We start from the raw sequence: 55,495 nt of genomic DNA on the forward strand, positions 1-55,495 counted from the left end.
CTGATTCATGGCACGAGCGTGTCGCTTATCATCGGGAGCTGCACCGTCCTTTTCGCCGGACTGATCGGGACGATTCTCGGGGTCGTTGCCGGATACTTTCGCGGCTGGGCAGACATCATCATCATGCGCATTGTCGACGTCAAGCTGAGCTTCCCGTTCATTTTGCTTGTACTGGTCATCAATGCCGTGATCGGAGCGGGACTGCAAAATATCATCATCTCGCTCGTGTTCGCAGGCTGGATCGTCTATGCGCGTGTCGTGCGCAGCGAAGTGCTGGCGTTGCGCGAAAAGGAATTTATTTTGTCCTGTGTGGCGACAGGCGTCCCGCGCTGGGAAATTATCGTCAAGCATATCGTCCCGAACTTGTTTACGCCGATCATCGTCCTGTCGTCGTTGCAGATCGCTACCTACATCATTGCCGAGGCGTCGATCAGCTTTCTCGGCTTTGGCGTCCAGCCGCCGCAGCCAGCCTGGGGCAATATGCTCAGCGAAGGCAAAGACTACATTTTCAGCGCGTGGTGGCTGATTACGTTTCCTGGCGTCGCGATTGTCATGACGGCTTTGGGTGTCAATCTGTTCGGGGATTGGCTGCGCGATGTGCTCGATCCGGAACTGAAAGGACATTGAAGGAGGTGAGCAGCATGGGCAATCGTTCCCCGATTTTGGAGGTGCGACAGCTTCAAACCCATTTTCGCAGCGGCCATGGCGTCGTCAAAGCGGTGAACGGCGTGGATTTGACCGTATATGCAGGGGAAACGGTGGGGCTTGTCGGCGAATCAGGCTGCGGCAAGAGCGTTACATCGCTGTCGGTGATGGGGCTGCTCCCCAAGCCGGCCGCGGCGATTGTGGGGGGCACGATCCATTTTGCCGGGCGCGATATTACCCATCTTCCCGAAAAGCAGATGCGCAAGCTGCGCGGAAATGAGATGTCGATGATTTTTCAGGAGCCGATGACTTCGCTCAATCCGGTGTTTACGATCGGACAGCAGATGGCGGAACCGCTCAGGCAGCACACGAGTCTGACGAAGCGGCAAATCCGCGAAAAAATGGTGGAAATGCTGCAATCGGTAGGGATTCCCCGCGCTGGGCAAATCATCGACGAGTATCCGCATCAGTTGTCGGGCGGGATGCGTCAGCGTGTCATGATTTCGCTGGCGATGCTGTGCCAGCCCAAGCTTTTGATCGCCGACGAGCCGACGACTGCTCTGGATGTGACGATTCAGGCGCAAATTTTGCAGCTGATGAAGGAGATCAAGCAAAAGCAGCAAATGGCGATGCTGCTCATCACGCATGACCTCGGCGTCGTCGCGGAGATGTGCGACCGGGTTGTCGTCATGTACGGCGGGCAGGTGGTAGAGAGTGCGGAGGTGCGGACGATTTTTGACCAGCCGCGCCACCCGTACACACAAGGCTTGCTGGCCTCGATGCCAAATGCCAACGAGCGCAAGGGGGAGCTGAAAGCGATCCCGGGAAGCGTCCCGCGCCCGGATGAGGTCGGGCAAGGCTGCACCTTCGCGCCGCGCTGCTCGCAGGCGATGGAACGGTGCCGTCATGACAGGCCGCCACTTGTGGCTTTGCCGAGGCAGTCATGTCGCTGCTGGCTGTATGCGGGCGAGGAGGAGACTGCATTGGAGGAGGTGGCCCATGCGACCTGAGCCGCTTTTGGAAGTCAAGCATCTGAAAAAATATTATGAGTTGAAAAAGGGCTGGTTTTCGCCCAAGCAGCAGGTGAAAGCGGTCGATGACGTCTCGTTCACAGTGTATCGCGGCGAGACGTACGGGCTGGTAGGGGAGAGCGGATGCGGCAAATCGACGACGGGCCGGGCGATTTTGCGGCTGCAAGAGGCGAATGCGGGCGAAATCTGGTTTGCCGGGGAAAATGTCGCGCGATTGCCGTATGAAAGGATGCGCCGCCTCCGCCGGAGGATGCAGATGGTCTTCCAGGACCCGTACGCTTCGCTCAACCCGAAGAAAACGATCTTGCAAATTTTAACCGAGCCGCTGCGGGTGCACGGCCTGTACAGCCCGGACGAACGCGTGAAAAAGGCGAGCGAGATTTTAAAAATTGTCGGCTTGTCTGACTATCATCTGCATTCGTATCCGCACGAATTTTCCGGCGGACAGCGCCAGCGAATCGGGATCGCCAAGGCCGTCATCCTCCAGCCTGACCTGATTGTGGCGGATGAGCCAGTATCTGCGCTGGATGTATCGATCCAGTCGCAGGTGATCAATCTGCTGCTGCAATTGCAGCGCGAGTTTCATTTGACCTACATTTTTATTTCCCACGATCTGGGTGTGGTTCGCCACATCACGGACCGGGTCGGAGTCATGTACCTTGGCAAGCTGGTAGAACAGGCGCAGACGGAAAAGCTGTTCCAAGAACCGAAGCATCCGTACACACAGGCGCTTTTGTCTGCCGTTCCGATCACGCATCCAGACGATACGAGAGAGCGGATCATCCTCAGCGGCGATGTGCCAAGCCCGCTCGATCCGCCGCAAGGCTGCACGTTTCATCCGCGCTGTCCCGCGTGCATGGAGGTTTGCCGGACGGAAAAGCCGCCCGTCGTCGATCTGGGCGAGCACATCGTCGCCTGCCACCTGTACGTGTAAATCCCATTTTGCCAGAAAAGAGGAGATGTTCATGTTACTCGCGATTTCCAAAGCCGAAATTTTGCAGCGCCAGCAAATGTTTTTTGCCAAAGTCCAGGAGAAGCAGCTCGACTGCGCGATCTTGTTTGGGGTCACCGATATTTTTTATTTGACGGGCTTTCATTTCCACCCGACAGAGCGGCCGATCGGCTTTTTCATCGCACCGAATCAGGAAACCCATCTGTTCGTTCCTGCCCTGGAGCATGAGCACGCAGAAGAGTTTGCCTGCGTCGACAAGGTGCACTCGTATCCGGAATACCCCGGACTGCGCCACCCGATGGAGTATTTCAAGGACGCGCTCGTAGAAGCTGGATTTGCGGGAAAACGCGTAGGGTTTGACGCAGATGGTTACGGCTCTTCGATGGGGTATCGCGGGCCGAAGGTGAGTCAGTTTTTGGAAGCAGAGTCGTTTGCGTCGATATACGGTGTCGTGGAAGAAATGCGCGTGGTCAAATCGCCAGCGGAAATCGAGCTGATCAAGGAATCGTGCCGCTGGGGCAATCTCGCCCACCGCTTGCTGCAAAAGTATTCGAAGCCGGGATTAAGCGAGATCGAGATTACGACTCGCGCCAGCTCCGAGGCGACGATGGCGATGATCGAGACGTTGGGACCGGATTACAAGCCGCACGGCAACACGGCTTACGCGATTTTCCGCGGACAGGTAGGCGCGATGTCGGCTTTCCCGCACGCCGTGACGCAAAATCTCGTTCTGAAAAAAGGCGATACGCTCGTCACGGGAGCGGCAGGAGAAGTGTGGGGCTACCACAGCGAGCTGGAGCGGACGATGTTTGTCCAGGAAGCGAGCAAAGAGCAGGAAACGTATTTTCAATACATGCTGGAAGCCCAGGACGTCGCTTTTCAACACATCAAGCCGGGTATCCCGATGTCGCAGGTGGAAGAAGCTGTGCAAGCCTATTTTAAAGAAAAAAATATTCAGCATCTGACCGCACACCATACAGGACATGCGATCGGGCTGCTCGGTCATGAAGCGCCGTTTTTTGACCTGGGCGACCATACGATTATTCAGCCAGGCATGGTGTTGACCGTAGAGCCGGGAATATACGTGCGCGGCCTGGGCGGGTTCCGCCATTCGGACACGGTGGCTGTTACGGCAGATGGCATCGAGATGCTGACGTACTATCCGCGCGACCTGGCCTCGCTGATTTGCGTGTAGACGCCAGCCACTCGGCAAACGCATCATGTATGCACGAGAGGCATTTACAAAAGAACACCTTCGCTCCTGCTTTGGGCGAGGTGTTCTTTTGATGTTTGGCTGCGCTCTTTCTGAGGCCATTGCTTTTGGTTCCAAGGACAGTGCCAGATCATGTTTTCCTTTGACGTAGCCTGCGGGGTGCAGCATGTCGATAATCGGTTTGGCTTTCAGACCAGGAACAGCTGTGCTGCCGATATGGTGGATGGTGACGAGATTGTCTTGAAACACATTCCGCAGCAGCTCGGCCTCCTTGGCAAATTGTTCAGCCCAACGCTGGTCATAAGGATGTACTTCGATTTTTCGCACGACAGACTCATTCGTTTCGGCGGCGAGGTTATTTTCGTTCGTGACAGAAAAAGGCCCGGACTTTCTGGATGTGCCAAAGGTCCGGACCTTTTTGTTCGTTTATCGCGTTTATTTCCGATTAGGCGACCATTCGCTAGGCGCCGATCCGGACGCTTGGTTCAGCGGTGCGGCTACTTGCACACGCGGCGGGTTGGTCACTTCCAGCGTAATCATCGATGTGACGACCGCTTGCATGGTCACGATCAGGTACGTTCAAAAAAAGATGGCTTTCCAATTGGGTAATTCCAACGAAAATCGTTTCTCCTTCTTGTTCTCGATGGCTCTATTATACGATTCGCGCAGAACGGCAGGCAAAGTCGCCATTTCCGCATTTTGGGCGATTTTCCGGCGGGAAAGGGCATGGCGGGCAAGCCACTTTTCGCGCTCGTGTTGTATGTAGCTCGCACTCGCTGGCAATCCCCCGCACGTTATGTTCGAAAAATCTCTGGAAAAAAACCGCACTGCGCGAGGCTTTTATGGTTTAATCTACGGTATCAGATTGCGTATGGCATGCCGTGTCCCGCGGCAGCGAAAGGAAGTCGTTAGCATGAGTCAGGCCAACATTTTGCTGATTGAAGATGAAAAGAAAATCGCCCGCCTGCTGAAGCTGGAGCTGGAATACGAAGGATATGAAGTGACGGTCGCAGAGGATGGAGCAGCCGGATTGGACTGTTTCAAAAGCGCAGCGTGGGATTTGGTCCTTTTGGACGTGATGATCCCGCGACTGAGCGGGATGGAGGTGCTGCGGCGGATTCGCACGTCAGACACCTTGACTCCGGTCATTTTGGTGACCGCCAGAGACTCGCTGCCCGACAAAGTCAGCGGACTGGATTTGGGGGCGAATGATTACATCACGAAGCCGTTTGCCATCGAGGAGCTGCTTGCCCGGATTCGCGCGTGCTTGCGCATGGCTGGGGCGCGAAAAAAAGAAGAGGAAGAGGCGCCGCTGCGCGTGGGCGATTTGTTTGTCGACGAGAAGAAACGGCTCGTCATGCGCGGCGAATCGCCAGTGGAGCTGACGCCGCGAGAGTTCGATCTGCTCGTCTATCTGGTGCGGCATGTCAACCAGGTACTCGGCCGGGAGCAAATTTTGAACGAAGTGTGGGGCTATGACTACTACGGCGATACGAATATCGTCGATGTGTACATCCGTTATTTGCGCAAAAAGCTGGACGATCCTGCTCATCCTCCGCTCATCTCGACGGTGCGGGGAATCGGGTATTCGCTGAAGGAGTAGAAGGGATGACGATTCGCAGCAAAATTCATCTGTTTTCAACCGTGTGGCTCGTGCTCGTGCTGTGTATTATCAACACCTCGATCTACTGGCTTTTTTACAAGCAAATGACCGGGCTGGAATTGGAGCGGCTTCAACTGCAGAGCGAAAAAATCGCGCAGCGGCTGCATGAAGCAGGCAGTCAGGCAGATGCGACTGAGCTTTTGCAAGCGTATTTGGCGCCGATTGAGATGATCCGTATCGTGAATCAACAGTCGCATCCGGTAGTGACAGCGACGAAAGATGTGGACTATGCCAGCTGGCGACCTGTATACAGTGCGCAAGAAACGTACCAGGTTGTGGAAAAGGCTGGCGTGCTGCATGCTGTCGGCCAGGTGCCGATGATTGCGGGTGACGGCAGCGTCATGTCTCTGGAAGTAACCACGGGCTTGTCGCACGTACAAGAAACGATGCAAACATTGCTCATCGTGCTACTGGTCGCTTCGCTCGTCGTCTTGCTGCCGTCGTTTCTTGCCGGCCGGATGCTCGCAAAACTCATCGTGGAGCCGATCCGCTCCCTGATTCGCACGATGGAAGAAATCCAGAAAAAAGGTCAGTTCAAAAAGCTGGAACTGCAAGCGAAATCCAACGACGAGCTGTACCAGATGGGGGATACGTTCAACAAAATGATGGACATTCTCCAGCTGCACTTTGCGAAGCAGCAGCAGTTCGTCCTCGATGCGTCCCACGAGTTGAAGACCCCGCTCACCGTGATCGAAGGATATGCGACCATGCTGAAACGATGGGGGATGAACAAGCCGGAGCTGTTGGAAGAGTCTGTCGAGGCGATCTATTCCGAAGCGGTGCGGATGAAAAAGCTGACGCGGCAAATGCTGATGCTGGCGAACCCGGACGAGGAAGCCAATCTGGATATGCGGGCAGTAGACGTGGTCGAGCTATGCGAAGAGACGAGCAAATGGATGAGGCGCACCTACGAGCAGGAAATCCGCGTCGAGGCGCAAAGCGCAGCGGTGTACGCGCTCGCTGACGAGTCAAGGCTCAAGCAGCTGCTGGTGATTTTGCTCGACAATGCGCTGACCTACAGCCAAAAGGCTATTCGAATCGAGATCGCCGAACAGCGGGACACGGTGAGCTTGTCTGTGATCGACCAGGGAGTGGGCATACCGGAAGAAGACCTTGTCCATATTTTCGACCGCTTTTACCGCGTGGACAAAGCGCGGGCAAGAGATACAGGCGGCACAGGACTGGGTCTGTCCATTGCCAAGCGCATTATCGATGTGCACAACGGCGGGCTGGATGTCCAAAGTGAAGTCGGGGCAGGCAGCCGTTTTACGGTGACGTTGCCCAAAGCAGCCCGAGAGAAAGCGGGGGAGAACGCTTGAAACAAAGACGTGTGTGGTGGCTCTTGGCCCTGCTCTTCGCAGCGGCAGCTGTTTTCGCCCTCTCCCGGATTGCTGGAGGAGAGCCGGAAGCAGGGCGCACGATCGGGGAAGTGGAGGAGTCTCTATCCGCTCGCTACGGCAAAGTCATTTCCGCTTTGGAGAAGACCGGGGAGGCAGGCAGAGAGGTATATGTCGGGACAGTGGAAAATGAAACGGGAACGTACCAGGTTGTCGCGGACGCCGAGACGGGACGGGTGATACGGATTACCCCTCTGGCGAAAAAGCAGACACCCCCGGACAAGACCGTGCAGCCCGTGGACGAAAGCAAGGAAACCCCTCCTGCACCACCTGCGAACAACGAGCTTGCCAAAAGCGGAATCTCACTCGATCGGGCCAAACAAATCGCGCTGCAACAAGTGGCCGGGACGTTTGACAGCATCGAAGTAGAGCATAAAAACGGCGCAACCGTCTACGAGGTAGAGATCAAAACCGCCGAAAGCCGGGAAGTGAAAGTAAGCATCGATCCGCTGACGGGACAGGTTTTGTCAATCATGTGGGAGGATTAAGTCCGTTCTCAGCAAATTTTAATCTTCTTCTCTCTGTTCGCTCATCTGCGTCTTGTAGCATGAAGACAGCAGAGAAAAAGGAGAGAATTTCCATGAAAAAAATCGTCATGTTAGCAGCAGGTATCATGCTCGTAGGAAGTTTTAGCGTCACAGCCTTGGCGAAGACGCATCAGCACGTTCCTCAGCCGAATCAGCAGGCTATGCCCGTCTTTTTGGAAGTAGATGAAGATGTCCCGGCAGACTGGGCGAAGCAAGTACGCCTTACTTCCGAGCAGGCACAAAAAATCGCGCTCGGCGTCCAACCCGGAGTGATCAAGGAGTGGAAGCTGGATCGCGCGGGAACGGCGCTCGTGTACAAAGCGGAAGTCGTCCAAAACTGGAAGGAGACCGATGTGTACGTCGATGCCGTAACCGGGCAGGCGTGGCGCGAGCATGATCCGGCCCGCAAGCAGCAGATGGTGAAGATCACCGCAGAGACAGCTCAAAAGATCGCCTTGTCCAAAGTGAACGGAAGCATCAAGAAAATCAAGCTGGATGAAGACGATGGACAGTACGTGTACGAGGTGGAAGTCCGTACCTCTAACCGCCAGGAAGCGGAGCTGGAAATATCGGCTACCACAGGCGACATATTGAGCATGGAGTGGGACGACTAAGTTTGTTGCGGCGCCGGAAGCCGATCTTTGTTTGCAAACAAAGGTCGGCTTCTGGAATTTTCCTTGGGAATATCCGCTATTCCATGGTATAATTTTGACGCCAATATACGACTAAGGAGTATGGATGATGGAAAAAAAGCTAATCTTCGGTCATAAAAATCCAGATACGGATTCCATTTGCTCGGCGCTCGTTTACGCTGATCTGAAAACCAAGCTCGGCGACAATGTAGAGCCGGTTCGCCTCGGTGTCATCAGCAGCGAGACAGCGTTCGTCTTGAACTACTTCCAGGTAAAAGAGCCGCGTCTCGTGGAAACAGTAGGAAATGAAGTCAACGAAGTCATTCTCGTCGACCACAATGAACGTCAACAAAGCGCAAACGACATCGAGCAGGTGCAAGTAGTCGAGGTAATTGACCATCATCGCATTGCGAACTTCGAAACGAGCAACCCGCTGTACTTCCGTGCAGAGCCTGTCGGTTGCACGACTACGATTTTGAAAAAAATGTACAAGGAAAACGGCGTGGACATCCCGAAAGAAATCGCGGGCCTGATGCTGTCTGCGATCATTTCCGACACGTTGCTGCTGAAATCCCCTACCTGCACCGCGCAAGATGTTGCGGCAGCTCACGAACTGGCTGAGATCGCAGGCGTGGACTTGCAAGCATACGGCCTGGAAATGCTGAAAGCAGGCGCTGACCTGAGCGACAAAACAATCGCTCAACTGCTCTCTTTGGATGCAAAAGAATTTCAAATGGGCAGCGCGAAAGTGGAAATCGCCCAAGTAAACGCCGTGGACGTCAACGATGTACTGGCCCGCCAAAGCGAGCTGGAAGCAGCGATCTCCGCGATCATTGCGGAAAAAGGTCTGGACCTGTTCGTCTTCGTGGTGACAGACATCTTGAACAACGATTCCGTTGCGCTGGCGCTCGGCAAAGCAACCGAGGCAGTAGAAAAAGCGTACAACGTTACGCTCGCAGACAACAAAGCGGTGCTCAAAGGCGTTGTATCCCGCAAGAAGCAAATCGTTCCTGTACTGACAGATACGTTTCAAGCTCTGTAATTGTTAGAAAAAAGCAAGCTGCCCGGACACATTGGTCTGGGCAGCTTTTTTCATGCATTCAAAACGGATTGTTGTTGTGCTGTTGCAAATGATGCATCGTCTGGTGAGCATAGGCGTCGTCGCTGTAGTGGTGGACGGCGTGCTTGTCTCTGGCCCGCAAGCTGACAGACCCTGTAAAAAAGAAGGCCGCGAGGAAGGTGGCTGCTACTGCGATGAGAAAATAGAGCAAAAGACATTCCCCCTTTTCACAATGGCTTGCTTTTACAATAACATTATTTTCCTGCTGCTACCACTGTTGACTTTGCCGGTGCGTAAATGTGTACGATGAATTTGTCAGGAGGGATACAAGATGGAATATACCGTGCAAAAGCTGGGTCTCCTGGCAGGTGTCAGCACCCGGACATTGCGTTACTACGATGAGATTGACCTTCTCAAGCCGGCGAGAATCAATTCATCCGGGTATCGTATTTACGGGCAGGCAGAAGTGGATCGGTTGCAGCAAATTTTGTTTTACCGCGAGCTTGGTGTCAGCCTGGAGGAGATCAAGGAAATCATGAGTTCTCCCACCTTTGATGCGGAGCGGGCACTGCGGGAGCACCGGGAGAAGCTGTTGGAAAAACGGGCGCAGCTGGATCGGCTGATTGCGAATGTCGATCTGACTTTGGCGCAGCGAGAGGGGACGAAAACAATGACAGACAAACAGAAATTTGAAGGCTTCAAACAGCAGTTGATTCACGACAACGAGCAGCAGTACGGCGAAGAAATCCGGGCCAAGTACGGCGACGAGCGAGTAGAGCGTGCCAATCGGAAAATCAAAGAGATGAGCGAGGAAGAGTATGCGCAAGTCGAGCAATTGAACGAAAAGCTGCACGCGACGCTGAAGCAAGCGTTTGCCAGCGGCGATCCGGGCAGCGAGCTGGCCCAGCAGGCAGCCGATTTGCATCGCCAGTGGCTCAGCTTTTACTGGGACAGCTACAGCAAGGAGGCGCACGCAGGCGTGGCTCAGATGTATGTCGATGATCCGAGATTTACGGCTTACTACGACAAGGAGCAGCCTGGCCTGGCAGCATTCCTGCGCGACGCTGTCGTCATTTACACACAAGCCTAATGACTAGCGAAAAACTTCCCCTGAACCGCGCATGCTTTTGGCGGTTCGGGGGAGTTTTTTGTTTAGGCGCTATTTTCTTTTGTGTTTGTTATGTTATATAATTGTTCATTATCTGATACAAAATGCAAAGAGAGGAGCACTCTGGTGGAATCAATACAGACGATCATTGGAGCAAACTTGGAGACGATTCGCAAAAAGCGGGGCTTGAGCCTCGATAAAGTAGCGGAGCTGACGGGCGTAAGCAAAGGCATGCTGCACCAGATTGAGCGCGGCGATTCCCAGCCGACGGTGACGACCTTGTGGAAAATGGCAACAGGTCTGCAAGTGTCGTTCTCATCGCTGTTGAAGGCGCCGGACAGTGCCGTTTCTTTTGTGTCAATCGCAGACGTGTCGCCCATCATCGAAGACAACGGCTTGTGCCGGGCGTATTTGCAGTTTCCTTTTGATCCGATGACCAAGCTGGAAATGTTTCGCATCGAGCTTGACCCGGGGGCAAGCTACTCGTCGACTCCACACAATGAAGGCGTCTACGAGTACATTACCGTCAGCGCGGGCGAGTTTTGCCTGAAAATCAAGGACGAGCTGTTTCGCATGTCGGAAGGTGACGGCATCCGTTTTGCTGGAAACGTTCCCCATCAGTACAGCAATGAAGGCGAAAAGCAAGCCGTCATTCAGGTCGTGATGTATTACGCAGAGCCGTAACCGTGACTGTCGTTCACAGCTAACGAAAAACGTGTGAAAGGAAAGGAGCAAAACTGATGCAGCCATTAAAAGAAAGCGCGCAGAAAGTGCAAGCGAGATTGCAACAATTGGGGTATGACAATCAGGTGGTCGAACTGCCGGATAGCACCCGCACAGCAGCGGAGGCAGCGCAAGCGATCGGATGCGAGGTCGCGCAAATTGCCAAGTCGATCATTTTTCGCCGGAAGACGACGGACAAGCCTGTTCTGGTCGTGGCAAGCGGCACAAACCGGATCGACGAAAAGCTGCTCGCGCAATGGATGCAGGAGAAGCCGGGAAAAGCAGATGCCGATTTTGTGCGCGAAAAAACCGGATTTGTCATCGGCGGTGTCTCGCCCGTCGGACATCTGGAACCGATTGAGACGTGGATTGATGAGGATTTGCTTCGCTTCGAAGTCATCTGGGCGGCTGCCGGGCATCCGAACGCTGTTTTTTCGCTGACGCCAAAGCAACTGGTACAAATGACGAATGGCGAAGTAGCGCGCATCGCTTCCCGCCCGTAACCAGCCAAGAAACGGCAAAGCCCTCTCGAATCCGGGCACGATCAATGGTAAAGTGGAAATATTCACACGATATCAAGTTGGCAGGGGGAGAAAAATCGATGCAACCTACTGAACCGATTTCCTTGGGACACCGCATCCATCTGATTGACGGCTTTGACATGGGATGGGCGGAGCGGACGGGAACGTATGTAATAGCAGAGGAACAATTGACGCTTGTCGAGACAGGGCCAAGCCCGTCCGTGCCGTACATTGTGGCAGGATTGCACAAGCTCGGCTTTTCGCCGGAGCAAGTCAAATACATCATCGTGACGCACATTCATCTGGATCACGCGGGCGGGGCAGGCTTGTTTTTGCGCGAATGCCCGCAGGCCAAAATCGTGGTGCATCCAAAAGGAGCGCGCCATCTGGTGGACCCGAGCCGCTTGATTGCGGGAGCGAAAGCCGTTTACCAGGACGATTTCAACCGCCTGTTCGATCCGATTGTGGCGATTCCCGAGGAGCGAATCTTGGTGCGAAAAGACGGAGACACCTTGCCGATCGGGCCGAACTGTGTCCTTGAATTTTTGGATTCGCCCGGCCATGCGAACCATCATTTCAGCATTTACGATCCGGTTAGCCGCGGCATGTTCACAGGTGATACAGCGGGCGTTTTTTATCCGCAGCTCCAAAAAGACGGATTGCATTTCGTTTTGCCGTCCACGTCTCCAAACCAGTTCGATCCGCAGGCGATGCTTGCGTCTATCGAGCGTTTTCGCAAGCGCGAACTCCAGCGTATCTACTTCGGGCATTTTGGCATGACGGAAGAAGTGGAGGACGTCTATCGGCAAGTGGCAGAGTGGCTTCCCGTATTCGTGGCAGAAGGCGAGGCGGCCGTTTCCGCCGGGCTTGGCACGGAGCAATTGGGGGACAGGCTGTTCGCTCTTGTCAGCCAGCATCTGCAAGCGCGCGGCATTGCCGAGCAGCATGAAGTGATGAACGTCCTGCGACTGGATTTGCAGGTGTGCGCGATGGGAATTATCGATTACTTGCACAAGCGCAAGCAGTAATTTTCGTCGGTTAGGCAAAAGGCTGCTGCAGGTTGACGGGCAGCCTGGACCTGCGTTTTGCTGCAAAATGACGCATTCTTTTTTTGGCCAAGGAATGCTATGATGGTGGGTGAGTCTTAGCTTGCAGGTACAAACAACTGAATACAGCAAGCAGGTGCCTCGTCTGTCATGGGCGAGGTGAAAAGGGAAGCCGGTGCAAATCCGGCGCGGTCCCGCCACTGTAAAGCGGCTGTCGCAAGCCGCAAGCCAGGAGACCTGCCTGTTTGCATGATGTGCCTGCGCCTTCGCGGAAAGGTTCGGCCCGTTCAGGACTTTTTGGCGTGACCAGATCGTCCTGGCAAGTCGACCCTTTTGTTTCCCGCTGGAAGCGAAGGGGTTTTTCTATGCTAAGAATCAACCAGTTGCCCAGAAAGGAAGTTATACATATGAAACGTTCGTGGAAACTGCTCATGCCCATGGTCATTGCTGCAAGCTTGGTCGGCTGCACAGGCAATGGCAACACGCAAACAGCCCCTGCTCCAAAGACAGAGGCGCCACAGACAACACCACAGGAAACAACGGCCAAAGCCACTGTCTACCCGCTGACGGTCAAAGATTCGACGGGAAAAGAAGTGACCTTGCAAAAAGAGCCGCAGCGGATTGTCTCCACCTCTCCGGGTGAAACAGAGATTTTGTTCGCACTCGGCCTGAACGACCGGATCGTCGGGGTGTCCGACTACGACGATTATCCGGCAGAAGCTGCCACGAAGCCGAAAGTGGGCGGTGTCGTCAAGCCGAGCGAAGAGGCGATTCTCGCCCAGTCGCCTGATCTGGTCATCGGCGGAATCTCGATGGATGAGCCTGTCGCTGCGAAGCTGAAAACGTTGGGCATGCCTGTTTACGTGACTCACCCGCAAAAAATGGATGAGATATTTGACAACATTTTGGCGATGGGTGTCATTACAAACAGACAGGAGCAGGCGGAAAAAGTAGTCGCAAGCATGAAGCAGGACATCGCGCGCGTGCAGGAAGCGGTCAAAGCGGTGAAGCCGGAAGACAAGAAAAAAGTGTACCTGGAATTTTCGCCGGGCTGGACGGTAGGCAAAGGGGAATTTCTGGATGAGCTGATCTCACTGGCAGGCGCGACAAACATTGCCGCTGATACCCAAGGGTGGAACCCGATCAGCGAAGAAAAGATTTTAAAAAGCGATCCTGACGTCATTTTGTATGCAAAAGGCATTACGGACGACAAGACAGGGAAAAAGCTGGAGGACATCATTGCGAACCGCAACGGCTGGGACAAGATGAAGGCGATCCGCGACAAGCAGATTTTCGGGATGGAGCAAAATTTGCTTTCGCGCCCGGGACCGCGGATTACCCAAGGTTTGATCGAGGTAGCCAAAGCGATTTACCCTGATCTGGTGAAATAAAATGAAGAAGCAGTTGCTTTTATGGGGAGGAGCCAGCAGTCTGATCCTGCTGGCATCGGCGGTAGTCAGCATTTCGATGGGAGCGGCATCGCTTCCGCTTTCGCAAGTATGGCTGATCTTGTTGCATCAGCTCCCCGGCATGTCGGACTTGGTTGCCGTGACATGGCCGGATTCGTCCGAGCAAATCGTGATGAAAGTGCGTTTTCCCCGCGTCATCCTGGCGATCCTGGTAGGGGCTTGCCTGTCGCTTGCGGGCGCCGGATTTCAAGGGGTGCTGCGCAATCCGCTCGCAGACCCGTTTACGATGGGAGTGGCATCCGGAGCTGCTGTCGGTGCCGCTTTTCTGATCCTGTTTGGCTTGCAATTCGCTTTTCTCGGGGAATGGAGCACGCCTGTGGTCGCCTTTTTGACGGGGCTGTGCAGTCTGTGGATTGTACTGTCGCTGGCGAAGACGCAGGGCAAGCTGCAAACAGAGACGCTCATTTTATCCGGGGTCGTCATTCAGGCGTTTCTCGGTTCGCTCGTCTCTTTTATGGTGTCCTTGTCGAACCAGACGGTGAACGAAATCGTCTTTTGGCTGATGGGCAGCTTGTCGTTTCGCGGCTGGGCTTTTACGTATGTGCTGATTCCGTATGTGCTGATTGGCGTAATCGTGCTGGTTGGCTATGCCCGCTCCTTGAACCTGTTTGCCCTGGGTGAGCGTCAGGCGGCGCACCTGGGCGTCAATGTCGACAAGACGAAGCTCATTATTTTGCTCGTATCGACTTTGTTGACGGCGGCAGCGGTTTCGATCTCAGGGATCATCGGCTTCGTTGGCCTCGTCGTACCGCATCTGGTGCGGATGCTGGTCGGGCCGGATCATCGCATCCTGCTGCCGATGTCGGCGATTGGCGGCGGCATCTACGTCCTGTGGGCGGATACGCTGGCGCGGATGCTGCTCGTTCCTACGGAAATCCCGCTCGGCGTCGTGACCGCGTTTTTGGGAGCGCCGTTTTTCGCCTATTTGTTGAAGCAAAACAAACGAACCGGAAGGAGGTAGCTGCGATGATCCACGTACGAGGTTTGCAAAAAGCTTACCAGGGTGTATCGGTTTTAACAGAAATCGATTTTGACGTGAAGCGGGGCGAGTTTTTCGGCATCATCGGCCCGAATGGCAGCGGCAAATCGACGCTGCTGAAAATGATCTCCAGCGTCATTGCCCCTGATGCGGGAGAGATCACGCTCGCCGACAAGCCGCTTGCCCGCTATACGCGCAAAGAGCTGGCTCGTATTCTCGCCGTACTGGAACAGGAAGGGCTGCCTCCTGTCGGTTTCCGTGTCCGCGAAGTGCTGGAGATGGGACGCTTTCCTTATCAAAACTGGCTCGGCGAGGAAAAGGATGACGTCACGCCGCTGATCGAGGAAATCATGCAGCTGCTGGGGCTTGTGCCGCTGGCGGAGCGCACGCTGGATCAGCTGAGCGGCGGGGAGAAGCAGCGCGTGGCTTTGGGCAAGGCGCTCGTGCAAAAACCGCAACTGCTGCTGCTGGACGAACCGACTACGTACCTCGATATCGGCTACCAGATTCAACTGATGGATATTGTCCGCAAGTGGCAAAAGACGACGCAAGTGACCGTCGTGGCGGTTCTGCACGACTTGAATCTGGCGTCGCTCTACTGCGACCGCATCCTGATGCTGCACAAAGGAGTGCAGATTGGGGTAGGAACGCCGCAAGACATGCTGCAAACGGACAAGATTGAAGCGGTGTACGGGACAAGGCCGATCGTCATGGAGCACCCTGTCCATCATTTGCCGCAAATCATGCTGCAATCCCGGGCGTAAGGAGACGTTGGAATGATCGTACTTGTGACAGGCGGTGCGCGCAGCGGCAAGAGCACGTTTGCGGAAACATATGCGGCTCATCTGGGAAAAGCAGGCGTCTATATCGCCACCGCGCAAGCTTTTGACGAGGAGATGCGCGAGCGGATCGCAAGGCATCGCGCGCGAAGACAGCAAAGCGGCTTTCTGTGGGAGACAGTCGAGGAGCCTTATGCACTCGCTGACGTGATTCGCTCGTTGCAGCAGCGAGACGAGTTCAAGCAAAATCAGGCAGTCGTGCTGGTTGATTGCCTGATCGTCTGGCTGTCCAACTGGCTGATCCGCCACGAACAGGAGCAGGCAGTGGAACGCACGCTTGCACAGGTAGATGAGCTGATTGCAGCTCTGCAACATTTTCCCGGAACGATTTTGTTCGTTACGAATGAAGTCGGAGACGGGCTGGTTCCGGAGTATCCGCTGGGACGCATGTTCCGCGATTTGGCGGGCCTGATGAACCAGCGCATGGCGGCGGCAGCCGATCAGGTTTTCCTGCTCACGGCAGGCATTCCGCTGGAGATCAAAAGCAAGGCGTTTCGCTTTTAGGAAGGGGAAAAGACGGTTCGAGTCGTCTTTTTCCCTTTTTTATGCTATAATATAAGAAAAGCAATGGAAGGGATCAGGATACCATGCGTCCCCATAGGACGATCTGGAAACGTTTTGACCTCTCCTACATCTAGCTTCGTAGTAGTCGATCGTCACTTGGACGACCAATCTACTACGAAAGCGAGGCCCTTTGTATGAGTAGCGACTTATACTTGCGATGTTCCTCCGTAGTCGGTTGGTCGTCTGTGCCAAAACCGACAAAAATGCGAGGAATCGATGATGAGGAGAGCGCTGCAATTTGTTCAACGTTACGGTATGATTTTGTTTGGAGCTTGTTTGCTGGCATTTGCGTATTATCACATTAACTTTCAGAACCATTTGTCTGAAGGTGGCTTTGTAGGTTTGGGCCTGTTGGCCAAATACGTCTTTGACCTGTCGCCAGCGTTAATGGTGCTGCTGTTGGATATCCCGCTGTTTTTGGTTGCCTGGTTAGTGAGAGGGCGACAATTCATCTGGGATACGATTTTTGCCTCTTTGGCTTTTACCGGGTTTTACGAGCTGTTTGAACAGTATTCCCCGATTGTCATGGACATGAGCAGAATGATGCCCCTGGCTTCTGTACTGTCAGGCGTATTGACCGGACTCGGCACGGGACTGGTTTTGCGCTACGGAGCAGCGACGGGCGGCGACGACATTTTGTCCCTGTTGCTCAGCAAGTATACGGGATTGTCCATCGGTACGATTTTCTTGTTGCTGGACGTGATGGTTTTGTGCCTGTCGTTCTGGTATGTGCCGATGAAAGAGATGCTGTACACCATTTTAGCTGTAGTCATTTCCAGCCAAGTGATTACCTGGACGGTCAAATCCGGAACAGGAATCGCCGTAGAGGAAGAGGCGCACGCTCATGGCAACGTCTCTGTGACGCACCAATGAAAATGAGTAATCCAGTTGAAAAACATGCCTATACACATGCGCGCAAAAGGCCAAGTCGGGTTAGCTGTCGACTTGGCCTTTTGCCATTTCTACGTACATAACTATATGGCGAAGTAGTGGATACTAACCCTTACGAGAGTTTTGACGGAAAGGACGGGGGAGCAATGAGCGATCGTTTTTTTGGCAACTACAAAGCGTTCGTGGTCATCCCGGCAAAAGAAAAGGGAGCGGGGCCAAAAGCGTTTGATCCAAGCGATTACAGCCGCCATTTCATCCTGACGTTTTCCTTGTACGATTCGCTGATTACGTGCTGGAAGGAAGCCGGGAAGTTCAAGGTTCAGCCGCGGCAAGGCTTGGCTCGTGTCATCGATGCGTTTAACCTCAAGCACGACGGCACGGCTTACTTGCAAATGCTGGAGATGGAGGACGACCAGCCGTATTTTGTGCTGGCGTTATCTTGCAAGTCGGCCGCCGATCACGAGCAAGCAGCGATTAACCGGATTACGCAGCTGCTGGAAAAAGATTTCGCCACGGATCTGTTGATCGGGGAAACATGGTACCAGCTGATCGGCGCCAAAGGCAAATTCGAGCGGAAGCTGTTCTCCTACAACATACAGCCTTATGCTCAACCTCCGAAGTAGTCGGCGAGTCCATCCGCGATGGCTTGCGCGGCTTTTTCCTGGTACGAGGACGTGCGAACGAGCGCTTCGTCTTTTGGATTCGATAAAAAGCCCAGCTCCACGAGCACGGACGGCCTGTCGTTTTCCCGCAGGACGTGGTAGTCGCCGTAGGAGATGCCGTTGCTTTTCAAGCCTATGCCGCTTGCCAGGCGCGATTCGATACTGCGGGCGAGGTCGTAGTCTTTGTTTTGCGCATAAAAAAAGGTCAAGGTGCCGCTGTTTGGCTTGGTCGAAGAATTGTAGTGGATGCTGACGAAGGCGTCTGCTCCCCGCGCCTCGCTGATCGCCACCCGCTGCGAGAGCGAAGGCTTTTCCGCATCGCTCGTCCGCGTCAAAATGACCTGCGCCCCGCGCTGCCGCAACTTGCTCGCCAACAGCGCCGTAGTTTTCTGGTTCAGCGTCTTCTCTTCGGTGTTCCACTTCGTTCCGAGCGTTCCTACATCGCTTCCGCCGTGCCCCGGATCAAGCACGATGACTTTGCCCCGCAGTCCGCCTGACTTGTTGCTCTTGCTAGTGGCTGGACTGCTTTTTCCTTCCTGGATGTAACTCGACGATACCCAGCCTGTTTTGCCATCGGCGGTTCTGGCCTGGAGCCAGTCTGCTTGCCTGTTGACGATCTCTACCTGCGTGCCTGCGGACAGCACGTGCAAAATGTCATGCGTAAGTCCGGGACCTTTGCGCATGCGCAGCGCATCGGCTGTCACGAAGCCTGTTTTTTTGCTGCCAGCAGCTGATGGGGCTTGCACGGATGTGCCTGAGCTTTTCGCAGGGGAGGAGGCGGTGCCAGCCGCGCCTTTTTGCAAGTAATAGCCGGCAACCCAGCCGCTCGTGCCCTGGTAGTTGATTTTCACCCAGCCATGCGATTCGTCCGAGATGGTCACGGATGTACCGTACTTCAGCGTCGCAACGACGGACGACTGCAAAGCTGGTTCGCTGCGGACGTTCAGGGAGGTCGCAACGACTTTGGCTTGCGCTTGCGCTGCTTGTGCCGGCTCCGTGAAAGCGGCCACAGCGAAACATACGGTCAGCGCGCCGAGCAGGAACGCTGTTTTGCTTGTTCGTTTCATGATGTCTACCTCTGGTCATCGATTGTCAGTTGCTCTTTGGACAATGATAAAGGGAAAAGCAGCCTGCCAGTAGGGCATTTTTTCCTGATTTTGCTTAGGAAATTAGTGGAGGGGAGGAACGTATCGCGCCAAAGCGTTCGCGGCTGACTCAGCCATGCGCTTTTTCAGCTGATCGTTCTCGACCACTTTGACCCGCAAGCCGAGAAAGCGCAGCCGGGACAAAATAAATTCTTGCTCGTCCTGCAAAAAGCGCAAGGTGATCGTGTATTCATGTGTGTCCGGGTCGTAGGCGACGTCTTTGTCAAAGCAGGAAAAGGCGTACAAGATGCGTTGCAGCTCGTTATTGTAGCGGCGCACGACCAAGATTTTCGCCGATTTTTTGCGCGCCGCCAGTTTTCCGGCAATGACAGGCAAAAAGCTGTCGTACCACTCGTCCTCGATGTAGATTTCCTTGATGGACTGGATGAGCGAGAGTGGCGTGGTAAGCAGTTGATTGGAATCGACTGTCAACCAGATCAGATACCAGTCTTTTTTGACCAGGGAATACTCCAGCTTGTACGGGACGCCGCGCTGCTTGCGGAAAGCCGGGCCTTTTCGGGTAGCGCTATGAACCAAAATGTGATTTTTGCCGAGAATGATGCGGCGCAGCTTGCGGATGAGCGGATGCCAGACTTGCTTGGTGGACGCGCCCGCTTTTTCCACAAACGATGCTTGATCGGCCGATCGTTCGTGCGTGGCGGTCAGTTGCTGGAGCTTTTGCAAAGTATCGGCTGCAAAAAAGTGGGCGGCGGCCGGGTGGGCAAGCATCATGGCAAGCCACGCTTTCTCGTGCGACGTCACCGGATACAGGCCCGCTTCGTCCAGCCGCGCAACAAGCTGGTAGTTGTGTATTTTATCAAACAGATTCATAGTAAGCGAGCAGCTCCTCCCATTCTTTTTGAAACTGCCTGCGCAAAAAAGCTGGTGCAAGCACTTCGCAACTGGAACCGAAGCTGCGAATCCAGGGCGTGATCTCCTGCGTGCCGTTGACTGTGATCTCGTACACGAAGTTGTCCCTGGTTTCTTCCGTGATGCTGCCCCACTGACCTTGCGCCTCGACTCTTTCCTTGATGAAAGAATGCGGCGTGTGCTTGGGGTGGAAGAAGCGCAGCCTGATCGTCACGGGATCTCCTGTGTCGATGAGCCAACTCGTCTGGATTTGCTTGTCTACGCGCTCCCGCATGCGGGCAAAAGCGTCAGGATGGGCTTGTTTGCCGAGAGCGAGCTGGGTCATTCCTTCCACGCGGTATTTTTTCAGCGGGCCATTTTCGCTTTCCTGCGCGAGCAAATACCAGCGCCCGTACTGATGGTCAAAAATGACCCGCAACGGATACACGTTTTGCGGCTTTCCTGACGAATCGCGCTGGAAGGCCGGATTCGTATTTTGCGAATCGTAAAATTTGCTGCGCTTGGGCGTGAAATAGCAAAATTCAACCATTTGCTGCTTGGTGATCGCAGCGGCGAGAATCAGCGCCTGCTGCTCGTCAAGAATGCGGGAAACGAAGTGATATTTGAACAAAAAGGCTTGCCAATCCTCGCGTTGCAGGCGTCTGTCCAGGAAGCGTTGTGTCTTGTGGCGCAAAAAGTAGCCGGGCACAGCAGGCAGTTGCGTGTTTGCCATGATGTCGATGAAGTCGTGCAAGTCCAATAGCTCGTCTTCTGTCAGGCAGTTCCACAGGTCTTGCGCGAAGGAATAGACGAACGGACGGGCTTCCCCGCTTTTTTGGATGACGCCGAGTTCTTCCAAGTATTTCAAATCTTGCCGCAATGTTTTTTCATCCGGAACTTCGCCAGTTGGCGTGGAGAGAAAACAATCTAGCAGCTCTTTTGTAGAGCACGGCTGTTGGCTGAGTTGCTCCAAGAGGCGGGAAAGCCGCTCCACTTCCGACTCTTTCAACGATTTGGCGTGATAGAGAAACATCAGGAAATTGTCGGTGACAGCGAAGTGGTTGTAGCGCAACTGTGTGTAGTAACCTTTCTTCTCCTCATCCGTCACGTACTGGTAGATCGTGGACTGGATTTCCTTGAGCTTTTTCACCGTTTTATCCAGCGTGTGTACGGAGATGCCCAGTCTTTGCGCCAACTGTTGCCGATTGTAGGCGCCTGCGGTCAAAAACATCAGCCTGAGCAGCTGCATTTCTTTGTCAAAGCCTTCTCTAGCCATTTACATTCATCCTTATCCGTGCCATTTTTTCCAAATTAGTCCTCATATTACGAAAGAGCAAGAGCCAAAGTCAAGTCGTAATACTTTTGCCATGTTCATCCATGCAAAAATGAGCGAAGATAACGACAGAGAGAAGGAAGGGCACGCAAAGCTTGCCCGCTGGAAGGAAGAGAGGAGAACACGATTATGAAGACGATAAACCACGGACAGCACCATCGGGAGGTTCAGCTCGGCTCTGGCTCCGTGCATGTGTTTGCCAACGATGAAGTGTTTGCCAGCTTTGGGGAACGCGTATACGAGATGGCAGAGCACAATCTGCGCATCCCGCGCAATGTGTATTTTTCTTACACGCCGGATGCCCATGTCGGAATTGGAACATGCATTGGGACGACTGCGGTCTGGAATATGCACGACGGATTTGTGTCACCGTCGATTGTCGGTTCGGATATCGGCTGCGGCATGCGTGTGCATATGACGCCGCTGCACCGGGACGACTTGCAGGACAAAAATTTGAAGCGGAAGCTGATCGAGGCGATAGAAGCGTACGTGCCGACCTCTGAGCGCGGACAAACGGACTTTACAGACATTTCGATCGAGGAAGTCGTAAAGCATGGACTGAACGGACTGCCGGCTGCTTATTTGGCGAAGCCGACAGGCGAGCCGGGAGAAGTGAGCCGATCGCTTACACACGTGGAAAAGCATACATTTGCCTTCGATCATGCGGCGTTGGCACACATTCCGGCCAAGTCGTGGCAGCGGGCGTGGGGTCAGCTCGGAACATTGGGGGGAGGAAATCACTTCATTGAAATCCAGGCGATCGAAATCGCGGAAGAAAACCGGGAGATCGCCACAGAATGGGGCTTGTTCGACGGGCAAGTCGTGATCATGATCCACTCTGGCTCCCGCGCCTGGGGAGCGACGCTGGGAAGAGATTACACGAAAAGCTTCAAGGAAGCGATGTTCAAATGGGGGATCGAGAACCCGGAGCCGAATCTGGTTTACGCGCCAATCGAGACGGCGGAAGGGCAAAGATACTTGAACCTGATGTACTCGGCGTTGAACTACGCCGTTACGAACCGCCATCTGATCGGCTACTCCGTGGAACGGGCTTTTCAGGATGTGCTGGGAAAAGACTTTTCGACCCCGGTGCTGTACGATTTGATGCACAACTACGCCCTTCAGGAGTATCACCGCAACACGCCGATGCTGATCCACCGCAAAGGGGCGACCAAGGCGCTTCCGGCAGGCCACTTCCAAAATCCGAAGGCGTACAAAAAGACCGGGCATCCGGCGCTGATCCCAGGCTCGATGGGAACATCTTCCTACATTATGGTAGGGGCAGACAGCGGAGCGAAAAACTTTTACTCGATCTGCCATGGCGCAGGACGCGTGCGCTCCCGCAAGGCTACGAAAGAAATCGTGACGATTGATCAGTTCGAGCGCGCCTTGCGGGTAGGCGAGGATGACGAAATCATGGTCAATCACCGCTCGCTCGCAGCGATTTTGGATGAATGTCCGCAAGCTTACAAAGACGTGGATCAAATTATCGATTCCGTCGTCGGGGCAAAATTGGCGTCTGTCGTAGCCAAATGCAAGCCGCTGATCGCAATCAAAGGGGTATAAGAAGAGGTGGTTCCCGGTGTCGCGCGGGGGCCATCTTTTGATTTTTCCAAAATAGGTTCGAATGTAACATAAATTGCATGGCTTGTGCAACCGATATCAAAAAGGAGACATTATAGGGGAGATAGGGGAACAAATATGGCTACATACTATTACTTCACCTGCCAAAAGTGCCGAACCCGGGGGGGAGTTTTCGGCGAACAGCCTTGGGGGTGGGGGAACTTTGACATGATCGAGTCCTTCAAGTTTCTGGCCCATCACATCCGCACTTGCGGGGAGGATTCCATCCGCGTCATCTCGGAAGATGTGGACGAATACGTCGATCAGTTGCATGGAGAATACAACACCTTCCTGGAAGAGACGAAGCATATTTTCCCGCATTCCAAAGATTGGGAGTTTCTTGATCGGTGGAAATCGCTCAAAGTCGAGGAATTGAAGGAAAAATGGGTAGAGGAAAACCGGATCGCGCATCCGGATGAACGTTTGAAGATTTGCGGTACGCTGGAGGACTTTGAAATTTTGCAGCAGCGGGCGGGGCGCATTTCTTTTTTGGCAAAGGTGCGGGACGATACGGACACGCTCTGGAAGGTGGTTGCCAGCTCGCCTGAATTGCCTGTCTTGCATCATTCCTATATCATCATAGGAGTAAGACAGGATCATCCGGAGCTGGGGAAAATCGTGGAAGTGTTCAAGATGGTTCCCCGCTCTGTAGATAGGAAAGAGAGGGAAGGCGAACGTGAAGCTTGAAGCGATCAGTGAACTGCTTGAAAAAGTACGGGAGCGCAATCCGCTTGTGCACAACATCACCAACGTTGTCGTGACCAACTTTACAGCCAATGGCTTGCTCGCGCTCGGAGCATCTCCCGTCATGGCTTATGCGAAGCAAGAAGTGGCGGACATGGCGAAAATCGCCGGATCACTCGTCCTGAACATGGGCACCTTGAGCGAGCGGGAAGTAAAGGCGATGCTGATTGCGGGCAAATCGGCCAATCAGCACCACGTTCCGGTCTTGTTCGATCCGGTAGGCGCAGGAGCAACCCCGTATCGAACCGAAACGGCACAAAAAATCGTGCGCGAGCTAGATATCGCCCTGGTTCGCGGAAATGCGGCGGAGATTGCCAACGTCATCGGGGAATCGTGGGAGATTAAAGGCGTGGACGCAGGCGAGGCAGGCGGAGATGTCGCTTCGCTCGCCAAAGCAGCTGCCGAGAAGCTGGAGACGGTAGTGGCGATCACGGGCAAGGTGGATGTCATTTCAGATGGCAGTACGGTGTACGCCATCGACAACGGCCATCCGATCTTGACCAAAGTGACGGGAACAGGCTGCCTGTTGACTTCCGTCATGGGGGCTTTTGCCGCTGTTGCCGAAAACACGTTGGCGGCGGGGGCTGCTGCGCTCGTCGCATACGGTGTGGCTGCGCAAAAAGCAGCGGAAAAATCGGCGGCAGACGGTCCGGGCAGCTTCCAGATTCAGTTTTTGGATGCGCTGTCCTCCGTATCGGCCGACGATATCCATCGGCTGGGCAAGATCGAACAGCATAAGCTGTAAGAACCGAAAGCAGACTCGTCGCTGTTCGGAAGCCGAGAAGCCGGATTTTGGCAGCAAGTTGCCTTGGGTGGGGCGGGAAGAGCAGCTTCTTCCCGTCTCACCGCTTGGGCATGTGCTTTTGGGAATGAAAAAATCCCCTGTTTTCCAGGGGACGAAAATGATCGCGACTGTATGGCTATGATTAGGCTAGATAAGTTAGGGCGTAGCTGTAATTTCGCAGCGTATAGCATAAGAGCTTCTTTTGGTGCTCCGAGAGCGCTAGGAATACAAATTCTACTTGATCATTTTCAAACTTGCGGACGTAAAAGCAGGAAATCCCATGGCAGATCACTTCTCTTTTAAGCGACAGTGCAGCACGGGCGTCGGTGCATATGTGTACTTCCACGGCGTGTAACCTCCTTGGACATTCAATAGAGTACCAAAAAAAGCCAAGGAAAATCACGGGAAATATGGCGGAATTATGTCCAAGTAGTTACCGTTTTTTGTATAAAGAATGATAAGAATGACAATTCGTAAAAAGGCTACTTCATGTCGTCAGGAATACACTTCGATCGGGAAAAATAGGCGGAAATCATCGCAGCCATCCTGCCTTTTTCCGTGCTCATATCGATCTTGTCCTGCAAACAGCGCAGCAGCTCCTGATCGCAGCTGCACGAAAAGTAGCCGCGCTTCTGGTAGCAGTAGTCATGTTTTTTGCAGCAACGGTCGATATCGTCGATAGGGGCGCCTGGTCCAGAGCAGCCTGGCCCGCACCAATTTCCGTACAAACAAGGGATACGTCTTGCCCGCCGTCGTCTTCTGCCCACCTGTCATCACTCCGCAACATAGATGATTACTGGTAGCATATTGGCGGAGGGAGAAACTTGCTTTAGGCAATTCCCACAAATTTTAAAATATATCTTGTAATCGTTTGCTAGATATGATAGATTAATTCTTGCCTGAGCTGTACAGCTCGGCAAGTGATACAGATGGATGGATGTCCGAGCGGCCGAAGGAGCACGATTGGAAATCGTGTAGGCGGGGTCGACCCGTCTCGTGGGTTCAAATCCCACTCCATCCGCCATCTTGGCCCGTTGGTGAAGCGGTTTAACACAGCAGCCTTTCACGCTGTCATACAGGGGTTCGAATCCCCTACGGGTCACTTAGAAGCCCAACAACTGGTTGGGGCCCCGGCGAAAGTCGGGGTATTGTGGAGGCTTAGCTCAGCTGGGAGAGCATCTGCCTTACAAGCAGAGGGTCGGCGGTTCGATCCCGTCAGCCTCCACCATTTTCATACGCGGTCGTGGCGGAATTGGCAGACGCGCTAGATTCAGGTTCTAGTGGTGGCAACACCGTGGAGGTTCAAGTCCTCTCGACCGCATCGCTTTATCAATGAAAGGTTCTTGTTCTGCTGTTTCTGGCAGAACAGGAGCCTTTTTGCTATTTCCAAATCATGTACAAGCATTTGGCCATGCAAAACAAAAATCCCATCCATACAGAAAAAGGAGCCGGGGACCAGCCTCCGACTCCTTTTCGCTTTTGCCGATTATGACCCTGGCCGTTTGCGCCTGAACAAGAGATACAGGAAAAACGGAGCGCCCACTCCGGCGGTAAATACGCCCGCAGGAATATCGAGCGGCAAAAACAGCATTCGTCCCGCCAGATCGGCAAGCAGCAGCACGATTGCGCCGATGAGCGCTGCCGTCGGGATGACGATTCCGTAGCGATTGCCGACGAGCTTTCTCGCCATATGCGGGGCAAGCAGGCCGATGAAGGAGATCGTTCCGGCGATGCCGACCGCTACCCCGGCGAGGGCGACGCTGAGTAGCATCGCGGCCATTCGGCTCATCTGAAGTCTGCTGCCGAGACCGATCGCTGTTTCTTCGCCGAGCGCCTGAATGTCCAGCTCTTTCGCATACAAGAGCGACAGCGGGATCAAAGCGACGATCCACGGCCAGATGGCCTTGATATAGCTCCAGTTCGTCCCGTACAAGCTGCCCGTCATCCAGTTCAGCACCTGGGCTGCGAGATAGGCGGGGCCGCTCAGCAGCAAAAACATCGTCAAGGCGCTCATCGCCGTCGAGATGCCGATACCGATTAGCACGAGCCGGGACGGAGTGACTCCCTTTTTCCAGGCGAACGAGTAGTTGACCGAAGCAGCGGCGAATGCCCCTGCGATCGCGATGATCGGCACGTAATGAATACTGTAGCTGGTAAAGGCGGTCATAAAAGCGACCACCGCTACCGAAGCGCCGCCCGTAACGCCGAGCAGGTCCGGAGAAGCGAGCGGATTGCGGATCACTCCTTGCAGCAGGCTGCCGGAAACAGCCAATGCCGCGCCGATCAGGAGCGCCGCTACGATGCGTGGCAAACGAAACTGTGTAATAATCAGATCGCTTCCTTCGCCGTTCATGCCGACAAGCGACAGGACCACGTCCCGAATCGGAATGGACACACTGCCGAGCGACAGACAGAAGACGGCGAGGATCAAAGCCGCAACGGCAAGCGAGCTTACGATCGTCGCATTTTTCCATGTCGGACGTCTCTTCATGACTTCCTCCTTCTCGCCACGAAGATCAGGAACGGAACGCCGATCAGCGCCGTCGCCACGCCGACCGGGACTTCTTTCGGCATAAGGACGAAGCGCGCGGCGAGGTCAGCCGCTACCAGCAAAATCGCTCCGGTCAAGGCGCTGTAAGGAAGCAGCCAGCGGTGATCGCTGCCTACCGCGTATCGGCACAGATGCGGCACGATGAGTCCGACGAAGGCGATCGGTCCCGCCGCCGCTACGGAGCTGCCAGCCAGAAGGACGACTGCGAGCGCGGAGGCGGCCCGGATCAGTGTCAGCCGCTGACCGAGCGACTTGGCGTTGTCGTCGCCTAGCGCCAGCACATTGAGGGAGCCTGCGATCAGCATTGCGAGGAGCCAGCCGACGCACAAGTACGGCAGGACGAACAGCAGATGGCCCAGCTCTCGACCCGATACAGAGCCGATCATCCAGAGCAGCGCCGTTTCCAGCGAATGCTTGTGAATGAGCATAATCCCTGAGGTGACCGAGGACGCGAAGGCAGCAACAGCCGCCCCGGCCAGCGTCAGCTTGATCGGCTCGAAACCGCCGCCCCCCTGCATGCTCAGCGTATATACGAACAAGGAAGTTATCGCCGCTCCGCCGAGCGCGATCCAGATCATGCTGCTCATCGGCAGGGACGATCCGGTTAAGGCAAGTCCGATAACGATAAACAGAACGGCACCGGAATTGATCCCGAGCAGAGAAGGCGAGGCTATCGGGTTTTTCGTCAGCACCTGCATGATCGCTCCGGCAACGGCCAAGCTCGCTCCGACGGCGGCGGCGATCAGCGCCCGGGGAACACGCGTAGTCGTCACGATCAGATGCTCGTTGGAGCCGTCAAACTGTGTATAGGCGAGCCAGATGTCGCGGAGGCCGAATTGTTGCAGCCCGAACAGGACGCTGGCCAGCATCCCGAGCAGAAGGATCACACATCCGACGGCAAGCCCGATCCATTTTCGCTTGCGACTTTGCATCACTATCCCATTGTCCTTCACCTCTTTTCGTGTTCTGAACAAGAAAAAAACCGGCGTCAGCTTCAAGCCGACGCCAGCCAGCGTTTATGTTACTTCACTTCGAAATAAGCGGCCAACTCATCGAGCAGCAAGTTCGCCGCCTTGTAGCCGCCTGCCGAGTTCCAGATCGCCTCGTCTACCTGGATCACCTTGTTCGCTTTGGCAACGTTCAAGTTTTTGAACAGCGGGTCGTTTTTCCATTCCTCCACAACCTTCGCCGCATCGTTTTTCCCGGCTTGCTCCGACACGAAGTAAAACATGACGTCTCCGTCCATGCTCGGGATCGTTTCCTTCGTCATCACTTCGATGAACGAATCTTTGTCCTGAGCGGGCGGGCGAGCGATGCCGAGTTGATCGAGCAGCACCCCGGAGAATGTCTGCTTCTGGTAAATCCGCACCTGCGACGCGGAGAAGCGGACGACCGACACTTTTGTTGCCGCTTTGCTGCCCAGCTTCGCCTTCACGTCGGCAACGCGCTTGTTGAAGTCCGCCATCGCTTTTTCGCCTTCGTCCTTCTTGTTGATCGCTTCCATGTACAGCTTGAAATTGATTTGCCAGTCGCCAGCCAGGTCAGCCGCGAATATGGTCGGCGCAATCTGGTTCAACTGCTCGTATATTTTCTCCTGCCGGACTTTGTTTCCGATAATGAGATCCGGCTTCAAGCTTGCGATCATCTCGATATTCGGCTGCAACTCGTCGCCGACGACCGTGACGTCTTGCATCTCGTCCTTGATATGGTTGTACCACGGCGAGCCGACCCACGATTGGACGGCGCCGATCGGCTTCACGCCTACAGCAAGCAGCGCTTCCGTACCTTCGTTTGTCAAAATGACGACTCTCTTCGGCGTGCCGTTCACTGTCGTTTCGCCCATCGCGTGCTTGATGACGCGGGGCGCTTCTTTATCCGACGAAGTCTGGGACGCCGGGGCTGTCGCCTCTGTATTTTGCTGTTGTCCTGCCGTCCCGCTGGCCCCCGTACCCGGATTTGTCGTACCTCCGGAGCATGCGCTTAGCAGCAAAGCGAAGCAAAAGAGCAGTGTAACGGCTAAAGATGTTCTGGTCTTTCTACGCATCGATAAATGTCCCTCTCTCTCATGTTGATAACGATTATCAATTACATGAACACTATACCGTTGAAGCTCTCTCGCAACAATGGGAGATGTGGACAGGAAGGATGGATTTTTTAGACGTTGCTCCTGTTTCAGCGCCTTTTCTTTAAAAGCGGTCGGCGAAACGCCCTCGTTTTTTTTGAACTGGCGGCTGAAATAGTAGCTGTCCGGGTAACCGACGCTTTCGGCAATTTCTTTAAGCGTGCAATCGGTCCCAAGCAGCAGTTCTTTCGCTTTCGTCATGCGAAGCTGGATTAAGTAATCGATCGGGCTCGTCTCGTAGCGTCGCTTGAACCAGCGCAAAAATTGGCGCGGATTGCAGTCGAGCATCTCCACAAGCGATTCGAGCGTAATCGGCCGGGCGTAATGCTGGTTCATGAACAGCACCGCCTGGGTGACCGGGTCCGGCTTGATCGGCTCGATTCCTTGCTGGTCGAGCTGTCGCATGACTTCGTAGACGAATTGATAAAATAACGACTTCACATGCAATTTGTCGATAAGACCAGCTGCGATCCATTCCTTCGCCATTCGCTCGGCGATATCGAGCAAAAAAACCGGATATTGCGGCGCAAATCCGTACTGCATGCGAAACGGATCGTCCAGCTCCGCTTGCCGCATCAATTCTTTGCGGCTAGGAAGGGAGGCCGATGCCTTGTACAAAATCATGTAATATTCGAATGATTGCTTGGCGGCAATATCGAGGCAAACGCCCTTGCCCCCGTGAAAAAGATGAAACCGCTGCACATCGTACGGCACTCCGTCGAGCCTTACTTGCGCGCTTCCGCGGGTCGCATACAAAAAAGCGTTGGCTGGCAGCCGATAGTCGAGCAGCTCTTCGCCGCTTTCCATGCTTCTATGCCGTATATCCATCACTTTGACGGAAGCCTGATTCCACAGCAACAGATGATCGTCCAGTTTCATTCGTTTCGCCTAGCCCCTTCCAACTCCAAGCTCAAGTCCATAATGCTCGTTGCTACTCATTATATTTGATAATAATTCTCAATTACAACGACTATTCTTATAAAAGGAGAAAAAAGATAGGGACCGTCAATGAAATGTCTACGTTGGAAGAGCGGATGACTTTGTTCGGGGAAGTATTCGGAATGCCTGAGCAAGCGAAGGAATTTATCGCACAGTATGAGACAAAACGCGAGGAATCATCTATGAAGATCTGGGGATGAAAGCTCCGGCCATGGTTGAAAAAGAGTTTTTCAACCGAGAGAATCCAAAATCGGAAGGCTACTATTCGCCGATTTCGCTGGAAGTGATTGGGGAATGCTTGTACGACGCTGACATCATCGCATACACGAATTTTGCGCCCCAAGCAGACGTGCTGGAAAAGAAACTTGACTCGGTTGGGATATGGAAAACGATTCCGGCAGTGAAGCAAGGAAATGTTATGTTTCATTCGGTTAGCGATACGCTGTCAGATTGTCAGATAGAAGGAAAAGCAAGCAGTGCCCGCTGTTTTGTTTGTAACCGCGGCTTGGCAGAGAGGGGGACAATCGCCTTTATCGTGTCAAGCCGCTTTTGGTGCGTTCACGCGACTGACTGAGGGACTGACTTGCATGTATTATGGATTGCTCAAACTCAACATATATGGACGTTTCTCTTCACTCCAATACTTGCTAAACTTGCCTACATCATACATCAATTCAATTCATGAGGAGTGAAGAAAATGGATGGAGTGCGTTACAAGGTAAGAGAAGTGTTGGACAAGAGCAAGATTGAGGCATTTTTGCAGCAAGCGCGAATCGGGCATCTTGGCATGGTCGACGGACAGTTGCCGTATGTGGTTCCGCTCAATTTTGTTTGGACAAATGGGAAGCTTTACTTCCATGGAGCTACTGGCGGGAGACGCAATCAGGTGATGAGCGCGAATGCGGAGGTCTGTTTTACGGTTTGCGAGGAATACGGAACGATTACTGATCCGGTGCCAGCCAAGACGGACACAGCGTATATGAGTGTCATCGTTTTTGGCAAGGCAGAACCCGTCGCCGATCTGGATGAAGCGACACACATGCTGCAAGAAATGATTCATAAATACGTGCCTGGTTACTATAAACGGCCGTTGCCCAAGCAGCACGTAGACAAATACCGTTCAGCCGTATTCGGTGGCCCGGTGCAGGTGTATCGAATTGATCCACAGCACATCACCGCCAAAGAAAATCCAATAGAGGAAGAAAAAATGTTCAAACCGGGACTAACGGTGTGACTGGTATGAAAATCCAGCGGTTTGTCGTTCAATTGATCGCGGCAATCTCGGAAAAGTAGGAGACAGAGGCTACTCTGCCCGGCGTGGGGGAACGCTTCATCCGAATCTTCATCAGAAAGAAGGCAGGGAAGATGGAAAATCTCGTTGCGGAGAATCTGCAAACCGTACGGCAGCAGATGAAAACAGCTTGCCAAGCCTCGGGGCGCAAGCTTGAGGACGTGAAGCTGTTGTTGGCGACCAAAACCGTCCCGCTGGAAAAATTGCAATTAGCCATGCAAGCGGGGGAAACGCTGTTTGGAGAAAACAAAGCGCAGGAGCTGCGCGGCAAATTTCCGCTTATGGAGCAGTACAAGCAGGTGGAATGGCATTTTATCGGGCATTTGCAGACGAATAAAGTGAAGGACGTCGTCAAATATGTGACGCTCATTCATTCTGTGGACCGTCTGAAACTGGGGCAAGCTTTGCACCAGCAGCTCCTTAAAGAGAACAAGACGATGAACATATTGGTGCAAATCAACACGTCCTACGAAGAAAGCAAATTTGGTGCGCCACCGGAAGCAGCACTGGAACTGGTCGAGCAATTGGCGCAGTTTGAGACGTTAAACATAAAAGGCTTAATGACCATTGGAAAGCTGAATGCGACAAACGACGAGACCCGCCACTGTTTCCGACTATTAAAAAGGATTCAGACAGAGATCAGGGAGAAAAAGCTGCCGCGAGTCGAAATGGACATCCTGTCGATGGGAATGTCCGGCGATTTCACGGTAGCGATTGAAGAAGGGGCTACGATCATTCGCGTAGGAACGAAAGTGTTCGGCCAGCGTTACTTGCCGGACAGTTATTACTGGAATGAACATGCGCGTCAGGACGACTAGGGGAAAACAGGCGGGGATGCTTGCGTCATAAAAGCATCCCCGCTAGACGTTTTATGCCTGCTGCAATGGCTCGTTCGTCTACTTTGGCAAAACCGAGGACAAAACCTTTCCGGTCGCTTTCCAAACAATAGTTGCTGAGCGGATAAACCCGGATTCCTTGTTCGAGCGCCAGGTTCGTCGCGGCTTCTTCGGCAAACGATTGCTCGGCTTCAAGAAGCATGTGCAAGCCCGTTTCCACGCCGCTCAGTGTGAACTGTTCGCCAAGCCCCGTCGAGAGAATCGCTTTTGTCATAGCCTCGTGCCTGCGCCGATACACATTGCGAACTCGCCGCATATGGCGCATGAAATGACCGTGTTCGATAAAATGAGCAAGCGTCAATTGCTCCATGATCGGAAGATGGCGGTAGGTTAATTCCTGAACGCGAGCGAGCTGGCGAATGGCCGCTTTGGGACCAACGATGGCCGACAGGCGAATGCCGGGAGCGACCATTTTGGAAAAACTCATCATGTACAGCGTGTTTTGAGGTCGTTGACTGAACAAGGTTGGAAGCGGATCACCGCGATAGCGAAATTCACTGTCGTAATCATCTTCGACAATCCAGGACCGCCGCTCGGCAGCCATGTGCAACAATTGTTGCCTGCGAGGTTCCGACAAAATGACGCCAACCGCACACTGGTGCGACGGCGTAACAAACACAAGCTTGGACGCAGGGGGAACATGGTCGACGCAAAGTCCGTACTCGTCGACCGGAACGGGAACAACTTGCATACGCCGATACTTCATCGCCATCCAGGCAGCAGGGAAGCCGGGATCTTCTACCGAAACCGTCTCTCCTTCTTGCAACAGCGCTTGCGCGATCAAATCGAGACTGTGCTGTGCGCCAGAGGTTAACAGGATTTGGTCGCTATCCACATGAACGCCCCGTTCGAGCGACAAATAGCGTTGAATTTGCTCCCGTAGCGGCAAAAATCCATAAGGATCGCCGTAAGCCCAACTGTCCAGGCTTGTTTCTGTGGCAGCCTGCAAAAAGGATTGCCGCCAATTTCTTTGAAAATGCTCATCCAAATACGGCTCGTGGGGAGTGAAATCGATCGCTATTTTTGGATTGTCTTTAGCGCCGAACCAACTGTGCAACTGGCCGACCGCATCGTTTAATAAAGGCAACTCGGGCGGAAAAAGCTCCGGGGGCGAAGCCTCCTCTGCCGGACGAGCTGCATAAATCCATTCGCTCACTCTCGTTCCGCCGCGGCGAGAAGTTACCGTGTAGCCCCGGCTGTACAGCTCCTCGTAAACGATCTGTATGGTTGAACGGGAAACGCCAATCAATGGAGCAAGCTCGCGGGACGGGAGCAGCAGCTCGCCTGGCGGCCATTTTCCGGTTGTAATGTTATGAATCGCCTGATCCAAAAGTTGCTGCCAGATGGGCCGGGCGTCATCGCGGTTTACTTTTAGCATTTGTTCACCTTCGCGTGTTTGTACTGTTAGTATGGATTGCACGAGATGCTGGTTTATTGCTAAAAAGTGTCAATCCAATAATTGGTATACTAGCACGACAATCTTTGCTTTGGCAACACGGCAAGGCTATAGAAGAAACATAGCCGACTTTCCCCAACAGGAAGATTGGCTTTTTACAGTTGGAGCCTCAAGCTGCTCCTGCTGGCGTACGTCTTGTGCCACTCGGGAGTTGTGGTATAACTAGAAAAGAAGAACTGGCAGCGAAAGAGGTGACATTCCTTTTATGGAAGCAACCCTTCACGTTTGGAAAGAAGGCGGCATCATGCAGTGGGAAAGCACGCAGCCGTCCATCGAGATTACGTGCTTTGCGCCTACGATCCTCACTCCCATGACGGGCCGGATTCGCGTGAACGATGGCAAGAAAACGCTACAGCTGGAGTCGATGAGGATGCTGTTTTTGCGTCCGGGCGACTCGGTCACGTTGGTCCGGGACGGGGCGGAACTTCCGGCTGTCTGCCGCATTTGCTTCGAAAGCTATCGGTTGGCCCAGCACGATGACGACACCATTATGTACCGCAATGATCGCAGCGGTTTGCCTGCGAGCGGCTGGATCACCAACAAACTGCCGTATCGGGCAACTGTGCTCGTGAACGAACTCGTGCGTTTGCAGGCGAATCCGTCTGGGCATACGGCAAAAGCGGAGCGGCACCACCACCTTTTCAAAGAGCTGATGCAGCTCGTTTTGCACTATGAGACGACACCTGAGCTGGATTGGGAGCCTTCCATTCACAGGGCGATCACGTATATCGACGAGAACTACCGAAGCCCGATTACCCGTTCCGAGCTGGCGCGTCTGGCCGGGTTTCATACGAGCTATTTTTCCACGATGTTTGCCAAAAAGCTGGGTTGGGGCTATTCCGAATATTTGAATCGTGTACGGATTGACCGGGCAAAAGAGCATTTGCTGGCGTCGACCATGACGATCAACGAGATTGCCCTTGAAGTTGGCTACAGCAACGGCGAATATTTGAGCCGAAAATTCAAGCAGCTGACAGGCATGTCTCCCGGCGAGTTTCGCAGTCGTCCGGCCCCGAAAAAAATCGCGGCCTTTCAATTCGCAGGGGCCTTGCTGGCGCTCGGTGTCACGCCTGTAGCCACAGATGCCGAATTGGTGCGCGGCTCGCTCCTGTTGCAGGAGGAATTGCGCGATGTTCCGATCATAAAGGGAGCGTACGATGACGAACAGCTCGGCAAGCTGAAACCGGATCTCATTTTGGCGCCTACATACTTTTACCATACGCCTGGCCGGATGAAGCAATTGGAGAAGATCGCGCCTGTCCTCGCTCTGGAATGGGCCAAGCTGGACCCTCTGGCGGAAATGCAGCTGATCGGCAAGCTGATTGGCAGAGAATCGGAAGCACAGCGATGGCTGACAAAATATCAGGCACAAGTTGACGAAGCGAGACAAAGTCTGCGCGCATTGATTGACAGAGGGGAGACGGCAGCCGTCTATGAATGGCGTAGCGACGGCATCTTCATTTGGGACAAAACAGCTCGCGGAGCGTTTAACTTGTACGAAGCTCTTGGCATCCGCCCGCCTGAAACTGTGCGCCGCGATGTACTCGTGCGAGGAAAGCATCTTTGGATAACGGAAGACAGGCTGCCCGACTACATGGCAGACCATATGTTTGTGATCGATGCCCGCGACGACCAGAGTGACGAGGGAGAGCATGTATTGGCGAGCATGCATGGAAAGGGACGGGTGTACCGACTGTCCTTGAACGAATTTTGGAGCAGCGGCGGCATGGCATTGGAGCGGCAACTGCGCATCCAGACGAATTGCCTGATCGCTGGTGAGTCGGAGTGAACATTTATCCATAAAAAGCGGCAACATTATGAAATAGACGGCCTGTGGAAAAGCTTGCTATGATGAGTACGGATTTTAATGATAATGATTATCGTTATTGCTTTGATCTTTTCTCATTATGAAGCAAGAAGGGGCTGTGCAGGATGAACAGAACAAACGAGCGAGTATCCCGGCCGCTGATGAAATTGGCCATGTGGCTGCTGGTCATGACGGTGTTGCTGGCTGCATGCGGCGGTACCGCAGGAACAAATCCGCAACCGGAGGGGCAAAAAGACACGGCTGCTGCGTCTGACGAACCGAGCAAGCCAGCCACCCGAAAAATACAGACCGTCAACGGAGAAATCGAAATTCCCGCTGAGCCGAAGCGGATTGTCGCCCAAGGATATTTGGCTACGTTCCTGGCGCTTGGCGTCAAGCCTGTCGGAGCGCCGTTTTGGGATATCGATTCGCCGCATATCAAATCACAGACGGCTGGCATCGAGGATATCGGAACGATTGACGCCGGCAGCGTCGAGAAAATTTTGTCGCTCAATCCCGATCTGATCGTTACGTTGAGCGATGATCCCAAGCTGTATGAGCAGTTGAGCAAAATCGCGCCGACGATCGTCTTCGTCCATACGACCTTCAAAGACTCACGCGATCAAATTCGGACGTTTGGCGAGATTTTGGGCAAGGAAAAAGAAGCCGAGGCGTGGATTGCCTCCTTCAACGACACCGTTGCCAAAGCCAAACAAAGAATCAAGGGAGTCGTCGACGAAAATGCGACCGTGGCGATCATGGGCGGGTTTGAAAAGCAGCTGGTCGTTTACGGGCAAGGTCTGTGGCGAGGAGCGGAAGCGATGTACAGGCACCTCGGACTGAAACGGCCGCCACAGGTGCAAAAATTCGTCGATGAGGGCAAGGAGAACATGACGATTTCGCTGGAGCAGGTCAAAGAGTTTTCGGGCGACTACCTGTTTGTCGAGTCTGGCAAGCAGGCGGGTCTTGACCCGGAGAGTCCGATCTGGAACACGCTGGACGTCGTCAAAAAAGGGCATGTCTACCAGATGGACACCGATTATTTTTGGCCGTACGACCCGATTGCTGTCCAAGCGCAAATCAATCTGATTGCCGATATGCTCGTGGAGGGCAAGCACAAATTATAAGCGCAACCCGTATTCACACAACCGCATCATAGTTCGCCAATCGGCTCGTGCCTTTTTCCAAAAGGACGGGCCGATTTGGCTATTCCGAAGTGTTTGCTCCCTGATGAGTGCCGCTGTTTCCGGAAGGGCGATCCGCGTCTGTCGCGCCAGAACAGCGGCGTTTTTGGAGAATTGTGCATGTCCCTTTAGGTTTCTGTGTATTTCCAATTGCGAGCGCCCTTGCTACACTAAGTGTCGAGAATGATTATCAATTGGACTCGTCATGAAAGTGCTGCTGCTTTGAGGAAGACAAGGCGGGCAGCCATGGCAAAAGAAAGGGATGATCGGCAAGCAGGGGAGCAAACGGAAAGCGCAAGGCCAGGTTTTCAATACAGGAATGAAACGATGCTGGAGGAACCGACATGAATAGATGGACAGGAATCATTTTTTCGCTAGTTTTGCTGATGGGAGTGCTGGCTGGCTGCGCTGGAGGGGGAACGGAGCAGACGCCTTCCGCGAGTTCTTCGTCAAAAGGCGAATGGCCAAGGACGATTACCGACGGTGCGGGTCATCAAGTGACGATCAAGGAGCAGCCGAAGCGCATTGCTGTGCTGCATCCTCTGTTCCTTGACTACTTTTTCGCATTGGACGTGCCGCCGATTGCCTCGGGCAGTGCAGAGAGTGCGCTGAAAGAATACGCGACCTTGCAGCCGTATGTGGGCAAGGCGGAGATTATCGATCTGGGCAGCGGCAAAGATTTGAACATGGAAGCGATCATTGCGGCAAAGCCTGACCTGATTGTCAGCTTCAAAGGCCATGGCGATGCCCAGTACGACGATCTGTCGAAAATCGCGCCCTTCATTCAAATTGACTACAGTGACAAATGGGAAAACGCCACCATGCTGTGCGCACAGGCGATCGGAAAAGAACAATTGGGCGAACAGCTCGTCAAAGATACGAAAGAGAAGATCGCCAAAACAAAAGAGCGGCTGGGCGATCTGAAAACAAAAACGTTTGCCTTGCTGCGGGTGAGCAGCAAAAACGGTTTTACCGCCCAAGGGACGAAAAATACGGTTTACTACAACGAGACAGAAGGATTTGGCCTGAAAAAGCCAGATCAGTACCCGGAAGAGGGGGGCGAGCTTTCCCTGGAAGCCCTTGCGGAAATGAATCCCGACTACATCATCATTCAGCACAAGCTTGACGCTGCCCAAGCAGCCATCCAGGACAAGCAAGGATCGGCTGTATGGAACTCGTTGAAGGCAGTCAAAAACAACCAGGTTTTACTGTTTGATAACTCGTTGAATACAGGCAGCGTGCTGGCGATCCGCCTGGCTGCCGACAACTTTTCCAAGCTGGCGGGGAAATAGGCGAAACAGCCACCGGAAAAGAAAGCCTTGCAAGCGAGATGGAATGAGAAGCGGACCGAAGCAGCTTTGTTTCGGTCCGTTTTCGCATGTTTATGATTCCCCTGGTTGTCCCAAGCTTTTGCGTCGCCCGTTGATGAACAAGAGAGACAAGGCGAGCAGGAAGAGGACGGCTGCAAAAAGTACAACCCCTTTTGCCTGAAGAATGAGGCCGACCAGTAGCGAGGCGAGGATCGTCCCGGCGTAGCGGGCTGTCATGAACAATCCGGTGGCGACGCCAATGATCTCTTTTGGCGTGGAGCGGAACAAGGCGGCCTGCATGCCTACGCTGTTCAGCCCGTTGCTTACGCCAAACGCTGCCAATGCCACACAGACGCTGATCACCGGGGAGGCAGGATTCAACATCGCGAGCCAGACAGCGCCGAAGAGCATCAAGACAGCAGAGACGAGCAAAGCAGGGCGGGGTCCAGACTTGTCGATCCAGCGTCCGGCTAATGGCGATGCGATCAGCGAACCCAAGCCAAGGCTTAACATCAAGAGTCCGGTATGCAGCTCGGAGACGTGACGAACGGTTTGCAAATAAACCGGCAGGCCGAAAAATATCGCGTAAAACACGACGTTGACGAGGACAAATTCGCTATGAACCCATGTCATGGCACGGTATTTGGCGAATGCGCGCAAAGGCAGAAACGGTGACGATACCCGCAGCTCGTGGCGAATGAAGACCGCCAAGATCACCAGGCCGATTCCGCCGAGAATGACGTTGCCATAAGCGAGAGGCCCGGCCGACTTCGCCTGGAAAAAGCCGATGAGCAAGGCGACAAGCCCCGCTGTGAACAAGGCAATTCCCGGGATGTCCAACAGCGCAATCCATTGGCGCAAGGAAAGCTGCCGGGTTACGGACGTGGACGGCTCGTCGTGCGGAATCATTTTCCACACGAGCAAAAAACTCGCCAAAGCAAACGGAAGGTTGACAAAGAAGATGGAAGGCCAATCCCACCAATGAATGAGCACTCCGCCAATAAAAGGCCCGATGGCAGCCGCCGTGGACTGGAACAAAGCTAACACGCCAAGCGCCGTCCCTTGCTTTTCCGTAACATGATGCCGCACGATGGCGATTCCGACTGCCACGACCATGCTCGTGCCAATCGACTGCCCGATGCGACAAACAAGAAGCCAGCCAAACGTGGCGGAGAAGGGGGCAAGCAACGAAGCGATCCCGGCGATGACCAGCCCGACGAGAAAAATGCGTTTTCGCCCAAACAGATCGCTGGCCTTGCCCATCACGGGCTGCGCGATTGCGCTCGTTATGTAGAACGAAAACAGAATCCAGGAAACGGTAGCAAAGTCCAAAGCATACACTTGTTGCAGTCTGGCAATGGCAACGGCGATCATCGATGAATTTAACGGATTCAGCAAGATGCCCAGTCCGACGGCGACCATCAGCCACTTTTGACGAATCTCCATGTTTGTTCCTCCCATACGTTATTGCTGTCATCGTACGGGAAACCATTCATTTATTCCAACGCATTTGATGCTATACTTTCATTGATTAAAAGGAATGAATGGAAGGGGGATGGCGGCATGGAACTTTTGCAGTTGCAATATTTTCTCACGGTAGCCAGGCTGGAGCATGTGACCGAGGCTGCCCGAAGCCTGCATGTGACGCAATCGTCGTTAAGCAAAACGATTCAGCGGCTGGAAGAGGACTTGGGGGCTCCGCTATTCGATAGAGTGGGCAGAAGGCTGCGTTTAAACGAGCACGGCAGCCGATTTTTGCTCCGGGCTGAGCGGGCTTTGCTGGAACTGGAAGAAGGCAAACGGGAAATTCGCGATTGGACCCAGGCTGAGTACGGAACACTCAAGTTGGCGGTGACCAATGCGAGCACGCTGCCCGGGATTTTGAGTGAATTTCGGAAACAATGGCCGATGATTCACTTTCACGTCCAAATGGTGACTACGCAAGAGATGCTGACGGCGCTCAGGCGCGGTGAGGCGGACTTTTGCCTGTCGTCTTTTCCGGTACAGGACGACGAAATCCAATGCCAGACATTGTTTCTCGATCCGATTCTCGTCGCTGTGCCCAAAAACCACCGACTGGCTGGACGGCGAAGTGTCGCTTTGGCTGAGCTGCAAGGCGAGTGGTTTGTCGGAGTCAAACGGGGGTATGCCACGCGCGACTTGGTGGATGCGGTTTGCCACGAAGCCGGATTTGAGCCTGCCTATGTGTACGAGGGCGATGAACCTGCGAGGCTCGTCACCTTCGTGGAAACAGGGATCGGCATCGCTTTTATTCCGTGCACAGGGAGGAGCCTGCACGAACAAGTCCACTATTTGCGAATCGAGGATCAGCGGCTGGCACGAGAGATTACGTTGCTATGGCACAAAAGTCGGTATATTTCCCGTGCTGCGCAACATTTTCGCCGCGTCGTGGAAGCGTATTTCGCCGATGTGACCGGAAATGCCGTGCTGTCTTTTTGCCAAGCCGATTCTCCGCCGGACTGCTCTTGCTGATGCCAGTCCAGGTCAAGCAAGCCGAAGCCATGCTGCCAGCCCGAGTGGAGCATGGCTTCGGCTTTTGGAACTTGGACGATGCATTCACCAGCGTCTTGACACTGGAGCAGTTTCCCGTCATGTGGACATGAAAAACCCCGTTTCCTTGTGAACGGCAAGCTTTTGCCAGACGCAGGAAAGCGGGGATTTTTTTGTGGAAAAAGGCTAGGCAGATGTCTGTTTGCTTGGTTGACTTTGCCTGGTTCGCGCATTCGCCACCAAACTGAGCAAAATCAGCGCGAGGTTAAAGGCCATGGCGATTGTAACTCCTGCGGCCATGGACATTCCGGCGGTTTGGCTCATGGCGACTACGGCTCCGCCGATCCCGACCGCCACGCCGGGGGTAAAGGAGTCCGCGAATTGCAGGTTGCCAGATACTTGACCAGCTTCCCCTTCCCTGACCAGAGTGAAAGCGACTGTTCCGCTTACGGTATGCGCCAATCCGATGCCGATTCCGATGATGACTTCCCCGATCACCGCCATCGCAATCGTCAGGGATGGCACCCACAGCATGACGCCGATCCCGACAAGCATCAGCAAAATCCCGAGCGTGATTCGCTTCGAGCGTCCGCGACCTTGATCGGCTGCGTCCCAGCGAGCCTGCAAAATCGCCACGATGCACCAGCTGAACGCCGCGCTTGCCACGATCAGCCCCGCTTTGTCCGGAGCAAGCCCTTTCGTTTTCGTCAAAGCGAGCACGAGAAAATTTTGCGTGCAGACATAGGCGGCGAAAAAGAGTCCGCGGGAAGCGAGCAGAGCCGACAAGCCAGTTTGGAAAGTAAAGGTTCCTGAGGGCAGCAGCTTGCGGAGAGGTTGAACCATCAAAGCGAGGCCCACGATGATGAGCGCGACTCCCCATACTTGCGGCAGCATGCCAAGCCCGCTCAAAAACAGCCCGGTTCCGACCGCGAGCAGCACAGACAGGCCGACTACGCCGGATTCGTCTTTCGCTGGAGCAGCGGGGATCGTCAGCTTGCGGAAGGCAGGCAGCGTGAGGAGCACGGCAAGAAGCACGAAAGGCAGCACGCCCCAAAAGACGAATCGCCACGAAAAGTGTTCGGCAATCAATCCCGCTACATAGGGCCCGAGCATGGAAGGGAGCACGTAAGCAGTGCCTAATGAACCCAATATTTTGGCGCGAAGTTCATCGGGATAACTCAGCGAGATGGCCGTGTACATGCAAGTGTACATGGCTCCCGCACCGAAACCTTGCAAGACGCGCGAACCGATCATGACGTACATGTTGGAAGCGATGGCGGCTGCGACGAGTCCGAGCGCGAACAAAGCGACCGCGATGGTGAAAAGCAGGGCAGGCCCTTTTCGGTCAATCTGACGGCCGACCACGAGCGTACCGACAATTTGCGCCAGCAAATAAGCGCTGAATATCCAGCCAAACAAATGAATCCCTTGCAAATCGCCAGCAATGACCGGAGCGACTGTTGTGACGGCCAATCCTTCGAAACCGATCGCCATCGCTGACAAAATGATCCCAATCGATAAAGCAAGATAACGCGGGCCAAAAATGCTTTGTGCAGACAAGCTGGTCACCTTCCTTCGCGGATTGTAAACAGAGCGGCCAAGTATCCGGATACTTTGTAAAGAAATTTCTTTAATTAACAAATTATACCTGCGTTTTGACTTTGTCAATATTTTTCTTTATAATCTAGACAGTCCGAATTTTGAAGGTGATGGGATTGAAAAAGTCGAACACAAATGCAAAAGACGGGGCAGAAAGAACGAGGCGGTCGATCATCAATCTGCTCAAGCAAAACGGCGCCATGGACGCCAATCAGCTGGCGAGCGAGCTGGGGGTGACCGCCATGGCGGTGCGGCAGCATTTATACGACCTGCAAGAGCAAAGGCTCGTCACTTTTTCCGAGGAACCGCGCTCAATGGGCCGACCGGCCAAAATGTGGGCGTTGACCTCTGAGGCAAACCGCCTGTTTCCGGACGGCTATGCCGATTTGACTGTCAGCTTGATCGAATCGATGAAGGAAGCTTTCGGCGAGGAAGGCTTGGAGAAGCTGATTGAAATTCGCAACCGCAAGCAAGTGCTGGACTATCAGAGCAAGGCGCCGCTTAGCTTGCCGTTGCAGGAAAAATTGCTTGCTTTGGCCAAATCGCGGACGGATGAAGGCTATATGGCAGAGATCATTGCCAACGAAGACGGCTCGTTTTATTTTGTCGAGAAGCACTGTCCGATCTGCGAGGCGGCGAGAGCCTGTTCCGGCTTGTGCAACAAGGAGCTGGAGATGTTTCAGGCCGTGCTCGGCGCTGGCTTGACGATAACGCGGGACGAACATATTTTGGCTGGGCATAATCGCTGTGTGTACCGGATCGTTCCTCAGGCCGATTCTGTCTGAATGTTTCGGCATAGCTTGCTGTGCGCTGTTGCTCCACAGGACTCGTAACAAAAGCGGGCTTGGCTACGGGTTACGGGTCTTGCGGGTCTATTTTCGCTATTCTTGACTTTATTTTCACGTGTGTTACAATAAAATGCAGAAAAGAACCTCTGGGCGCAAGATGAGCCAGAAGTTCGCGAAGCCACTTGCGCTGGCGAGTAGGTCGCAGAAGCGTGCGAGTGGACGTGCTTTTGTTTTGCGGGTGTAGTTCAATGGTAGAACTCCAGCCTTCCAAGCTGGTCGCGTGGGTTCGATTCCCATCACCCGCTCCATAGCGTTTGGCGGTGTAGCTCAGCTGGTTAGAGCGTTCGGTTCATACCCGAAAGGTCGGGGGTTCGATTCCCTCCGCCGCTACCTGATCTGATTGTGTCCATGGCGGTCGTGGCGAAGGGGTTAACGCACCGGATTGTGGCTCCGGCACTCGTGGGTTCAAGTCCCATCGATCGCCCCATACATCAAAAGGGAAAAGCCCAGCAGGTTCTTGCGCGAGCCTGGCTGGGCTTTTTTGTGTTCTCGTCTTTTCGCGGGAAACAGCTTCTCCCCAGCTTACGGAAAAGGATGCGGCTGGAAAAAGTGAATCCGGTTGCCAAAAGGGTCTGTCACAGACACCTCATGCGTTCCCCATGACGTCTTTTCCAGACCCGGCCGGGCGTATTTGTACGACTTGCCAGCCAGTGTCTGGTGAAGCAGCTCGATGTCCTCGACCTGCACGCGGATCGCCGCACCCGGGCACGCATCTCCGTGATGCTCAGTCAGATGCAGCACGCAGTCAGGCGAGGAGACTTGCATGTACAGCGGAAAATTGTCCTCATAGCGATGCTCCCAATCGACCTGAAATCCGAGAAAGTCGACGTAAAATTCCTTCGCTTTTGCTTCGTCAAAAATGCGAAAAATCGGCATAACGGCAAGCGTCATCTTTTCACAAGCCTCCTTCATGTAGGAATCGCAATCTCTTCATACCATTCCATGCGACCACCCCGATTTCCTATCAGCTAGAAAAGAGAGAGAACTGTTAACCGCAAGCGCTCACATCCCCGTTCATGCAAAACGTCGAGACGTGTTTCACAGAAAAAAGCGTGCCGAGTCCCCGGTGGACTGACACGCTTTTTCGGTTACATTCCTTTTTTCTCCAGGACATGTGACGGAGCAAACAGTTTGCGCCATTTGATTTGCGGCACGCAGATGGCAGCCAGGATCATCAGAACGCCGCTCCACTGGGAGAGAGTAACTGTTTCATGCAACACGAAGCTGGACAAGAGAACGACCGTCGGCAATTCGACTGCGCTCAAAATCGTCGCAAGCCCGTTGCCGATCCGGGGTACGCCTACAGCCAGACAAAAGATCGGGATGACGGAGCCGAATACAGCGACCAGCAAGCCGAGCGGCAGCAGACCTTCCAGCAGGCGTCCGTTGAGCAAAAACGTTGGCGGGTAGACGATGGACAACATGACGGCAGCCATGCTGATCGTAATCGCGCTGCGCAAGTAAGGATTCATGCCGGGCAGGACGCGGCCGCTGAAGAAAATGACCAGGGCAAAGGTAGCGCCAGACAGCAGTCCGTAAATCAGGCCAGTGACGCTCACGTTTTGCAAGCCGCCTTCGCTAAGCCCGCTGGCGAGCACCGTTCCGCCTCCCAGCATGAGCAGCGAAACCCATTTGGCAGCAGACGGCCACTTGCGATCGACCACGGATTCGAGCAAAACCCCGATCCAGGTGAATTGGAACAACAGGACGATCGCGAGCGAAGCAGACACGCGGCTGACAGCCTGATGGTAAAAAATGCTGGTAGAAGCCATCATCAGACTGACAGGCGCGAGGATCAGCAAGTATTTGAACTGGAATCGTTCCCGCGAGAAGAACAAGGCCGCCACAATCATGATCAAGCCGCCGAAAACCAGTTGACTTCCGCTCATTTCATAGGGAGTGAAGCCCAGGGCAAATGCGTGTTTCATGAACAGCGACAACACGCCATAGCTGCATGCGCCAAACAAAACGAACAGAACAGAACGCCAGTATGTCATAGGTAAAAATTCCTTTCTTATGACTAAACTCGGTTGAATAATGCCTATTGTACACCAGTAGGAAAAATGGTACAATGAAAAATTTAGCTTCGCTTTATTGTGTTACTGAGGTAATCAACTATCTAGGTAACTCACTACTATGGTAGCGAAAGAAAGTGTCTGAAACGCTTATATTGAGCATGAATACATAGCCGTTTGGCGGCAATTCCGGTACACTACTCTATATGTGTGGCACATGGCAAACTCGGTGGAGGCAGAAAAATGAAACAGGGGATCTTTTATGCGGTTGCGGCGTATTTTGCATGGGGTTTGCTCCCTCTGTACTGGAAGCTGTTTCAGTCAATGGGTGCATGGGAAATCCTCGCTCACCGCATCGTCTGGTCCGTTCTTTTTGTCGCAATCATTATTCAGGTAACGAAACGCTGGAAGACGATGTGGGGCTCGGTAACCGGGGGGAAGATGTTCGCGGCTCTTGCCATTTGTTCGCTTCTGATCAGTGCGAACTGGCTGATTTACATTTGGGCGGTCAATAACAACCAGATCATGCAAACAAGCCTCGGCTATTACATGAACCCGTTGTTTACCGTGTTGCTCGGCGTCATCTTTTTAAAAGAAAAAATGCACGCAGGGCAGTGGGTTGCGCTCATTCTGGCAGCCTGTGGCGTCCTGTTTGTCACCTTTCAATACGGCGAAGTTCCGTGGATCGCGCTCTCTTTAGCCGTGACGTTCGCATTTTACGGTCTGGCGAAAAAGCTCGTAAAGCAAGAAGCGATGATCGGGCTTGCCTGGGAGACTTTGTTTGTCGCTCCAATCGCTCTCGGCTATTTGCTTATGCTCCAGGCGAACGGAACGGAGACGATCGCGACTCTCGCCTGGTGGCAAATGTTGCTGCTTGCGCTCGCAGGAGTTGCGACTGCGATGCCGCTGTACTGGTTTGCACAGGCTGCCGTGCGCTTGCCGCTGTCGATTGTCGGCTTCATCCAGTATTTGTCTCCGACGATTTCTTTGCTCACGGCCGTCTTCCTTTATAAAGAACCGTTTACAACCACGCATTTGATCAGTTTTGCCTGCATCTGGTCTGCGCTGATCATTTTTACCGCAAGCTCGATGCGCAAAAAACCGACCGCTGCTCCGATCAAACAGGAAGTGGCGATCAAAAAGCAGGCGTGAACGTGAACGAAAAAACTCCTGACCAGTTCCGAGGCATATGCTTCGTCTGGTCAGGAGTTTTTTGTTTGCGCAAAAGCTTAGGCTTGCTGTTTGCGGCGATACGCGCCATGGTCGGTTGGACCGACGTACTGATTGAGGGCAAAGGAGTGGCGAATCGCTTCTGTAATGAAATCTTTCGCGACAGCAACGGCTCCGCGCACGGAGTTGCCTTTTGCCAGCTCGGCACAAATCGCAGCCGAGAATGTGCAACCTGCTCCGTGGGTAAACGTAGTGTCAATGCGCTCGGACTCAAGCACTTCAACGGATTGACCGTCATAGAAAACGTCGACGGCATGGCCGCCTTCCAGCTTGGTGCCGCCTTTTACGACAACGTAAGCGGTGCCGAAGTCATGAATGCGTTTTGCCGCTTCTTTCATATCATCAACGCTTTTCAGCGCGCCCATCTCACTGAGGATGCCCGCCTCGAACAAGTTCGGGGTTGCCACAGTCGCACGCGGAAGCAGAACTTCACGCAAGCTGATGGCGATTTCCGGGTGGAGCGCTTCAGCGCCTTTACAGATCATCACCGGGTCAACGACAACGTTTTTCAATTGGTATTGTTCTATTTTGCGGCTAGCAAGCTCTACCAGTTCGGTTGTACCGAGCATGCCCGTTTTTGCTGCGTCTACGCCGATTCCGGCCAGTACCGTCTCGATCTGCTTTTCGAGGATGGCCACATCGATCGGAAACACTTCATGGTTCCAGTTGTTGTGCGGGTCTTGGGCCACGATGACAGTAAGCGCTGTCAATCCGAATACGCCAAGCTCCTGAAACGTTTTGAGGTCTGCTTGTTGTCCAGCTCCGCCGCTGGTATCGGAGCCTGCAATCGTGAGTGCTTTTTTCATGGTCATTTTGATTATCTCCCTTATGTGCAGCAGCGAAGTGAATGCAGATCTTTACTGTCATGCACTGTAATGTCTCCCTCTATATTAAGAGGAAAAAAACGGCGATGTCAATAATATCTCCACAAATAAAAAACCGCTTCCCCGAGATGAGGAGCGGTTGCAGATGTGTGTATGCAATTAATTGGAAGCAGCGTGGTGGAAGGAAAAGCTGATTGGCGTGGACAGAGTGCGGGAGCGCTTGGTGGCGAGCTGTTTGGCTTGCTTCGCTGCTTCAAACATGCTTGGTGCCTTGATGATTTCCACCCATCTGCGCGTTGCGGTTTCAAATAAAAAGCGGTAGATTGTCATCGGTCATCGACCCTCCGTGTTTTCTTCACTCTCTTATTGTAGTACGGATTTGGCAGCAGTTGGTTACGCGTTTGTTACATGATTTTGAAGATCTTGCATCTTTTTTGTAACAAAACAAGGGAAAAATTGTTTTTCAAAAAGCCGTTACGTTTTGAACGTTTTTGCGTCTTTAGTATGAGAAATGAACGAATGAGGTGCTGTAAAAGATGGCCAACACAAAAGGAGAGCTGACAGTAACCGGGGTCAATCACAGCTACGGAACAGGGAAACTCAGGGTGCCCGTACTGTTTGATATTAACCTGCACATCAATCGCGGCGAGTTTGTGGCTCTGTGCGGTTCGTCCGGTTCAGGGAAGTCCACACTGCTGAATCTGCTCGCGGGCCTGACCAAGCCGGAAGAAGGAAGCGTGACGGTAAGCGGAGAGGAGATCTCCAAGTTTAGCGAAAACCAGTTATGTCTGTTTCGGCGCAAAAACATGGGCTTCATTTTCCAGTCGTACAATTTGCTGCCCAACCTGACTGCGCTGGAAAACGTGGAGCTTCCGCTGATCTTCGCGGGCGAAAGCGTCAAGAAGCGTCGGGCGAAAGCGACGGAGATTTTGAATCGCGTCGGGCTGGATGGGCGGATTCATCACCGTCCAAACGAGCTGAGCGGTGGTCAGCAGCAGCGTGTCAGTATTGCGAGAGCGCTGGTCAACCAGCCGGATATCATTTTGGCTGACGAACCGACGGGGAACCTCGATTCGAAGACGGAGCAAGAAATCCTTCATCTTATGAGGGAAATGAACAAGGAAAATGGGACTACGTTCATCATCGTTACCCATGAGCAGGAAGTAGCAGAACAGTCCGACCGCGTGATTTACTTGCAAGACGGCCGGGTTGTACAAAAAAGGACGAGACCAGCGTAGGCGAGGGTATGAGGTGAACATATTGTGAAGGTAATAGATTCGTTTCGCATCGTCTGGAGAAATCTGTGGCGAATGAAGCTGCGGACGGCTCTGACGTCCGTCGGTGTAATGATCGGAACGGCGGCCATTGTCGCGATGATGGCGCTCAGTCTGGGCCTGAAGGAAAGCGCTGTGAAAAGCTTGGAAAACTTCGGGAACCTGACGGAAATGGACGTCGAGCCGATGTATTACAATCAGGAAAAGGACGAGCCGATCCCGGATGACCAGCGCAAGAGGCTGAACATGGAAGCCGTGCAAGAACTGAAAAAGATCCCGGGAATCGCCAGCGTCATGCCCGTCAAGCGGCTGAACGAGCAGGCGAAGCTCAAAGTAGGCAGGCGCGAGGGCTACGTGGAGCTGGTAGGGGTAGACGTGAATGAATCGGCTGCCTACCGGAAAAACGATGTGGAAAAAGGGAACTATTTGACAGGCTCTCCGCAGGAAGTTGTTGTGGCGTACGATGTTCCAAGAGAAATGCGCGATGTGGAAAAAGAAAAGCGCGAGGCGCGCAGACGAAATTCCGGAGGCGGCAGGCAGTCCGACATGCCGCCGGATATGATGGGCGGCGGTGGCGAGGGAGCAGCCTTCAACATCGTCGACAAAGCGGCCACACTCGTTTTGACGCGGGAATACCGCATCGACGACGAACCGAAGTTTGAGAAAAAGGAGCTGCGGGTGAGAGTCGTCGGACAGCTGCGCAAATCGGAAAACTTCCGATACTCCAGTGCTGTGTACGTGCCGCTCAGTGTCGTCAAAGAGCTGAACGATTGGGTCAACCGCAGCCGGGGCAACGAGAGCGATGAAGGCTCACCGCGCCGTACGCGCGAGCAAGCGAAGAAAGACACGTTCGAATTTGACCAGATGACCGTCAAGGTGGAATCGCGCGAGCAGGTAGAGAGCGTCGTCAAAGCCTTGAAAGAAAAAGGCTACGAAGTCTGGTCGCCAGCGCGCGAGCTGGAAACGATCAACAAATTTTTCTTCGTGATTCAGATGGTCTTGGGCGGTATCGCGGCGATCTCCTTGCTGGTAGCCACGATCGGGATCGTCAATACGATGATCATGTCGATTTTGGAGCGAACGAAAGAAATCGGCATCATGAAAGTGATTGGCGCAACGGTATTCAACATTCGCTGGCTGTTCCTGATGGAGTCGGGCTTTATCGGTCTGATCGGTGGATTGGCCGGACTTGGCATGGCCTGGGGCGCTGTAGAACTGGTGAATTATTTCGGAGCCTCGGGCGGCATCATGGACAGTTTGAACATGGGGTATGGCGGAGGCGGACCGGAAGGCGAACCGAGCAAATTGGCAGTCATTCCAGCCTGGTTGGCACTGTTTGCCATCGGCTTCTCCTTTGTTATCGGTTTGCTCGCAGGGATTTTCCCGGCTATTCGGGCTTCCCGTTTAAGCGCACTTCAAGCGATTCGATCAGAATAAGAAATGTGGGGAACGAAGATGAACAAGAAAAAATGGATCATACTGGCAGCAATCGTGGTCGTTCTGGGAGGGGGCGGCTACGGTGGCTACGCATACTACCAGTCGCAAAACACGGTGGCAGAAGAACCGCCGGCAGAAGAGCCTTCCTTCCCGACGGCTGTCGTAGATGTAGGGGAAGTGAAGAAAACGATTTTCTCTTCCGGGACCGTGGAAGCAAAAGCGCGTGAGGAAGTCCGGTCCGAGAGCAGCGGCAAGGTGCAGAAACTGCTCGTGAAAGAAGGACAAGCGGTGAAAAAAGGCGACGTGCTGTTTACCGTAGACAGCATGGACGCCCAGCTCGAATTGCAAAAGCTGGAGCTGGGGATCACCCGTTCGCAAAAAGAGTTGAGTGAGCTGAAAAACAAGAAAGACCGGATTGTCTCCAACAAAGCCGGGAAGGTGAAAGAGCTGCTCGTAAAAGAAGGAGAATCGGTTACTCCTGACACGGTTGTAGCGAAGCTGGTCAACACCGACAATTTGAAAATTGTCGGGAAGTTTACGGCGTTTGAAGCGGATCAGTTCCGCGTCGGCCAGCCTGTGAAGGTGTTTGTCACCGCCTCTCTCTATTATGTGGATGGAGTGGTGACGAAGGTCGACAAGATCGGGAAAAAGGAAAAAGGCGTGGGTGGCGTTCACGACGTCGAAGTGCTGGTCAAGAAGCCGGGTGCACTCTACGCAGGAGATATCGGGCAAGTTCAGTACACAGACCCTAAAGGGGTGCTGTACATGAGTCAGCAAGCCACTCCGTTTGAATTGTCGGATGAAATGGAGATTTTGGCCGGAACGCATGGCAAGATCGGAAAAGTGGAGATTGACAAGGAAGACGAAGTCAAAAGCGGACAGCTTTTGTTCAAAATGGATTTGACCGATTCCGAGCTGGAACTGAAAGACAAAGAGCTTTCCTTGAAAGAAGCGCTGCTGAACCTGGAGCAGAAAAAGCGGGAAATCGCCAAAAAGCAAGTGGAAGCGCCGATCAGCGGGGTCATCACGAAGCTGAATGTCAAAGAAGGCGAAACCCCTGGTTCTGAGCCAGTTGCCGTTATTATGGATACTTCCTCTGTTTACTTTGTAGCTGCGGTAGATGAGATGGATATTCCAGCGATCAAGCTCGGCCAAAGCGTAGATGTTTACTTGAATGCTTTTGGCAACAAGCCGTTCAAAGGGAAAGTCACCGAGCTTCCGAAAGAAGGGACAAAAGAGGACAAGTCTGTTCGCTTCGCCGTCAAGGTGGAGTTGAGCGAGGCTGCCGATATGAAGCACGGCATGACGGGTGACTGCGATATTTACGTCGGGCAAAAAGACAACGTGAAGCGATTGCCGCTGAATGCCGTTGAGGTCATGGAAGCAGGACATGCAACCGTTATGGTCAAAGACCCGTCGTCTGGAGAGCCGACACCGAAAGAAATTGAGATCGGACTGGAAGGCGCGGACTTTGTAGAGATTGTCAATGGCCTGAATGAAGGCGAAGAAGTATTGATGATGAATCCGGAAGGCATGTAAGGATTACAGCACGAGCATGCAACGAGAAAAGACAACAGCCTTGTGTACCCGTCTTGCAAACGGATCGCGTTGGCTGTTGTCTTTTTTAGCGATAGCGGGTCAATGAAAGTCTCTCGCAGACGTTTGAGGTCAAGCTTTTCAAAGGATGAGCCACCAGCTGGCCAGTCTCGCGGCTGAACTGCTCAACTGCCGGACCCATGGACAGCTGCGCCGCTGCCAAGGCTATGCCAGGACGGGCAAGTTGAAGGTGATGGAGCGCTTCCTTTATTTTGGCGTAGTATGCTTCTTGTCTGTTTGCCATCAGCAGGTCAAACGAATTTTCGATGATGTGAAGCTCGATTGCGGGATCGCTCCCGGTTGCTTGCGCGTAGCTCCGCAAGCGGTTCATGGTCGGCTCGACTGTGGCCGGGTTGCTGAACAAAAGCAGCTTCGCACCGGGATCAAGCGACAGTTCCTGAAGAAGCGGGCCGTCTATGGTGAAAATGGGGACCGCGAAGCTGGCCTCGTCTTCTGGGGTTAGGTAAGAAGCGTACTGGGTGCAGGTGATGATCACGGCGTCTGCCGAACATCGACTCATCCACTGCAAATGGTCGCGCAGTTTCGCGTGCGCCTGCTCGATCGCAAGGACAACAGCTCCTGTGCTTTGCAAAAGAATGCCCGGATCGACGAAATGAACAAGTTCGACGTCGAGCGCGGCGAAGGCATCGGCTAAAAGCGCAATATTCGAATGGTGCGCGTGCAAGCAGGCAATTCGCTTCATCGGCTGGCATCCGGCTGCAAAGAGGTTGGCGTGGCTTCCTTGCGGGCGATGAAGCGCAGTCGCTTGTAGTCCATGACCCAGCTGCCAGCGTGGAAAAGCGCCGGGCGCAGCAGCTCCGTCACCTCTTCGCGGATGTCCGTCCTCGCTTGCGCGGACAGTCCCGCGAAAAAAGGGCTGCAAAAGGAATCCAGCCAATGCTGTAATCCCTGATCGCCATCTGGCAGGGTGGTTGGTCTGTCGAAGTGGGAGGCCAGTGTGACGCGGAAGCCCTGCTTTTCCAAAAGGGCAGTGTACTCGCCGATGCTTGGAAAATACCAGGGAGAGCGCTCATCTGCCGAAATATTGTGCCGACTCAATGCGATCCGCAAAGCTTGGAGGATGTATTCGCAGTTGCCTTTTCCGCCAAGCTCGGCAACGAAGCGTCCGCCGGGAACGAGCAGCTGCCAGACAGACTGAATCACTTCCTGCGGCTTTTTCATCCAGTGCAGCGCCGCATTGGAAAAAACAGCGTCATACAGCTCGTTTGATTGATAGGAGTGGGCATCGGCTACGGAAAAGGCAATCTGTGGATATTTTTGTTTGGCTGTCTCGATCATGCTTGCGGAAAAGTCGATGCCTGTCACCTTGGCGCCAGCCTCTACCAGTTGCGCGCTCAAATCCCCGGTGCCGCAGCCTACATCGAGAATGTTTTCGCCGGGCACGGGGGAAAGCCACTCCAAAAGTCCTTTGCCATAAGCGGACACAAAACTCATCTTGTCATCGTAGAGCTTGGCATTCCATTGATTCGTGAGACTCATCTGTCTCCCTCCTTTTCTCTTGTTTTACCAGTTTTATAGGTATAAATCAAATCTATAAAAATGATCAAACGAATAGTTTTTACCTATGTGCATGGCGCGGAATTTTTTCAAACGGCACAGGAAACTAGGCTCATTTTGTCGAAGAAAGACGAGTGGAAACACTACAGCGAATGCAAAGAAAGGTAGAGAATATTCCGTGAAAAAATGGGTTGTAAAAGCACTTCTTGTGTGTCTGGCTACTGGCACCTTTTTGTCGGGAGTATCGGCTCCGCCAGCCATGGGAGCAGGGGCTGCAACATCTATGAAGAAAAACAGCCAAGTAGCAAAGCCCGTTTCGCAGCCTGTTCACAATATGATTATCTTTAACGACTATCAAGTGGCTGGCCAGGATTCAGGAGGGTGGAACTGGGTAAAAAATGACGAATTTATCCTTCCGCCAGATACTCCTCTCGATATCGACCTGCTGCAAACGACGTATGGTAGCGGCACGAACCTCAATAAAAGCGAGGTGATGCTTGACGGTGTTGCCATGCCGGAGTACCAGGCCGAACAGCAGTCTTCGCAAAGCACGTTCCGTTGGCAAGTTCCCCGCTTTTCCATTCCGGCTGCCAAATTGACGGCTGGCCTGCATACACTCACGTTTGTCGTATCAGATGCCAAAGGGCAGAAAAGCACCGTGCATGTGCGCTTTCAAGTAGAAGCGCAAAACTACCCGAGCGTTTTTGAAGGGGAGAAGGCTGAGGGCGAGGAAGTTCCAGCCGGCCGTCAGACAGTTATTTTCGGCATGATGGGCTCTACGAATTTTGCCAGCACGGTACCGGGAACGTGGAAAATGACCAACAAAGCAACAGGTGCCGAGCTTAAAGCGGTACCGGGAACCGTTTTTGCGACGGGAACGCTGGCAAATGGAGAATACGATCTCGTGTTCACTCCCGATGACATGAGCATGAGCATCTGGACGACAAATATTCGCGTCGGCATGGCGGAACTGTACATGGGAACGGACGCCAATGGTCAAAAGCTCTCGCAAGGCCAGCAAATCTCTGCCCCTGCGGCTCCGGGAGTGGTTCCGCTGTATTCTCCCGTTGCCGGACGCTGGTCGGCGAATGGGACAGGACAGACTTTGACCGACTCCCAGCATTTCGAGGTGGCGATTCCGGAAATGATGGCGGGAATGACGATGACGGTCACTTTTGAGCCGAATCAGACAACCAATCCTGACAACATCTGGGGCAGCTCAGCAACGGAAGTAAAAATTCAGGTTCCCGGTGCGCCCAACTCGTGTGATTCAGCGAGTGCAACTGCGACGATGGATGTGCTGATGCAGCAAAATGCGCAATCCTCGATGATGGTCGAGCGGGAAAATTTGTCCTCGTCCGATATTACCGTAAAGCTTTACCAAAGACCTGTACATGTGATCTGGCTGGCGACAGCGGCGGAGCATGTGGAGCATGGCAGTGAAGCGTCAGACGACGAAGGGCCGGGCTTCTGGGCCGTTGACAACGTGGTGGTGGATGAATCGAAGCTGAACTGGGATCATACAGCGCTCCTGCTGTCCAGCTACAAGCCAGGCCGACTCAAGGTGAACTATTACAGCAAGCGGGAGCCTCGCCAGTCGTGGTGCGGCTATATTCAAGTAATTGAAGATGTCCGGCCAATCCCGGCTGTCCCCGCCTGCGACAAGGATGAATCAGGCTTGGCTCCTACCCAATCGCCGCTGCTGTTGATCAACAATCGCGGCAAGGAATATCGCGACGGGCAGACCATTTCAGTCAATTCCTTGGCAGAGCTGGACAATGACAGAGAGCTGCGGCTAAAAGCTACGTACGCAAAACGCAGCGGAAACAAAAAGCTGCGGGATGGAACGGGACGCAACGGCACGGCTTACTACATGCCGAACCTCGTCTGGACGTACGGAGAGACGCCAGTTGGCTCCAATCAGACGACTGTTGGAGCGACGATTTCATCTGACAACACGGTTCAAGTGTTTTATGAAGGACAGGAAATCGCGCTTTTCGAGTCAGACCCGGATGATGAATACGAAGATGAGGGAATGTCATTCCTCGATTTGCGGCAAATTATCGAGGACAACGACGGAAAAGCAGGCGTCTACACAATCAAGGTGACCAACCATCTTACGTACAAGACTTGCTCGCTTGTGCTAAAAGACAAAAAATACGTGAAAGACTTGAACGTCCAGGAACGAAATGAAATCATGTCTCTGAAAGTAGAAGTGAAATAAGCAAACGTCCCCCTTGCAATTGGCAGGGGGGTTTTTGTTGGGAAAAGTGCTCAAAGGGGAGGGCAAGCGAGATGACCAGTGAACAGATCGCCATTCTGAAACAGTTCGGTTTTTGCATCGAAGGGGAGCAAGTGAAACATTTGAAGCTGGGAATCGTAACAGACAGTAAGGAATTTGCACGCTTTTCCACGCCTGAGCAGTTGCGGGAGCATATCAAACAGCTGCTTCGCAATCAGTGTTTATGGAAGCAAAAGCGCGGCGAGCAATAGAAACGGAAGAGCGGAAAGGTGTGGGAGGGATTGGGACAGATGGAGTCGAGAGCATATTTGCAGCAGGAGCTGGCAGCGGTAGAAGCATGGGAGAAAGATCAAAACGACTTGTGGTTTTGGGAAAAGCTGGGCAGGCTTCCTTTCGTCTGGCTGGATAAAATAACGCCGAATTTCGTCAGGGATAAGCTGGGAAC

Annotated in this window: 57 protein-coding genes, 7 tRNA genes, 1 pseudogene and 1 riboswitch (2 of these 66 only partly in view); of the genes and pseudogenes, 46 read left to right on the forward strand and 19 right to left on the reverse strand. The window is 53.6% G+C overall.

Annotation, left to right across the window (positions count from 1 at the left end):
- The 4 genes in view from EDM60_RS16090 to EDM60_RS16105 are tightly spaced (at most 31 nt apart) and all read left to right on the forward strand, a layout consistent with a single transcriptional unit that may run on beyond the window.
- Positions 1-627: the 3' portion of an ABC transporter permease gene (locus EDM60_RS16090; protein WP_173596982.1), read on the forward strand. Its footprint begins 285 nt before the window's first position; only the last 627 of its 912 coding nucleotides appear in the window; the start codon falls outside the window, past its left edge; the stop codon is at positions 625-627.
- Positions 628-641: 14 nt separating this feature from the next.
- On the forward strand, positions 642-1,655 hold the full coding sequence (locus EDM60_RS16095; RefSeq protein ID WP_122964893.1) for an ABC transporter ATP-binding protein: 1,014 nt from the start codon (positions 642-644) through the stop codon (positions 1,653-1,655).
- Positions 1,645-2,610, forward strand: a complete 966-nt coding sequence (locus tag EDM60_RS16100; protein WP_122964894.1) for an ABC transporter ATP-binding protein — start codon at positions 1,645-1,647, stop codon at positions 2,608-2,610. Before EDM60_RS16095 ends, EDM60_RS16100 begins: the two co-directional genes overlap by 11 nt.
- A 31-nt stretch (positions 2,611-2,641) precedes the next feature.
- Positions 2,642-3,823: a M24 family metallopeptidase gene (locus EDM60_RS16105; protein WP_122964895.1), complete on the forward strand. Its 1,182-nt coding sequence runs from the start codon at positions 2,642-2,644 to the stop codon at positions 3,821-3,823.
- 186 nt (positions 3,824-4,009) lie between these two features.
- Here EDM60_RS16105 and EDM60_RS16110 read toward each other — a convergent pair.
- Positions 4,010-4,168 (reverse strand): annotated as a pseudogene (locus EDM60_RS16110) (GrpB family protein); the annotation flags it as partial.
- A gap of 108 nt (positions 4,169-4,276) precedes the next feature.
- Complete coding sequence (locus tag EDM60_RS29445) at positions 4,277-4,408, reverse strand: hypothetical protein (RefSeq protein ID WP_267901865.1); 132 nt, start codon at positions 4,406-4,408, stop codon at positions 4,277-4,279.
- A gap of 346 nt (positions 4,409-4,754) precedes the next feature.
- On the opposite strand from EDM60_RS29445, the gene EDM60_RS16120 reads away from it, so the two are divergent.
- From EDM60_RS16120 to EDM60_RS16140, 5 genes are all read left to right on the forward strand, one after another.
- Positions 4,755-5,444: a response regulator transcription factor gene (locus tag EDM60_RS16120; protein WP_122964897.1), complete on the forward strand. Its 690-nt coding sequence runs from the start codon at positions 4,755-4,757 to the stop codon at positions 5,442-5,444.
- Between the two features lie 5 nt (positions 5,445-5,449).
- On the forward strand, positions 5,450-6,823 hold the full coding sequence (locus EDM60_RS16125) for an ATP-binding protein (RefSeq protein ID WP_122964898.1): 1,374 nt from the start codon (positions 5,450-5,452) through the stop codon (positions 6,821-6,823).
- Positions 6,820-7,389 carry a PepSY domain-containing protein gene (locus EDM60_RS16130; RefSeq protein ID WP_122964899.1) on the forward strand — a complete coding sequence of 190 codons (570 nt, stop codon included), beginning with the start codon at positions 6,820-6,822 and terminating at the stop codon, positions 7,387-7,389. Before EDM60_RS16125 ends, EDM60_RS16130 begins: the two co-directional genes overlap by 4 nt.
- A gap of 92 nt (positions 7,390-7,481) precedes the next feature.
- A complete protein-coding gene (locus EDM60_RS16135) occupies positions 7,482-8,042 on the forward strand; it encodes a PepSY domain-containing protein (RefSeq protein WP_122964900.1) in 561 nt (186 codons plus the stop codon).
- 127 nt (positions 8,043-8,169) lie between these two features.
- The gene (locus EDM60_RS16140) at positions 8,170-9,102 is read left to right on the forward strand and encodes a manganese-dependent inorganic pyrophosphatase (protein WP_122964901.1); all 933 of its coding nucleotides are present in this window, start codon (positions 8,170-8,172) and stop codon (positions 9,100-9,102) included.
- Between the two features lie 58 nt (positions 9,103-9,160).
- Here the strand turns inward: EDM60_RS16140 and EDM60_RS28695 are convergent, their stop codons facing one another.
- Complete coding sequence (locus EDM60_RS28695; RefSeq protein WP_167470318.1) at positions 9,161-9,331, reverse strand: hypothetical protein; 171 nt, start codon at positions 9,329-9,331, stop codon at positions 9,161-9,163.
- Between the two features lie 120 nt (positions 9,332-9,451).
- On the opposite strand from EDM60_RS28695, the gene EDM60_RS16145 reads away from it, so the two are divergent.
- The 10 genes from EDM60_RS16145 to EDM60_RS16190 all read left to right on the forward strand — a co-directional run bounded on the left by EDM60_RS16145 (position 9,452) and on the right by EDM60_RS16190 (position 17,883).
- A complete protein-coding gene (locus tag EDM60_RS16145) occupies positions 9,452-10,210 on the forward strand; it encodes a MerR family transcriptional regulator (protein ID WP_122964902.1) in 759 nt (252 codons plus the stop codon).
- Positions 10,211-10,354: 144 nt separating this feature from the next.
- The gene (locus EDM60_RS16150) at positions 10,355-10,912 is read left to right on the forward strand and encodes a helix-turn-helix domain-containing protein (protein WP_122964903.1); all 558 of its coding nucleotides are present in this window, start codon (positions 10,355-10,357) and stop codon (positions 10,910-10,912) included.
- A 56-nt stretch (positions 10,913-10,968) separates the two neighbouring features.
- Positions 10,969-11,454, forward strand: coding sequence for a YbaK/EbsC family protein (locus tag EDM60_RS16155; protein ID WP_174769218.1), 486 nt, complete (start codon positions 10,969-10,971; stop codon positions 11,452-11,454).
- 98 nt (positions 11,455-11,552) lie between these two features.
- Positions 11,553-12,500 carry an MBL fold metallo-hydrolase gene (locus EDM60_RS16160; RefSeq protein WP_122964905.1) on the forward strand — a complete coding sequence of 316 codons (948 nt, stop codon included), beginning with the start codon at positions 11,553-11,555 and terminating at the stop codon, positions 12,498-12,500.
- Between the two features lie 135 nt (positions 12,501-12,635).
- Positions 12,636-12,777, forward strand: a riboswitch (cobalamin riboswitch).
- A 148-nt stretch (positions 12,778-12,925) separates the two neighbouring features.
- A complete protein-coding gene (locus tag EDM60_RS16165) occupies positions 12,926-13,909 on the forward strand; it encodes an ABC transporter substrate-binding protein (RefSeq protein ID WP_122964906.1) in 984 nt (327 codons plus the stop codon).
- A 1-nt stretch (position 13,910) separates the two neighbouring features.
- Complete coding sequence (locus EDM60_RS16170) at positions 13,911-14,948, forward strand: FecCD family ABC transporter permease (RefSeq protein WP_063229754.1); 1,038 nt, start codon at positions 13,911-13,913, stop codon at positions 14,946-14,948.
- Positions 14,949-14,953: 5 nt separating this feature from the next.
- Entirely contained in the window at positions 14,954-15,730 is a 777-nt protein-coding gene (locus EDM60_RS16175; protein ID WP_122964907.1) for an ABC transporter ATP-binding protein, read from the forward strand.
- Positions 15,731-15,742: 12 nt separating this feature from the next.
- Positions 15,743-16,309, forward strand: coding sequence for a bifunctional adenosylcobinamide kinase/adenosylcobinamide-phosphate guanylyltransferase (gene cobU, locus EDM60_RS16180; protein WP_122964908.1), 567 nt, complete (start codon positions 15,743-15,745; stop codon positions 16,307-16,309).
- A gap of 276 nt (positions 16,310-16,585) precedes the next feature.
- On the forward strand, positions 16,586-17,242 hold the full coding sequence (locus tag EDM60_RS16185) for a YitT family protein (protein WP_122964909.1): 657 nt from the start codon (positions 16,586-16,588) through the stop codon (positions 17,240-17,242).
- 164 nt (positions 17,243-17,406) lie between these two features.
- On the forward strand, positions 17,407-17,883 hold the full coding sequence (locus EDM60_RS16190; protein ID WP_122964910.1) for a hypothetical protein: 477 nt from the start codon (positions 17,407-17,409) through the stop codon (positions 17,881-17,883).
- Here EDM60_RS16190 and EDM60_RS16195 read toward each other — a convergent pair.
- The 3 genes from EDM60_RS16195 to EDM60_RS16205 form a co-directional block, all read right to left on the reverse strand.
- On the reverse strand, positions 17,868-18,989 hold the full coding sequence (locus EDM60_RS16195) for an N-acetylmuramoyl-L-alanine amidase family protein (RefSeq protein ID WP_122964911.1): 1,122 nt from the start codon (positions 18,987-18,989) through the stop codon (positions 17,868-17,870). The two genes, EDM60_RS16190 and EDM60_RS16195, sit on opposite strands and share 16 nt — an antisense overlap.
- Positions 18,990-19,091: 102 nt before the next feature.
- Entirely contained in the window at positions 19,092-19,898 is an 807-nt protein-coding gene (locus EDM60_RS16200; RefSeq protein WP_122964912.1) for a WYL domain-containing protein, read from the reverse strand.
- Complete coding sequence (locus tag EDM60_RS16205; RefSeq protein ID WP_122964913.1) at positions 19,885-21,192, reverse strand: helix-turn-helix transcriptional regulator; 1,308 nt, start codon at positions 21,190-21,192, stop codon at positions 19,885-19,887. The genes EDM60_RS16200 and EDM60_RS16205 overlap by 14 nt, the downstream gene beginning before the upstream one ends.
- 186 nt (positions 21,193-21,378) lie before the next feature.
- On the opposite strand from EDM60_RS16205, the gene EDM60_RS16210 reads away from it, so the two are divergent.
- The 3 genes from EDM60_RS16210 (at position 21,379) to thiM (ending at position 24,361) form a co-directional block, all read left to right on the forward strand.
- Positions 21,379-22,815: an RtcB family protein gene (locus EDM60_RS16210; protein WP_122964914.1), complete on the forward strand. Its 1,437-nt coding sequence runs from the start codon at positions 21,379-21,381 to the stop codon at positions 22,813-22,815.
- 225 nt (positions 22,816-23,040) lie between these two features.
- On the forward strand, positions 23,041-23,559 hold the full coding sequence (locus EDM60_RS16215; protein WP_229049707.1) for a hypothetical protein: 519 nt from the start codon (positions 23,041-23,043) through the stop codon (positions 23,557-23,559).
- Positions 23,549-24,361, forward strand: a complete 813-nt coding sequence (gene thiM, locus EDM60_RS16220) for a hydroxyethylthiazole kinase (protein ID WP_122964916.1) — start codon at positions 23,549-23,551, stop codon at positions 24,359-24,361. Before EDM60_RS16215 ends, thiM begins: the two co-directional genes overlap by 11 nt.
- 521 nt (positions 24,362-24,882) lie before the next feature.
- Here the strand turns inward: thiM and EDM60_RS16230 are convergent.
- Positions 24,883-25,167 carry a phospholipase A2 family protein gene (locus EDM60_RS16230; protein WP_063229741.1) on the reverse strand — a complete coding sequence of 95 codons (285 nt, stop codon included), beginning with the start codon at positions 25,165-25,167 and terminating at the stop codon, positions 24,883-24,885.
- A gap of 164 nt (positions 25,168-25,331) precedes the next feature.
- On the opposite strand from EDM60_RS16230, the gene EDM60_RS16235 reads away from it, so the two are divergent.
- The 4 genes from EDM60_RS16235 to EDM60_RS16250 all read left to right on the forward strand — a co-directional run bounded on the left by EDM60_RS16235 (position 25,332) and on the right by EDM60_RS16250 (position 25,721).
- A tRNA-Ser gene (locus EDM60_RS16235) sits at positions 25,332-25,424 on the forward strand.
- A 4-nt stretch (positions 25,425-25,428) separates the two neighbouring features.
- Positions 25,429-25,502: transfer RNA gene (locus EDM60_RS16240), tRNA-Glu, on the forward strand.
- 50 nt (positions 25,503-25,552) lie between these two features.
- A tRNA-Val gene (locus tag EDM60_RS16245) sits at positions 25,553-25,628 on the forward strand.
- Positions 25,629-25,637: 9 nt separating this feature from the next.
- Positions 25,638-25,721: transfer RNA gene (locus EDM60_RS16250), tRNA-Leu, on the forward strand.
- Positions 25,722-25,886: 165 nt separating this feature from the next.
- Here the strand turns inward: EDM60_RS16250 and EDM60_RS16255 are convergent.
- From EDM60_RS16255 to EDM60_RS16265, 3 genes are all read right to left on the reverse strand, one after another.
- Positions 25,887-26,891 carry a FecCD family ABC transporter permease gene (locus EDM60_RS16255; protein WP_122964918.1) on the reverse strand — a complete coding sequence of 335 codons (1,005 nt, stop codon included), beginning with the start codon at positions 26,889-26,891 and terminating at the stop codon, positions 25,887-25,889.
- Positions 26,888-27,883 (reverse strand): FecCD family ABC transporter permease, encoded by a 996-nt coding sequence (locus tag EDM60_RS16260; RefSeq protein WP_122964919.1) that lies wholly within the window; start codon positions 27,881-27,883, stop codon positions 26,888-26,890. The genes EDM60_RS16255 and EDM60_RS16260 overlap by 4 nt, the downstream gene beginning before the upstream one ends.
- Positions 27,884-27,972: 89 nt before the next feature.
- Positions 27,973-29,952, reverse strand: a complete 1,980-nt coding sequence (locus EDM60_RS16265) for an AraC family transcriptional regulator (protein ID WP_122964920.1) — start codon at positions 29,950-29,952, stop codon at positions 27,973-27,975.
- A 134-nt stretch (positions 29,953-30,086) separates the two neighbouring features.
- On the opposite strand from EDM60_RS16265, the gene EDM60_RS29450 reads away from it, so the two are divergent.
- The 4 genes from EDM60_RS29450 (at position 30,087) to EDM60_RS16280 (ending at position 32,121) form a co-directional block, all read left to right on the forward strand.
- Positions 30,087-30,212, forward strand: a complete 126-nt coding sequence (locus tag EDM60_RS29450) for a hypothetical protein (protein ID WP_255679100.1) — start codon at positions 30,087-30,089, stop codon at positions 30,210-30,212.
- An 11-nt stretch (positions 30,213-30,223) separates the two neighbouring features.
- On the forward strand, positions 30,224-30,586 hold the full coding sequence (locus tag EDM60_RS16270) for a TroA family protein (protein WP_141254169.1): 363 nt from the start codon (positions 30,224-30,226) through the stop codon (positions 30,584-30,586).
- Between the two features lie 123 nt (positions 30,587-30,709).
- A complete protein-coding gene (locus EDM60_RS16275) occupies positions 30,710-31,246 on the forward strand; it encodes a pyridoxamine 5'-phosphate oxidase family protein (RefSeq protein ID WP_122964922.1) in 537 nt (178 codons plus the stop codon).
- A gap of 131 nt (positions 31,247-31,377) precedes the next feature.
- On the forward strand, positions 31,378-32,121 hold the full coding sequence (locus tag EDM60_RS16280) for a YggS family pyridoxal phosphate-dependent enzyme (RefSeq protein WP_122965465.1): 744 nt from the start codon (positions 31,378-31,380) through the stop codon (positions 32,119-32,121).
- A gap of 25 nt (positions 32,122-32,146) precedes the next feature.
- Here the strand turns inward: EDM60_RS16280 and pdxR are convergent, their stop codons facing one another.
- A complete protein-coding gene (pdxR, locus tag EDM60_RS16285; RefSeq protein ID WP_122964923.1) occupies positions 32,147-33,577 on the reverse strand; it encodes a MocR-like pyridoxine biosynthesis transcription factor PdxR in 1,431 nt (476 codons plus the stop codon).
- A 283-nt stretch (positions 33,578-33,860) separates the two neighbouring features.
- On the opposite strand from pdxR, the gene EDM60_RS16290 reads away from it, so the two are divergent.
- The 3 genes from EDM60_RS16290 (at position 33,861) to EDM60_RS16300 (ending at position 37,938) form a co-directional block, all read left to right on the forward strand.
- Complete coding sequence (locus EDM60_RS16290; RefSeq protein WP_122964924.1) at positions 33,861-35,444, forward strand: helix-turn-helix domain-containing protein; 1,584 nt, start codon at positions 33,861-33,863, stop codon at positions 35,442-35,444.
- A 143-nt stretch (positions 35,445-35,587) separates the two neighbouring features.
- A complete protein-coding gene (locus tag EDM60_RS16295; RefSeq protein ID WP_122964925.1) occupies positions 35,588-36,589 on the forward strand; it encodes an ABC transporter substrate-binding protein in 1,002 nt (333 codons plus the stop codon).
- Between the two features lie 401 nt (positions 36,590-36,990).
- Complete coding sequence (locus EDM60_RS16300; protein ID WP_122964926.1) at positions 36,991-37,938, forward strand: ABC transporter substrate-binding protein; 948 nt, start codon at positions 36,991-36,993, stop codon at positions 37,936-37,938.
- Positions 37,939-38,028: 90 nt separating this feature from the next.
- Here EDM60_RS16300 and EDM60_RS16305 read toward each other — a convergent pair whose 3' ends face one another.
- Entirely contained in the window at positions 38,029-39,402 is a 1,374-nt protein-coding gene (locus EDM60_RS16305) for an MFS transporter (RefSeq protein ID WP_122964927.1), read from the reverse strand.
- Between the two features lie 117 nt (positions 39,403-39,519).
- On the opposite strand from EDM60_RS16305, the gene EDM60_RS16310 reads away from it, so the two are divergent.
- Both EDM60_RS16310 and EDM60_RS29455 read left to right on the forward strand, forming a co-directional pair.
- Positions 39,520-40,449 (forward strand): LysR family transcriptional regulator, encoded by a 930-nt coding sequence (locus EDM60_RS16310; protein WP_122964928.1) that lies wholly within the window; start codon positions 39,520-39,522, stop codon positions 40,447-40,449.
- On the forward strand, positions 40,449-40,580 hold the full coding sequence (locus tag EDM60_RS29455; RefSeq protein WP_267901837.1) for a hypothetical protein: 132 nt from the start codon (positions 40,449-40,451) through the stop codon (positions 40,578-40,580). The genes EDM60_RS16310 and EDM60_RS29455 overlap by 1 nt, the downstream gene beginning before the upstream one ends.
- Positions 40,581-40,653: 73 nt before the next feature.
- Here EDM60_RS29455 and EDM60_RS16315 read toward each other — a convergent pair whose 3' ends face one another.
- The gene (locus EDM60_RS16315) at positions 40,654-42,036 is read right to left on the reverse strand and encodes an MFS transporter (RefSeq protein ID WP_307723374.1); all 1,383 of its coding nucleotides are present in this window, start codon (positions 42,034-42,036) and stop codon (positions 40,654-40,656) included.
- A 146-nt stretch (positions 42,037-42,182) separates the two neighbouring features.
- On the opposite strand from EDM60_RS16315, the gene EDM60_RS16320 reads away from it, so the two are divergent.
- The 4 genes from EDM60_RS16320 to EDM60_RS16335 all read left to right on the forward strand — a co-directional run bounded on the left by EDM60_RS16320 (position 42,183) and on the right by EDM60_RS16335 (position 43,341).
- Positions 42,183-42,851, forward strand: coding sequence for a helix-turn-helix transcriptional regulator (locus EDM60_RS16320; RefSeq protein ID WP_122964929.1), 669 nt, complete (start codon positions 42,183-42,185; stop codon positions 42,849-42,851).
- Between the two features lie 237 nt (positions 42,852-43,088).
- Positions 43,089-43,162 (forward strand) — tRNA-Gly (locus tag EDM60_RS16325).
- 8 nt (positions 43,163-43,170) lie between these two features.
- A tRNA-Met gene (locus EDM60_RS16330) sits at positions 43,171-43,244 on the forward strand.
- Between the two features lie 21 nt (positions 43,245-43,265).
- Positions 43,266-43,341 (forward strand) — tRNA-His (locus EDM60_RS16335).
- Positions 43,342-43,436: 95 nt separating this feature from the next.
- Here the strand turns inward: EDM60_RS16335 and EDM60_RS16340 are convergent.
- Together EDM60_RS16340 and EDM60_RS16345 are read right to left on the reverse strand one after the other, a co-directional pair.
- A complete protein-coding gene (locus tag EDM60_RS16340; RefSeq protein ID WP_122964930.1) occupies positions 43,437-43,805 on the reverse strand; it encodes a glyoxalase superfamily protein in 369 nt (122 codons plus the stop codon).
- Positions 43,806-44,002: 197 nt separating this feature from the next.
- Positions 44,003-44,911, reverse strand: a complete 909-nt coding sequence (locus tag EDM60_RS16345; protein WP_122964931.1) for an EamA family transporter — start codon at positions 44,909-44,911, stop codon at positions 44,003-44,005.
- 261 nt (positions 44,912-45,172) lie between these two features.
- On the opposite strand from EDM60_RS16345, the gene rarD reads away from it, so the two are divergent.
- Positions 45,173-46,081 (forward strand): EamA family transporter RarD, encoded by a 909-nt coding sequence (gene rarD / locus EDM60_RS16350; RefSeq protein WP_122964932.1) that lies wholly within the window; start codon positions 45,173-45,175, stop codon positions 46,079-46,081.
- A 77-nt stretch (positions 46,082-46,158) separates the two neighbouring features.
- Here the strand turns inward: rarD and pdxK are convergent, their stop codons facing one another.
- Positions 46,159-46,971, reverse strand: a complete 813-nt coding sequence (gene pdxK / locus EDM60_RS16355; protein ID WP_122964933.1) for a pyridoxine/pyridoxal/pyridoxamine kinase — start codon at positions 46,969-46,971, stop codon at positions 46,159-46,161.
- A 171-nt stretch (positions 46,972-47,142) separates the two neighbouring features.
- Positions 47,143-47,313 carry a hypothetical protein gene (locus EDM60_RS28700; RefSeq protein WP_167470319.1) on the reverse strand — a complete coding sequence of 57 codons (171 nt, stop codon included), beginning with the start codon at positions 47,311-47,313 and terminating at the stop codon, positions 47,143-47,145.
- Positions 47,314-47,519: 206 nt separating this feature from the next.
- Between EDM60_RS28700 and EDM60_RS16360 the strand changes: the two genes are divergently transcribed.
- The 3 genes from EDM60_RS16360 to EDM60_RS16370 are packed head-to-tail and all read left to right on the forward strand — an operon-like array spanning position 47,520 to position 51,233.
- The gene (locus EDM60_RS16360; protein WP_122964934.1) at positions 47,520-48,221 is read left to right on the forward strand and encodes an ABC transporter ATP-binding protein; all 702 of its coding nucleotides are present in this window, start codon (positions 47,520-47,522) and stop codon (positions 48,219-48,221) included.
- Between the two features lie 24 nt (positions 48,222-48,245).
- Positions 48,246-49,694, forward strand: a complete 1,449-nt coding sequence (locus EDM60_RS16365; protein ID WP_122964935.1) for an ABC transporter permease — start codon at positions 48,246-48,248, stop codon at positions 49,692-49,694.
- Between the two features lie 18 nt (positions 49,695-49,712).
- Positions 49,713-51,233, forward strand: coding sequence for an HlyD family secretion protein (locus EDM60_RS16370; protein WP_122964936.1), 1,521 nt, complete (start codon positions 49,713-49,715; stop codon positions 51,231-51,233).
- Positions 51,234-51,318: 85 nt separating this feature from the next.
- Here EDM60_RS16370 and EDM60_RS16375 read toward each other — a convergent pair whose 3' ends face one another.
- Both EDM60_RS16375 and EDM60_RS16380 read right to left on the reverse strand, forming a co-directional pair.
- On the reverse strand, positions 51,319-51,993 hold the full coding sequence (locus tag EDM60_RS16375) for a hypothetical protein (RefSeq protein WP_122964937.1): 675 nt from the start codon (positions 51,991-51,993) through the stop codon (positions 51,319-51,321).
- Positions 51,990-52,790, reverse strand: coding sequence for a class I SAM-dependent methyltransferase (locus EDM60_RS16380; RefSeq protein ID WP_122964938.1), 801 nt, complete (start codon positions 52,788-52,790; stop codon positions 51,990-51,992). Before EDM60_RS16380 ends, EDM60_RS16375 begins: the two co-directional genes overlap by 4 nt.
- 196 nt (positions 52,791-52,986) lie before the next feature.
- Between EDM60_RS16380 and EDM60_RS16385 the strand changes: the two genes are divergently transcribed.
- The 3 genes from EDM60_RS16385 to EDM60_RS16395 form a co-directional block, all read left to right on the forward strand.
- A complete protein-coding gene (locus tag EDM60_RS16385; protein WP_122964939.1) occupies positions 52,987-55,032 on the forward strand; it encodes a hypothetical protein in 2,046 nt (681 codons plus the stop codon).
- A gap of 71 nt (positions 55,033-55,103) precedes the next feature.
- Complete coding sequence (locus tag EDM60_RS16390; RefSeq protein ID WP_122964940.1) at positions 55,104-55,301, forward strand: hypothetical protein; 198 nt, start codon at positions 55,104-55,106, stop codon at positions 55,299-55,301.
- A gap of 39 nt (positions 55,302-55,340) precedes the next feature.
- Positions 55,341-55,495: the beginning of an EcsC family protein gene (locus tag EDM60_RS16395; RefSeq protein WP_122964941.1), read on the forward strand. It continues 673 nt past the right edge of the window; the window shows 155 of its 828 coding nt (coding positions 1-155); it begins with the start codon at positions 55,341-55,343; the stop codon falls past the right edge of the window.

The sequence above is a fragment of the Brevibacillus parabrevis genome (assembly GCF_003710905.1).
In the GTDB taxonomy this organism is placed as follows: Bacteria; Bacillota; Bacilli; order Brevibacillales; family Brevibacillaceae; genus Brevibacillus; species Brevibacillus parabrevis.

Excerpts from the sequence above, each read along its gene's own strand:
- EDM60_RS16095 (WP_122964893.1), top strand. The coding sequence starts at position 642 with ATGGGCAATCGTTCCCCGATTTTGGAGGTGCGACAGCTTCAAACCCAT.
- EDM60_RS16100 (WP_122964894.1), top strand. The coding sequence starts at position 1,645 with ATGCGACCTGAGCCGCTTTTGGAAGTCAAGCATCTGAAAAAATATTAT.
- EDM60_RS16105 (WP_122964895.1), top strand. The coding sequence starts at position 2,642 with ATGTTACTCGCGATTTCCAAAGCCGAAATTTTGCAGCGCCAGCAAATG.
- EDM60_RS16120 (WP_122964897.1), top strand. The coding sequence starts at position 4,755 with ATGAGTCAGGCCAACATTTTGCTGATTGAAGATGAAAAGAAAATCGCC.
- EDM60_RS16125 (WP_122964898.1), top strand. The coding sequence starts at position 5,450 with ATGACGATTCGCAGCAAAATTCATCTGTTTTCAACCGTGTGGCTCGTG.
- EDM60_RS16135 (WP_122964900.1), top strand. The coding sequence starts at position 7,482 with ATGAAAAAAATCGTCATGTTAGCAGCAGGTATCATGCTCGTAGGAAGT.
- EDM60_RS16140 (WP_122964901.1), top strand. The coding sequence starts at position 8,170 with ATGGAAAAAAAGCTAATCTTCGGTCATAAAAATCCAGATACGGATTCC.
- EDM60_RS16145 (WP_122964902.1), top strand. The coding sequence starts at position 9,452 with ATGGAATATACCGTGCAAAAGCTGGGTCTCCTGGCAGGTGTCAGCACC.
- EDM60_RS16155 (WP_174769218.1), top strand. The coding sequence starts at position 10,969 with ATGCAGCCATTAAAAGAAAGCGCGCAGAAAGTGCAAGCGAGATTGCAA.
- EDM60_RS16160 (WP_122964905.1), top strand. The coding sequence starts at position 11,553 with ATGCAACCTACTGAACCGATTTCCTTGGGACACCGCATCCATCTGATT.
- EDM60_RS16165 (WP_122964906.1), top strand. The coding sequence starts at position 12,926 with ATGAAACGTTCGTGGAAACTGCTCATGCCCATGGTCATTGCTGCAAGC.
- EDM60_RS16170 (WP_063229754.1), top strand. The coding sequence starts at position 13,911 with ATGAAGAAGCAGTTGCTTTTATGGGGAGGAGCCAGCAGTCTGATCCTG.
- EDM60_RS16175 (WP_122964907.1), top strand. The coding sequence starts at position 14,954 with ATGATCCACGTACGAGGTTTGCAAAAAGCTTACCAGGGTGTATCGGTT.
- cobU (WP_122964908.1), top strand. The coding sequence starts at position 15,743 with ATGATCGTACTTGTGACAGGCGGTGCGCGCAGCGGCAAGAGCACGTTT.
- EDM60_RS16185 (WP_122964909.1), top strand. The coding sequence starts at position 16,586 with ATGATGAGGAGAGCGCTGCAATTTGTTCAACGTTACGGTATGATTTTG.
- EDM60_RS16190 (WP_122964910.1), top strand. The coding sequence starts at position 17,407 with ATGAGCGATCGTTTTTTTGGCAACTACAAAGCGTTCGTGGTCATCCCG.
- EDM60_RS16195 (WP_122964911.1), bottom strand. The coding sequence starts at position 18,989 with ATGAAACGAACAAGCAAAACAGCGTTCCTGCTCGGCGCGCTGACCGTA.
- EDM60_RS16200 (WP_122964912.1), bottom strand. The coding sequence starts at position 19,898 with ATGAATCTGTTTGATAAAATACACAACTACCAGCTTGTTGCGCGGCTG.
- EDM60_RS16205 (WP_122964913.1), bottom strand. The coding sequence starts at position 21,192 with ATGGCTAGAGAAGGCTTTGACAAAGAAATGCAGCTGCTCAGGCTGATG.
- EDM60_RS16210 (WP_122964914.1), top strand. The coding sequence starts at position 21,379 with ATGAAGACGATAAACCACGGACAGCACCATCGGGAGGTTCAGCTCGGC.
- EDM60_RS16215 (WP_229049707.1), top strand. The coding sequence starts at position 23,041 with ATGATCGAGTCCTTCAAGTTTCTGGCCCATCACATCCGCACTTGCGGG.
- EDM60_RS16255 (WP_122964918.1), bottom strand. The coding sequence starts at position 26,891 with ATGAAGAGACGTCCGACATGGAAAAATGCGACGATCGTAAGCTCGCTT.
- EDM60_RS16260 (WP_122964919.1), bottom strand. The coding sequence starts at position 27,883 with ATGCAAAGTCGCAAGCGAAAATGGATCGGGCTTGCCGTCGGATGTGTG.
- EDM60_RS16265 (WP_122964920.1), bottom strand. The coding sequence starts at position 29,952 with ATGAAACTGGACGATCATCTGTTGCTGTGGAATCAGGCTTCCGTCAAA.
- EDM60_RS29450 (WP_255679100.1), top strand. The coding sequence starts at position 30,087 with ATGTCTACGTTGGAAGAGCGGATGACTTTGTTCGGGGAAGTATTCGGA.
- EDM60_RS16270 (WP_141254169.1), top strand. The coding sequence starts at position 30,224 with ATGGTTGAAAAAGAGTTTTTCAACCGAGAGAATCCAAAATCGGAAGGC.
- EDM60_RS16275 (WP_122964922.1), top strand. The coding sequence starts at position 30,710 with ATGGATGGAGTGCGTTACAAGGTAAGAGAAGTGTTGGACAAGAGCAAG.
- EDM60_RS16280 (WP_122965465.1), top strand. The coding sequence starts at position 31,378 with ATGGAAAATCTCGTTGCGGAGAATCTGCAAACCGTACGGCAGCAGATG.
- pdxR (WP_122964923.1), bottom strand. The coding sequence starts at position 33,577 with ATGCTAAAAGTAAACCGCGATGACGCCCGGCCCATCTGGCAGCAACTT.
- EDM60_RS16290 (WP_122964924.1), top strand. The coding sequence starts at position 33,861 with ATGGAAGCAACCCTTCACGTTTGGAAAGAAGGCGGCATCATGCAGTGG.
- EDM60_RS16295 (WP_122964925.1), top strand. The coding sequence starts at position 35,588 with ATGAACAGAACAAACGAGCGAGTATCCCGGCCGCTGATGAAATTGGCC.
- EDM60_RS16300 (WP_122964926.1), top strand. The coding sequence starts at position 36,991 with ATGAATAGATGGACAGGAATCATTTTTTCGCTAGTTTTGCTGATGGGA.
- EDM60_RS16305 (WP_122964927.1), bottom strand. The coding sequence starts at position 39,402 with ATGGAGATTCGTCAAAAGTGGCTGATGGTCGCCGTCGGACTGGGCATC.
- EDM60_RS16310 (WP_122964928.1), top strand. The coding sequence starts at position 39,520 with ATGGAACTTTTGCAGTTGCAATATTTTCTCACGGTAGCCAGGCTGGAG.
- EDM60_RS29455 (WP_267901837.1), top strand. The coding sequence starts at position 40,449 with ATGCCAGTCCAGGTCAAGCAAGCCGAAGCCATGCTGCCAGCCCGAGTG.
- EDM60_RS16340 (WP_122964930.1), bottom strand. The coding sequence starts at position 43,805 with ATGACGCTTGCCGTTATGCCGATTTTTCGCATTTTTGACGAAGCAAAA.
- EDM60_RS16345 (WP_122964931.1), bottom strand. The coding sequence starts at position 44,911 with ATGACATACTGGCGTTCTGTTCTGTTCGTTTTGTTTGGCGCATGCAGC.
- rarD (WP_122964932.1), top strand. The coding sequence starts at position 45,173 with ATGAAACAGGGGATCTTTTATGCGGTTGCGGCGTATTTTGCATGGGGT.
- pdxK (WP_122964933.1), bottom strand. The coding sequence starts at position 46,971 with ATGACCATGAAAAAAGCACTCACGATTGCAGGCTCCGATACCAGCGGC.
- EDM60_RS28700 (WP_167470319.1), bottom strand. The coding sequence starts at position 47,313 with ATGACAATCTACCGCTTTTTATTTGAAACCGCAACGCGCAGATGGGTG.
- EDM60_RS16360 (WP_122964934.1), top strand. The coding sequence starts at position 47,520 with ATGGCCAACACAAAAGGAGAGCTGACAGTAACCGGGGTCAATCACAGC.
- EDM60_RS16370 (WP_122964936.1), top strand. The coding sequence starts at position 49,713 with ATGAACAAGAAAAAATGGATCATACTGGCAGCAATCGTGGTCGTTCTG.
- EDM60_RS16375 (WP_122964937.1), bottom strand. The coding sequence starts at position 51,993 with ATGAAGCGAATTGCCTGCTTGCACGCGCACCATTCGAATATTGCGCTT.
- EDM60_RS16380 (WP_122964938.1), bottom strand. The coding sequence starts at position 52,790 with ATGAGTCTCACGAATCAATGGAATGCCAAGCTCTACGATGACAAGATG.
- EDM60_RS16390 (WP_122964940.1), top strand. The coding sequence starts at position 55,104 with ATGACCAGTGAACAGATCGCCATTCTGAAACAGTTCGGTTTTTGCATC.